This is a genomic window from Alishewanella tabrizica (genome assembly GCF_014652375.1).
Taxonomy (GTDB): domain Bacteria; phylum Pseudomonadota; class Gammaproteobacteria; order Enterobacterales; family Alteromonadaceae; genus Alishewanella; species Alishewanella tabrizica.
In genome coordinates, this window is the sequence record NZ_BMYR01000001.1 from 57,672 (window position 1) to 110,149 (window position 52,478).

Annotated in this window: 51 protein-coding genes (1 of these 51 only partly in view); 20 read left to right on the top strand and 31 right to left on the bottom strand. The window is 46.5% G+C overall.

Translation table 11 applies throughout. The features are described 5' to 3' along the window. The 12 genes from cysD to ccmA all read right to left on the bottom strand — a co-directional run. Window positions 1-323: the beginning of a sulfate adenylyltransferase subunit CysD gene (gene cysD, locus IE070_RS00230; RefSeq protein WP_189479279.1), read on the bottom strand. It extends 586 nt beyond the left edge of the window; the window shows 323 of its 909 coding nt (coding positions 1-323); its start codon is at window positions 321-323; the stop codon falls past the left edge of the window. 176 nt (window positions 324-499) lie between these two features. After that, window positions 500-1,624, bottom strand: coding sequence for a non-hydrolyzing UDP-N-acetylglucosamine 2-epimerase (wecB, locus tag IE070_RS00235; RefSeq protein WP_189479281.1), 1,125 nt, complete (start codon window positions 1,622-1,624; stop codon window positions 500-502). Window positions 1,625-1,791: 167 nt separating this feature from the next. Continuing rightward, window positions 1,792-2,580 carry an MlaA family lipoprotein gene (locus IE070_RS00240; protein ID WP_189479283.1) on the bottom strand — a complete coding sequence of 263 codons (789 nt, stop codon included), beginning with the start codon at window positions 2,578-2,580 and terminating at the stop codon, window positions 1,792-1,794. 4 nt (window positions 2,581-2,584) lie between these two features. Then, on the bottom strand, window positions 2,585-3,883 hold the full coding sequence (gene ccmI / locus IE070_RS00245) for a c-type cytochrome biogenesis protein CcmI (protein ID WP_189479286.1): 1,299 nt from the start codon (window positions 3,881-3,883) through the stop codon (window positions 2,585-2,587). After that, the gene (locus IE070_RS00250; RefSeq protein ID WP_229796873.1) at window positions 3,880-4,560 is read right to left on the bottom strand and encodes a cytochrome c-type biogenesis protein; all 681 of its coding nucleotides are present in this window, start codon (window positions 4,558-4,560) and stop codon (window positions 3,880-3,882) included. The genes ccmI and IE070_RS00250 overlap by 4 nt, the downstream gene beginning before the upstream one ends. Further along, window positions 4,557-5,141 carry a redoxin family protein gene (locus IE070_RS00255; RefSeq protein ID WP_189479288.1) on the bottom strand — a complete coding sequence of 195 codons (585 nt, stop codon included), beginning with the start codon at window positions 5,139-5,141 and terminating at the stop codon, window positions 4,557-4,559. The genes IE070_RS00250 and IE070_RS00255 overlap by 4 nt, the downstream gene beginning before the upstream one ends. Next, a complete protein-coding gene (locus tag IE070_RS00260) occupies window positions 5,134-7,095 on the bottom strand; it encodes a heme lyase CcmF/NrfE family subunit (protein ID WP_189479290.1) in 1,962 nt (653 codons plus the stop codon). Before IE070_RS00260 ends, IE070_RS00255 begins: the two co-directional genes overlap by 8 nt. A 2-nt stretch (window positions 7,096-7,097) precedes the next feature. Next, window positions 7,098-7,601: a cytochrome c maturation protein CcmE gene (gene ccmE, locus IE070_RS00265; RefSeq protein ID WP_189479292.1), complete on the bottom strand. Its 504-nt coding sequence runs from the start codon at window positions 7,599-7,601 to the stop codon at window positions 7,098-7,100. Beyond that, window positions 7,585-7,917: a heme exporter protein CcmD gene (gene ccmD / locus IE070_RS00270; protein WP_189479294.1), complete on the bottom strand. Its 333-nt coding sequence runs from the start codon at window positions 7,915-7,917 to the stop codon at window positions 7,585-7,587. The genes ccmE and ccmD overlap by 17 nt, the downstream gene beginning before the upstream one ends. Next, a complete protein-coding gene (locus IE070_RS00275) occupies window positions 7,914-8,651 on the bottom strand; it encodes a heme ABC transporter permease (protein WP_189479296.1) in 738 nt (245 codons plus the stop codon). The genes ccmD and IE070_RS00275 overlap by 4 nt, the downstream gene beginning before the upstream one ends. A 1-nt stretch (window position 8,652) precedes the next feature. Then, a complete protein-coding gene (gene ccmB / locus IE070_RS00280; RefSeq protein ID WP_189479298.1) occupies window positions 8,653-9,318 on the bottom strand; it encodes a heme exporter protein CcmB in 666 nt (221 codons plus the stop codon). Then, window positions 9,312-9,971 (bottom strand): cytochrome c biogenesis heme-transporting ATPase CcmA, encoded by a 660-nt coding sequence (gene ccmA, locus IE070_RS00285; protein ID WP_229796874.1) that lies wholly within the window; start codon window positions 9,969-9,971, stop codon window positions 9,312-9,314. Before ccmA ends, ccmB begins: the two co-directional genes overlap by 7 nt. A 151-nt stretch (window positions 9,972-10,122) precedes the next feature. Here ccmA and IE070_RS00290 point away from each other — a divergent pair, with 151 nt between their 5' ends. Continuing rightward, complete coding sequence (locus IE070_RS00290) at window positions 10,123-12,792, top strand: flagellar hook-length control protein FliK (protein ID WP_189479300.1); 2,670 nt, start codon at window positions 10,123-10,125, stop codon at window positions 12,790-12,792. A gap of 142 nt (window positions 12,793-12,934) precedes the next feature. On the opposite strand, the gene IE070_RS00295 is transcribed toward IE070_RS00290, so the two are convergent. Beyond that, the gene (locus IE070_RS00295) at window positions 12,935-14,347 is read right to left on the bottom strand and encodes a sodium-dependent transporter (protein WP_189479302.1); all 1,413 of its coding nucleotides are present in this window, start codon (window positions 14,345-14,347) and stop codon (window positions 12,935-12,937) included. Window positions 14,348-14,679: 332 nt separating this feature from the next. On the opposite strand from IE070_RS00295, the gene IE070_RS00300 reads away from it, so the two are divergent. Then, window positions 14,680-14,979 (top strand): YciI family protein, encoded by a 300-nt coding sequence (locus tag IE070_RS00300; protein ID WP_189479304.1) that lies wholly within the window; start codon window positions 14,680-14,682, stop codon window positions 14,977-14,979. 24 nt (window positions 14,980-15,003) lie between these two features. Next, complete coding sequence (gene galE, locus IE070_RS00305; protein WP_189479306.1) at window positions 15,004-16,023, top strand: UDP-glucose 4-epimerase GalE; 1,020 nt, start codon at window positions 15,004-15,006, stop codon at window positions 16,021-16,023. A gap of 96 nt (window positions 16,024-16,119) precedes the next feature. Here galE and IE070_RS00310 read toward each other — a convergent pair whose 3' ends face one another. Together IE070_RS00310 and IE070_RS00315 are read right to left on the bottom strand one after the other, a co-directional pair. Further along, window positions 16,120-16,770, bottom strand: a complete 651-nt coding sequence (locus IE070_RS00310) for a response regulator (RefSeq protein ID WP_189479308.1) — start codon at window positions 16,768-16,770, stop codon at window positions 16,120-16,122. Next, the gene (locus tag IE070_RS00315) at window positions 16,763-17,926 is read right to left on the bottom strand and encodes a sensor histidine kinase (protein ID WP_189480053.1); all 1,164 of its coding nucleotides are present in this window, start codon (window positions 17,924-17,926) and stop codon (window positions 16,763-16,765) included. Before IE070_RS00315 ends, IE070_RS00310 begins: the two co-directional genes overlap by 8 nt. Window positions 17,927-18,057: 131 nt before the next feature. Between IE070_RS00315 and IE070_RS00320 the strand changes: the two genes are divergently transcribed. Further along, window positions 18,058-18,801 (top strand): hypothetical protein, encoded by a 744-nt coding sequence (locus tag IE070_RS00320; protein ID WP_189479310.1) that lies wholly within the window; start codon window positions 18,058-18,060, stop codon window positions 18,799-18,801. 73 nt (window positions 18,802-18,874) lie between these two features. Next, window positions 18,875-19,675 (top strand): SDR family NAD(P)-dependent oxidoreductase, encoded by an 801-nt coding sequence (locus IE070_RS00325; protein ID WP_189479312.1) that lies wholly within the window; start codon window positions 18,875-18,877, stop codon window positions 19,673-19,675. Window positions 19,676-19,744: 69 nt separating this feature from the next. On the opposite strand, the gene rluB is transcribed toward IE070_RS00325, so the two are convergent. Genes rluB through rnm form a run of 5 tightly spaced genes read right to left on the bottom strand, consistent with a single transcriptional unit; the run spans window position 19,745 to window position 23,690 of the window. Continuing rightward, window positions 19,745-20,755 (bottom strand): 23S rRNA pseudouridine(2605) synthase RluB, encoded by a 1,011-nt coding sequence (gene rluB, locus IE070_RS00330; RefSeq protein ID WP_189479315.1) that lies wholly within the window; start codon window positions 20,753-20,755, stop codon window positions 19,745-19,747. Continuing rightward, entirely contained in the window at window positions 20,755-21,351 is a 597-nt protein-coding gene (scpB, locus tag IE070_RS00335; protein ID WP_189479317.1) for an SMC-Scp complex subunit ScpB, read from the bottom strand. The genes rluB and scpB overlap by 1 nt, the downstream gene beginning before the upstream one ends. Beyond that, the gene (locus IE070_RS00340) at window positions 21,351-22,172 is read right to left on the bottom strand and encodes a segregation and condensation protein A (RefSeq protein ID WP_189479319.1); all 822 of its coding nucleotides are present in this window, start codon (window positions 22,170-22,172) and stop codon (window positions 21,351-21,353) included. Before IE070_RS00340 ends, scpB begins: the two co-directional genes overlap by 1 nt. A gap of 25 nt (window positions 22,173-22,197) precedes the next feature. After that, complete coding sequence (locus tag IE070_RS00345) at window positions 22,198-22,818, bottom strand: L-threonylcarbamoyladenylate synthase (RefSeq protein WP_189479321.1); 621 nt, start codon at window positions 22,816-22,818, stop codon at window positions 22,198-22,200. Next, window positions 22,815-23,690: an RNase RNM gene (rnm, locus tag IE070_RS00350; RefSeq protein WP_189479323.1), complete on the bottom strand. Its 876-nt coding sequence runs from the start codon at window positions 23,688-23,690 to the stop codon at window positions 22,815-22,817. The genes IE070_RS00345 and rnm overlap by 4 nt, the downstream gene beginning before the upstream one ends. Before the next feature lie 234 nt (window positions 23,691-23,924). Between rnm and IE070_RS00355 the strand changes: the two genes are divergently transcribed. After that, window positions 23,925-24,110, top strand: a complete 186-nt coding sequence (locus IE070_RS00355) for a DUF6435 family protein (protein ID WP_189479325.1) — start codon at window positions 23,925-23,927, stop codon at window positions 24,108-24,110. A gap of 22 nt (window positions 24,111-24,132) precedes the next feature. Here IE070_RS00355 and IE070_RS00360 read toward each other — a convergent pair whose 3' ends face one another. Further along, window positions 24,133-26,175: a DUF3857 domain-containing transglutaminase family protein gene (locus tag IE070_RS00360; protein WP_189479327.1), complete on the bottom strand. Its 2,043-nt coding sequence runs from the start codon at window positions 26,173-26,175 to the stop codon at window positions 24,133-24,135. After that, window positions 26,175-27,503 carry a hypothetical protein gene (locus IE070_RS00365; RefSeq protein WP_189479329.1) on the bottom strand — a complete coding sequence of 443 codons (1,329 nt, stop codon included), beginning with the start codon at window positions 27,501-27,503 and terminating at the stop codon, window positions 26,175-26,177. The genes IE070_RS00360 and IE070_RS00365 overlap by 1 nt, the downstream gene beginning before the upstream one ends. Before the next feature lie 519 nt (window positions 27,504-28,022). Between IE070_RS00365 and IE070_RS00370 the strand changes: the two genes are divergently transcribed. The 7 genes from IE070_RS00370 to IE070_RS00400 all read left to right on the top strand — a co-directional run bounded on the left by IE070_RS00370 (window position 28,023) and on the right by IE070_RS00400 (window position 35,779). Beyond that, window positions 28,023-29,594 carry an anthranilate synthase component 1 gene (locus tag IE070_RS00370; RefSeq protein ID WP_189479331.1) on the top strand — a complete coding sequence of 524 codons (1,572 nt, stop codon included), beginning with the start codon at window positions 28,023-28,025 and terminating at the stop codon, window positions 29,592-29,594. Window positions 29,595-29,644: 50 nt separating this feature from the next. After that, window positions 29,645-30,313, top strand: coding sequence for an aminodeoxychorismate/anthranilate synthase component II (locus IE070_RS00375; protein WP_189480054.1), 669 nt, complete (start codon window positions 29,645-29,647; stop codon window positions 30,311-30,313). 5 nt (window positions 30,314-30,318) lie between these two features. Beyond that, window positions 30,319-31,359: an anthranilate phosphoribosyltransferase gene (gene trpD, locus IE070_RS00380; protein WP_189479333.1), complete on the top strand. Its 1,041-nt coding sequence runs from the start codon at window positions 30,319-30,321 to the stop codon at window positions 31,357-31,359. A 37-nt stretch (window positions 31,360-31,396) separates the two neighbouring features. Then, on the top strand, window positions 31,397-32,812 hold the full coding sequence (gene trpCF / locus IE070_RS00385; RefSeq protein ID WP_189480056.1) for a bifunctional indole-3-glycerol-phosphate synthase TrpC/phosphoribosylanthranilate isomerase TrpF: 1,416 nt from the start codon (window positions 31,397-31,399) through the stop codon (window positions 32,810-32,812). Between the two features lie 45 nt (window positions 32,813-32,857). Beyond that, window positions 32,858-34,081, top strand: a complete 1,224-nt coding sequence (gene trpB, locus IE070_RS00390; protein ID WP_189479335.1) for a tryptophan synthase subunit beta — start codon at window positions 32,858-32,860, stop codon at window positions 34,079-34,081. Then, window positions 34,081-34,881: a tryptophan synthase subunit alpha gene (gene trpA, locus IE070_RS00395; RefSeq protein WP_189479337.1), complete on the top strand. Its 801-nt coding sequence runs from the start codon at window positions 34,081-34,083 to the stop codon at window positions 34,879-34,881. The genes trpB and trpA overlap by 1 nt, the downstream gene beginning before the upstream one ends. 418 nt (window positions 34,882-35,299) lie before the next feature. Further along, window positions 35,300-35,779, top strand: coding sequence for an FKBP-type peptidyl-prolyl cis-trans isomerase (locus IE070_RS00400; protein ID WP_189479339.1), 480 nt, complete (start codon window positions 35,300-35,302; stop codon window positions 35,777-35,779). Window positions 35,780-35,920: 141 nt separating this feature from the next. Here IE070_RS00400 and IE070_RS00405 read toward each other — a convergent pair whose 3' ends face one another. Next, a complete protein-coding gene (locus IE070_RS00405) occupies window positions 35,921-37,024 on the bottom strand; it encodes a PQQ-dependent sugar dehydrogenase (protein WP_189479341.1) in 1,104 nt (367 codons plus the stop codon). Next, window positions 37,021-37,458 carry a hypothetical protein gene (locus tag IE070_RS00410; protein WP_189479343.1) on the bottom strand — a complete coding sequence of 146 codons (438 nt, stop codon included), beginning with the start codon at window positions 37,456-37,458 and terminating at the stop codon, window positions 37,021-37,023. The genes IE070_RS00405 and IE070_RS00410 overlap by 4 nt, the downstream gene beginning before the upstream one ends. Window positions 37,459-37,764: 306 nt before the next feature. Here IE070_RS00410 and hemH point away from each other — a divergent pair, with 306 nt between their 5' ends. Then, window positions 37,765-38,847 (top strand): ferrochelatase, encoded by a 1,083-nt coding sequence (gene hemH / locus IE070_RS00415; RefSeq protein WP_189479345.1) that lies wholly within the window; start codon window positions 37,765-37,767, stop codon window positions 38,845-38,847. A 9-nt stretch (window positions 38,848-38,856) separates the two neighbouring features. Then, a complete protein-coding gene (locus IE070_RS00420) occupies window positions 38,857-41,955 on the top strand; it encodes a transglycosylase domain-containing protein (protein WP_189479347.1) in 3,099 nt (1,032 codons plus the stop codon). Window positions 41,956-42,073: 118 nt separating this feature from the next. Here the strand turns inward: IE070_RS00420 and IE070_RS00425 are convergent, their stop codons facing one another. After that, window positions 42,074-43,093, bottom strand: a complete 1,020-nt coding sequence (locus tag IE070_RS00425; RefSeq protein WP_229796875.1) for a GGDEF domain-containing protein — start codon at window positions 43,091-43,093, stop codon at window positions 42,074-42,076. 143 nt (window positions 43,094-43,236) lie between these two features. Then, window positions 43,237-43,821 (bottom strand): HAD family hydrolase, encoded by a 585-nt coding sequence (locus IE070_RS00430; RefSeq protein ID WP_189479349.1) that lies wholly within the window; start codon window positions 43,819-43,821, stop codon window positions 43,237-43,239. 132 nt (window positions 43,822-43,953) lie between these two features. Between IE070_RS00430 and IE070_RS00435 the strand changes: the two genes are divergently transcribed. Then, window positions 43,954-44,652 (top strand): YebC/PmpR family DNA-binding transcriptional regulator, encoded by a 699-nt coding sequence (locus IE070_RS00435; RefSeq protein WP_189479351.1) that lies wholly within the window; start codon window positions 43,954-43,956, stop codon window positions 44,650-44,652. A 136-nt stretch (window positions 44,653-44,788) separates the two neighbouring features. Here IE070_RS00435 and IE070_RS00440 read toward each other — a convergent pair whose 3' ends face one another. The 3 genes from IE070_RS00440 to bdpA all read right to left on the bottom strand — a co-directional run bounded on the left by IE070_RS00440 (window position 44,789) and on the right by bdpA (window position 47,072). Continuing rightward, window positions 44,789-44,983 carry a hypothetical protein gene (locus IE070_RS00440; RefSeq protein WP_189479353.1) on the bottom strand — a complete coding sequence of 65 codons (195 nt, stop codon included), beginning with the start codon at window positions 44,981-44,983 and terminating at the stop codon, window positions 44,789-44,791. Between the two features lie 114 nt (window positions 44,984-45,097). After that, window positions 45,098-45,496, bottom strand: coding sequence for a cytochrome b562 (locus IE070_RS00445; RefSeq protein ID WP_189479355.1), 399 nt, complete (start codon window positions 45,494-45,496; stop codon window positions 45,098-45,100). Between the two features lie 79 nt (window positions 45,497-45,575). Beyond that, window positions 45,576-47,072, bottom strand: a complete 1,497-nt coding sequence (gene bdpA / locus IE070_RS00450) for a BAR domain-like protein A BdpA (RefSeq protein WP_189479357.1) — start codon at window positions 47,070-47,072, stop codon at window positions 45,576-45,578. A 213-nt stretch (window positions 47,073-47,285) separates the two neighbouring features. Between bdpA and IE070_RS16745 the strand changes: the two genes are divergently transcribed. Then, the gene (locus tag IE070_RS16745; RefSeq protein WP_373296886.1) at window positions 47,286-47,345 is read left to right on the top strand and encodes a hypothetical protein; all 60 of its coding nucleotides are present in this window, start codon (window positions 47,286-47,288) and stop codon (window positions 47,343-47,345) included. Here IE070_RS16745 and IE070_RS00460 read toward each other — a convergent pair. After that, complete coding sequence (locus IE070_RS00460) at window positions 47,328-47,840, bottom strand: M48 metallopeptidase family protein (protein WP_189479360.1); 513 nt, start codon at window positions 47,838-47,840, stop codon at window positions 47,328-47,330. The genes IE070_RS16745 and IE070_RS00460 overlap by 18 nt on opposite strands. A 108-nt stretch (window positions 47,841-47,948) precedes the next feature. Here IE070_RS00460 and IE070_RS00465 point away from each other — a divergent pair, with 108 nt between their 5' ends. Beyond that, window positions 47,949-48,302, top strand: coding sequence for a hypothetical protein (locus IE070_RS00465; RefSeq protein WP_189479362.1), 354 nt, complete (start codon window positions 47,949-47,951; stop codon window positions 48,300-48,302). 315 nt (window positions 48,303-48,617) lie between these two features. Here IE070_RS00465 and IE070_RS00470 read toward each other — a convergent pair whose 3' ends face one another. Then, window positions 48,618-49,784 (bottom strand): hypothetical protein, encoded by a 1,167-nt coding sequence (locus IE070_RS00470; protein ID WP_189479364.1) that lies wholly within the window; start codon window positions 49,782-49,784, stop codon window positions 48,618-48,620. A gap of 302 nt (window positions 49,785-50,086) precedes the next feature. Here IE070_RS00470 and istA point away from each other — a divergent pair, with 302 nt between their 5' ends. Continuing rightward, window positions 50,087-51,109 (top strand): IS21 family transposase, encoded by a 1,023-nt coding sequence (istA, locus tag IE070_RS00475; RefSeq protein ID WP_189479365.1) that lies wholly within the window; start codon window positions 50,087-50,089, stop codon window positions 51,107-51,109. Continuing rightward, window positions 51,106-51,888 (top strand): IS21-like element helper ATPase IstB, encoded by a 783-nt coding sequence (gene istB, locus IE070_RS00480; RefSeq protein ID WP_189479367.1) that lies wholly within the window; start codon window positions 51,106-51,108, stop codon window positions 51,886-51,888. The genes istA and istB overlap by 4 nt, the downstream gene beginning before the upstream one ends. The last annotated feature ends 590 nt before the right edge of the window (window positions 51,889-52,478 follow it).

Genomic DNA, 52,478 nt, shown 5'->3' on the forward strand with positions numbered 1-52,478 from the left:
GCACTGCCATGACTAAAGGGGCCTACATTCATGGCTAATCCATCGGGATTTTGATGTACCAATAATTCAAAATCATGTGTCTTGGCCATCTGATCGCGAAAGGCGATCATCTCTTTGAATTTCCACGTGGTATCAACGTGTAGTAATGGAAAGGGAATTTTGCCAGGGTAAAACGCTTTTCGGGCAAGGTGTAATAAAACAGAAGAATCTTTGCCAACCGAATACAGCATCACTGGGTTTTCGAACTCGGCAACCACTTCGCGAAATATATGAATGGATTCGTTTTCGAGGGCTTTTAAATGGCTTTGAATGGGCGAGGCCATATTCACTCCAATAACATAATGATATTATCGCCAGCTTACCAGAAGCGATTAAAAAGCATAATGTTGTTTTGGAATAAGATATTTCCATCTAGGCGGCTAGAACACGTCTCCACCCGTCTTTGATACGGTACCGAAGACGTGTGGAGATCGTTTTTATAATGCTGTAGGAATGGCGCTTAGAAGGTGTTTTTTAAAGCAGCCAAGATCCGCTGGCAAGCTTGACCATCGCCGTAGGGGTTGTGGGCGAAACTCATGCTGTCGTAATACTCTTTGTCGTCAAATAATTTACTGACTTCACTTACGATCTTTTCTCTGTTGGTTCCTACCAGCTTGACCGTACCCGCACTAACGGCTTCGGGGCGCTCAGTAGTATCACGCATGACCAGAACGGGCTTCCCTAATGACGGGGCCTCTTCTTGAATACCGCCCGAATCGGTTAACACTAAATAGCTGCGACTCATTAAGTAAACAAAGGGTAAGTAATCTTGCGGCGCAATCAGGTGTACGTTTGTTACATGACTGAGTAGCCGGTAAACGGGCTCTTTCACATTCGGGTTTAAATGCACTGGGTACACAATGTCACAATCTGGGTAGCGTGTTGCAATATCAGCTAAAGCAGCACAAATTTGCTCAAAACCGTCACCAAAACTTTCTCGGCGGTGTCCTGTTACCAAAATAATGCGTCGATCCGCATGAATAAACGGAAATTGCGCAGCAAATTGTTGGGTAAGAACGGTGTCGTTTTCAATCTTAGCGACTACTTGCAATAACGCATCAATCACCGTATTACCGGTGATAACGATGTTAGCCGCAGCCATGTTTTCAGCGACTAAATTGTCTGCCGACGTTTGCGTAGGCGCAAAATGCAATCGGGTAAGTGCACCCGTCAGTTTACGATTGGCTTCTTCAGGCCAAGGGCTATAAATATTGCCCGTACGTAACCCAGCTTCAACGTGTCCTACTGCTATTTTTTCGTAATAACAGGCTAATGCTGCCGCAAAAGTGGTACTGGTATCACCGTGCACCAACACGATATCGGGTTGAAACTCGCGTAATACCGGTTTGATATTGAGCAGTATGCTGGTGGTAACGTCGTATAAATCTTGGCCTGCTTTCATTATGGCCAAATCATATTCAGGTTGAATGTCGAACAATCTGAGTACTTGATCGAGCATTTCACGATGCTGACCCGTTACACAAACGCGACTGTCAAACGCTGCGTCCTGCTTTAATTGATTAACCAGTGGTGCCATTTTAATGGCCTCTGGTCGGGTACCAAATACACTTAGTACTTTAATCATGCTGTCCCTCGTTATTAAATATAATGAAACCTGTCACGCCAGTTGGTACCGGAGTTATGTGGATAACCTTGCCTATTTTTAACCGGTACCGGAGTTGTGTGGATAAACTCCCTTGTCGGTACCGGAGTTGTGTGGATAACTCTGCTTGGATGCCGTGCTTTATAGCATTATTCGACTTCATCAAGAAAGTCGAGAATATCATCATCTAAACTTTCTTCAGGCGCTGGCGGATTGCCGTCATACACCTTAAACAGTTGCCGCTGGTAATAACTCTCTTTGACAAAAGAATAGGGATCTAAAGAGTTATCAAGCATGTTTTCTACTTGCATTAACTGCTCGCGACTATCCAACGCCATTATGGCGGCACGGGTTAAGGTTAACGGCGTATTTAATAAACCCAGAGGGAAATATAAATTGTCGACGATGCCGCCTGCAGTACCACGCACAGTAGTAGGACCACGACCAGGGACCATTAAATAGGCGCCATCACCTACCCCCCAAACGGCCAACGTTTGGTTAAAGTCTTCATCAGCGCGCTCCAATCCTATGTCGGTAGCAACATCAAATAAGCCAAGCACACCTACGGTGCTGTTAACTAAAAAACGTCCCACACTTACTGCAGCTTTTTGCGGTTTGGCTTGCAACACACTGTTTAAAAAGCTGGCTGGCTCGCCCAGGTTATCAACGACATTGATTAAGCCTTTGCGCGCTGGCTTGGGTACCACCGTCATATAGCCCACGGTAGCGGGCCGCAGTATGTAGGCATCGAGAATGTCGTAGTTAAAATCCCATAATGGCCGGTTAACTCGCTCAAAAGGATCACGCGGATCATCATAAACTGGCGCTTGGTTAGTGGTAACGGCCTCACCTTGTTGTTTAGCTGCATCCGAGCTAGCGCACGCGGTTAAACTCAACACCGCCGCCACAATAACGGTTCGTAATAACAATGACGCCATAGTCTTAAGGTTCCAAAATTAACTGAATAGTAAGATGCGGTTGGTCGAAACGTTGTGGTGTTGACACCACTTCGACATCTTGTGCTGAACGTTCTACTGTACCTGAAACCGACATCCGCGCAACCACTTCGACGGTATCAGCTTGAGTTAAATCCCAACCGGCTTGCATCGCATCTGCCGTTGTTAGACTAATGCTGAGTTGCCCTGCAGATAAAGGTAAACGCTTAGCAGCCATCGGGATTGGCGGGCCATCAACCGCACGAGCAAACACAAACAACGAAGCATTAGGATAGGTTTGCGCAAGCTGTTCGGCGACCGATAAGCTGATGGTTATTGTACGTTGCGCTTTTACATCTGCATTATCTTCTAAAGTCATGGAGCCAGAAGCGTCTGATGCGACTGACTCCGCTGGAGATAACGCCGTACTCGCGCCGGCATCTACAGCTGATTGCTGTTTTGCAGCTAACTCAGCTAAACGCGCATTCACAACTTCAAGACGCGGATCGCCTTGCTCTAACCGCTGTGCCAAAATTTGCCAAGACGCCATGGCTTGCTCGTCATCGCCACGCTCTGACGCAATCAATGCCATCAGTGAGACTGCATCAATATTTTCAGGCTCTTGTATTAATACTTTGGCCACACTTTGGCCTGCCTTTGCTAAATTGTAGTCATCACCTAGCATAATAAGTGCTTGGCTATAGCTGATTAACAAAGGGATCCGTTCTGGCATCAACGTTAATGCCCGTTCAAAGGATTCAACCGATTCTTCTAACATCCCCAGTGTCATCCACACTCGGCCCAGCAACATCCAGGCTACCGCGTCGTCGCCTTCGTTCGCAAGCTTGGTGCGCAGCGCTAACGAAAACAACTGCATGTCTTTTTCGTTCATGGCTTCGCCTTCACCTAACAAGGCGCGCTGTCCATAACTGGCCAAATTTTGCTGCGCTAGCTCCCAATCGGTTAATTGCCGATAATGCCCATTTTGGCTGTACACTACCCCTACTATTGCAGCTACAAAAACAAATAATGTTAGATGAAACAGCATTTTTTGCTTAGGCTGCTGATAGCGTACAATTTGCTGCTCTTGCTCTAAAAATTGTTGTTTTAACTCAGACGCCGCGGCAACGAAATCTTGCTCGGCCAGTTCACCCGCATCACGGGCCAAAACCAATAACTGTAAGCGCTCTTCAAATAATTGTGCTGGAGTTTGATTATTCCGCGCATTCGCTTTGCGTGGCCATACAATAAAGATGGCACTTAACACCAACATGACTAAAACGCCAATGGCAAGTTGCCACATCATGATTTCTTACTCCGATAGTGTTCAATGATCTGATCAAGCTCTTTGTTAAGCTGGATCTTCGATTCTGTCATCTTATTCGCTTCATCACGATCTGTATCCATTTTTTGGGTAGCAGAGTCGTGTGGATAGGTCTCTTTTGGCGTGATTTGATTAGCTCGGCGCTTAAGTTGCAAAAGGAATAGACTGATCAATAACAAGACAGGTGCTAACCATAACCAAATGGTGACGCGGTTTACCGGGGGCTGATAATGCACAAAATCACCATAACGATCGATCATATAGTCCAATACATCGTTGCGGTTTAAGCCTTGCTGAACAAGCTCATAGGTTTTTTCGCGCATATCTACCGCGACCACGGCGTTAGAGTCGGCAATGTTTTGATTTTGACATTGCGGACAACGTAACTCTGCGGTGAGCTTTAAATACAATTGCCGTTGTTGTTCACTGTCGAACTGTTGTAATTCCTGAGGGGCCGCGACCGCCGCAGCGGGTTGCTCAACGTTCATCGAGGTAGTCGCAGTAGTCTCGCTTGCTAACACCGCCTGGCTTTGGCTTAGCATAAACAAGCCAAGCAATATAGCGTAAAGACTGGTTAGACTGACTGCTCGGCTACCTGATACACCGGGCACAGCGCTACCACGGCAATATCTTAAAAATGGGGTAAAAAACCGGTTCATGGTTGCGATCCCCCAGCAAACTGCTGGTAAACGGCCGCCAGCTTAGTACGCCACACCTGAGGATTAATATCGCCAATATGATGCGCCCGCACAATACCTTCGGCATCCACAATAAAGTGTTCCGGCGCGCCACTTACCCCTAAATCTAACGATAAACGACGCTGCTGATCCAAGATATTAAATTGGTACGGATCACCGAATTGCTGCAATTTGGTGGCAACTTCCGCTTGCAATACTGGCAAATTAAACACCTGACCGAACATCGGATCTTCTGGCAACACATAGTACAACCCAATAATGCGCACGCCTTGCTCGTTGCGCAGCTGTGTCATATACCCCAGTTCGGCATTACAGGTTGGACACCATACCCCCCACACATTAAGTAGAAAAGGTTGCCCTTTTAGGGCGTCTGGGGTCCAGGTTTGCGCCGGATTCATTAAATCTGGCAGACTGAAGGCGGGTAAAGGTTTACCCACCATCACGGCATCTCGCTCACGCGGATCAGAAAACAATCCGCTTAATAAAAACAGCGACAATCCCAAAAACAATACCAGTGGCACATAAAAAAGCACTTTACGCATGAGCAGCCTCGGCATTTGGTGATTTACGGCGATAGCGCTTGTCGAGTAGCGCAATAAGTGCCCCTAGCGACATAAGCAAACCGCCTAACCAAATCCAGCGCACAAACGGCTTCACATACACGCGAATCGCCCACGCATTACCCGGCAGGGCCTCGCCCAATGACACATATAAATCACGACTTAACCGCGCATGGATAGCCGCTTCAGTCATCATCATACGTTGAATGGTATATTCGCGCTTTTCAGCGTGTAAATGCGTCACATAGGTGCCATCGATGCGACGTACGTCTAATTCTGCGGCCTCGCCACCGTAATTAGGGCCATTGAGTTTATACACATCTTGTAATTCAAACTCATACCCCGCCAACACGACGCGATCACCAATTTCCATACGTACATCACGCTCTTCGCTGTAGGTCAGTGTCATGGCGATACCTACAATCATGACCGCAAAACCAATATGGGCGATGGTCATGCCGTAATGTGAGGCTTGCAGTTTTGCCACGCCTTGGCTCAGTGAACCAAATTGTTGTAAACGCTGATACACTTCCATTAAAGCTGATACCCCAACCCAGGCACCCAATAACAGGCCTAATAGCGCAAGATTCGCAGTAATACTTTGCGTTGCCGCCATAGTCCCCAGCGCCACCACTAAACTAAATACCGCAACCAAGGCCATTGGCTTAAGTAAAGGCGCCGCTTTTTGCTGCTTCCAGCGCACCCAAGGCCCTAACCCCAACAGCAAGGCAAACGGAATATTTAAGTAGTAAAACATTTGGTTAAAGAAGGGCTCTCCAATAGAAATCGATCCTAAACCCAGCTCTTTATGCACCAAGGGGAATAAGGTGCCTAGCAACACGACAAGGGTGGCAGTAAGCAAAAACACGTTATTGCCCCACAGCATAACTTCGCGTGAGAATATTTCATAACGGGCTTGGCTACGCACAGAGTGCATGCGACTGGCGTAAAGCAATAATGAACCGCCGATCACAATTAATAAGAAGATCAATAAAAACACGCCTCGCTCCGGATCTGCCGCAAACGAGTGCACCGAAACCAAGACGCCAGAGCGAACTAAAAACGCTCCCAGCAAACTGAGTGAAAAGGCCCCAAGCGCTAACAATACCGTCCATGATTTAAAGGTGCCGCGTTTTTCGGTTACCGCTAAACTGTGGATCAGGGCCGTGCCCACTAACCAAGGCATAAAGGAGGCGTTTTCAACCGGATCCCAGAACCACCAGCCTCCCCAGCCGAGCTCTTTATAGGCCCACCAACTGCCCAACATGATCCCCAGTGTTAAAAACAACCATGCCGCTAAGGTCCAGGGTCTGGCCCAACGTGCCCAGGTGCTGTCAAATTTGCCGCCAATTAATGCCGCTATGGCAAACGCGAAGGAAACGGCAAAGCCTACATAGCCCATGTATAACAAGGGCGGATGGATAATCATACCGTAATCTTGTAAGAGCGGATTAAGATCACTGCCCTCAACTGGGAAGAAAGGTAAGGTGCGCTCAAAGGGATTAGACATAAACAAAGAAAAGGCGATAAAACCGATATTGATTAAGCCCATCACCCCTAAAATACGCCCCTGCATCAATAGGGGTAAACCCTTCGAGTAAAAGCCAACCGCTGCAGTCCAGAGGGCAAGGATCATCACCCACATTAACATGGAGCCCTCGTGCGAGCCCCAAACCGCGGTCAGTTTAAAGTACCATGGCAATAACGAACTGGAATTATTCGCGACATTTAATACGGTAAAATCGTCGTGATAAAAGGCCCAACTTAATGCGCAAAAGGCAATCAAGGTAAAAACGAACATGGCACTGGCCAAGGGCTTTGCCACCAATAACGCCCGTTCGTTGGCGGTAAAACTGCCCAGCAAGGGCACAATACCCAGAATAATCGAAAATGCTAAAGCAAACGTCAGCGCTAACTGACCCAATTCAGGGATCATGCTTAGCCTCCGTAGCTGTTAGTAGCGGTAGGTTGCACCGGCAACTGACTTGGCGGAACGTGACGGATCCCTTTTAAAGCCTCAGCCACTTCGGGGGGCATGTATTCTTCATCGTGTTTCGCTAACACTTCGGTAGCCGCTAATACGGTGGCATTTTTTAATACCCCTTGCGCTACGATCCCCTGCCCCTCGCGGAACAGATCGGGCAAGATCCCTTCAAATTCAACCGTAGCAATCTCTCCTGAGTCGTCAGTTAAATCGAAACTCACTTTTAAACTGGTCGCATCGCGTGATACCGAGCCAGGCACGACCATGCCACCTAAACGTAAGCGTTGGCCCACGTCGGGTTTAATTTTTCCCTCACCCAAACCTTGGATAAGCTGGCCCGGTGTGTAAAAAAGATTAATATTTTGCTGTAAGGCAAATAGCATAGCGCCAATGGCACCAGCGATAAGACCTAACACCAACACCATTGATAATAGGCGTTTTTTACGTCGTGGTTGCATTATGATTTTGCTCCTGATACTGCTTGATTCGTTGCTCTCGGGCCACTTTCGCCGCGATCTGGTGCTTTAATTGTCGATGCTGGTAGAGACTCCAGCCGAGAAGGGCCACCAATAATAAATAGGTTAAACCATACGACAACCACACAAAAAAACCGTAACTGATGCCACTGCTGGCCATGTCTAAAAAATCACTGAAACTGGCAAAGTAGAACGTAAAAATCCCAAAAAGTTTCTGTGGTAAATCCACGTTTACGCTGATAACAGCGTCAAGTTGCGATAACCCTGCTGCGCATAACTGTAAAATTGTTCCGTTCATTTTTGGCTAACCCGCTGTTTTACCCAAGGACGATGTTGTTCGTTTTCTAAAATGGCTGTGCGCAAGCGATAACAGGCTAAGGCGGCAAGCAGCAATTTAAACGCCAGTAAGCTAATAAGTAATGGCCAAAGCATGCTGGGATCAATAGAGGGTTTCGCAAACTTAGTGATGGTGGCGCCTTGGTGCAAGGTGTTCCACCACTCTACTGAGAAGTGAATAATTGGTAAATTGATCACCCCAACAACCGCAAGCAAGCTGGCCACTTTGGCGCCGGTTTGTCGATCAGAAAATGCGCCATGTAACGCCATTACGCCAAAATATAAGAATAATAAAATAAGTTGTGAGGTAAGGCGTGCATCCCATACCCACCATGTTCCCCACATTGGCTTACCCCATGCCATGCCGGTTAACAAGGCAATCGCGGTATACACCGCGCCAATTGGCGCAATAGCTAAAACGGCCCATTGCGCGGTTTTAATTTGCCAGACAAGTGCGGTAAATGCGGCAATGGCCATCGCCAAATAAGCGCCCATCGACATAATAGCCGAGGGTACATGAATATGAATAATGCGATAGCTGTCGCCTTGTTGGTAATCGGTTGGTGTAAAGCCTAATCCCCAAATATTCCCCAACAATAACGTAAAGATTGCCGATCCCATTAACCAAGGCAATAATTTGCCACAAAAGTGATACAGCGTTTCTGGTTTTGCTAAAGGATCTAACCACTTAAACATATCAGCTCACATTTATCTTTAAGGCACTGCACACCGCCATAGGTACCAGTGCAAGTGAAAACAACATAATAGCGACTAACACCGCCAATTGACCGGTATATGCCAATCCCATGCTGGCGGCTTCAATCGCTGCACTGGCAAAAATTAGCAGGGGGATATACAGCGGTAATATGAGTAATGCTAGCAGTATGCCGCCTTTATCGGCAGATACCGTAATAGCCGCCCCTAACACGCTTAACAAACTTAACACCGGTGTACCTAATGCCAAGGTAAACGCCATGGCATACAGTGCGGGTTGCTGCATATTAAACAATAACGCGACAACCGGCGACAACAATAGCAATGGCAAGCCTGTGCTAAGCCAATTACTGAAAATCTTTGCCAGCACGAAGGGCAACAAGGCATGCTTAGCTGCCACGAGTTGCTCGACAACCCCATTTCGAAAGTCATCTTTAAACAAGCGTTCAGCCGCCAATAGCACACTGAGCAAGGCCGCAATCCAAACGATTCCTGGTGCCATTATACGTAACATATTGGGCTCTGGCCCAACCCCTAATGGGAAAAGCGTCAGCACGATAATGAAAAACAGCACTGGATTCAGCCAATCTGATTTTTGTCTGGCTAAGAGCCGCAATTCTCGTTGTAAAAATACGCCAAATTTTACCATCGGTAGTGGATCTCCAAGGCAAAAAGCGCCGGATGCTGCAGCGTAAGCGCTTGGTGCGTAGTAAGAATAATAGCGCCGCCGCGGTTTAGATGCTGAATAAAATGCTGTTGTAATTGTGCGATGGCACTTTGATCAAGCGCCGTGAAAGGTTCGTCTAAAATCCAGATCTGCGCGGTTGTCGTCCATAATCGGGCTAACGATACCCGCCGTTGCTGCCCTGCCGAGAGCATTTTACATGGAATATCTTCCAGCCCCGCTAAGCCTAAATTGGCGAGTAATGCGAAATCATCTGTGGGCAGTAAATCGGCAGCAGCGCGCCAAAATTGTAAGTTTTCTAACGCGGTTAATTGCTCATGAATACCGCTCTGATGGCCGATAAAACATAAGTTAGCAGCATAATCGGTATTAAAATGATTCAGTGGTTGTTGCAAATAATGCAACTCGCCTTCATCTGGCCGCGCTAACCCGGCTAAAATGCGTAATAATGAGCTTTTACCCGCGCCATTTTTGCCTTTAATTTGCAAAAGTTCGCCCGGTTTAAGCTGTAACGATAGCTGTTCAAACAAGATCCGATCTTGCTTCACGCAACTTAATGCTGTGGCGCTTAGCAATATTGGTTCAGTAACAGCAAAGGTGGGTTGTGCTATATTCACAGGCCTCTGACTATCGACGACGGACAAAATTGCGCGCATATTAGCATAATGCTGGGGGAATACGAATCAGAACCGCTTGGTTGCCGTGATCCAGATCAGCTGTTTGGGCAAATTGTCGACAAGGCAACTTTACAGAGGCGTTACCCTTTTTATGGATCCCTTTTCACTGCGCCAAGTTAGCACTAACGTAACGCAACCTGACAATTCAAATAAGCCGGCGCTGTTGCAAACGGCTTATGTGTATCCGGCTAGGCTGGTGACGTCGTCAAACACCTCGCCTACTTTGGTGTTGCAAAGCCCACAGGGGCCGTTACGCCTGCCGCTGCACACCTTACCCGCGGGGCTGCCGGCAAACGTACCACTACAGCTGAGTTTTAGCGCCACGGCCAGTTCGCCTAATGTTATGCCTGCCACACCAGCGCCAACGCAATTGTCGGTTAATGTTATGCAATGGCATGGCTCGGCGCAGGCCGTGCCCTTAACGGCTGCACAAACGCAATATTTAAAAACACCTGCGAATATTCAACAATTTGCACAGCACATTGCCCAAGGAGAAGCCATTCGGCACTTAGCTGGGGAGCCAATAAAATTGCCAGCGCAGCTGTTTCAGGGAAATGCCGCCCCGTTAAACCAAACTGCAGCATTGCCAGCAACGGTGCAATTAACCTTAGCCTTACTCCCTACGGCAACAGCACAAGCAGGAAATGTGTTAGCTGCCACGCAATTTGGTGCCACGCAGTTGGCTAGCGCAGCACAGTTACTGATAAACACCTTACAGACTTCTGAGGTATTTCAAACGTTAAGTCGTACACAACAGCAACAGCTATTACAGCCTGCGCAACAGATTGCTGTACTACAACAAATACTGTCTAAAGCGCCCATAATTCAGTTGGCAGCCGATGCGCTGAGCTTTAGTCCAGCCCAGCGTCAGGCGTTAAGTGCGATGTTACTGCCGCTGGTCAATCACTATGCAATGCAAACGATCGCGAACACACATGCGGGCGCTGCCCCATCGCAAAATACGCCAGCGTTAGCCACGATGACCGCGTTATTGCTAATGCAGCCCTTGCGCGCCTTACCCACAATACAGTTATCACACCACGACATTGCCAGACCTTGGTTATTGCAAGGGGCATCGCTACTAAACATAGATACCCAAGCAGGCGATACGCCGGGGGGGCGTACACAAGGCGAAAATCCGGCAGCACAGGCGGATAATGCAAAGTCGGTTAATGTGTTAAGTCGATTTTTTAAGGACACCTTAAGCCAGCTTAGTCAGCTAAAAGAGGATATGATGAAAGGCGTTAATCTTGAAAAAGTGTTTCAGGCAACGGGAGCAAGCCTTGATCGCACCTCACCGTCTTTGCAAGCGGGGTTGGCCTATTTTGGTAAACTAGAACGCCTTACCGATGCCTCACTTACCAATGGCAATCCACAGCAGCGACTAACGCAAGCTGCCGCACAATTTGTATTACACACAGCACAAGGCGTGCTCAAATTACCTTTGTTACACCTCCCCGCGCTACCGGTGGGCGTGCCCTTACAACTGCGTTTTGACGAAACCGCAGGTGGAGGGGTTGAGATCAACATTAAGATCCTAGCCACCTTACCGCAAACGGTAAATTTAACCGCCGCGCAAGCACAACTGTTACAGGATCCAAAGTACTTGGCGCTGTTACAACAACGGCTAGCCAAGGGTGAACCCATTAATCAACTTGCTGGCGAGCCTTTAAAAATAACGCCACAACAAGGTGCTCTGCAACTTAGTTTACATCAAGCTCTTACGCCACCTGGTAAGGGGCTTGCAGGTAGCACAACGCAGGTTTCAGCGAGTAACTTATCAACCGCTAGCAGCGCAGGAAACACCAGTGGGCAATGGCAATTACAGATCCAAGCCATAGCAGGTGAACAAAAACTGCAATTAGCCAGTAGTGATTTTATTAAACCCTTGTTATTACTTGCGGCAACGCCAACGGCTACCACGGCTCAGGCATCAGCTGTTAGCAGCGACATTCGCTCTGATGCTTGGCGTCAATTATACCCGTTATTGGAAAGTACCCCCGCCAGTTTACGTCAATTACCCGAGATGCCAGTTGCGGTTCAGCAGTTTCTAAGTCAGCTGCGTCAAGCACAGCCCGATGGGGCTAAGGTATTATCTAGCGCCCAGATCATTGAACAATTGCAAGCCACATTGCAGTTTCAACCCTTACAAACGCAGCCTAATATGGCAACGTCTGCGGGTACGCTTGCGGTCGCAATTCAGCTGTTACTTGGGCATCTGCTCAGGCAGCCTGTCGCAACCAGTAAAGAACCGGCAGCGCAACGTTTGGCGCAAAGTATTGGGCAGCTTGACGCGCAGCAAAGTAGTCAGTTACTGCGCGCCTTGGGTAGCCATAGTAGTGCCCTGCAATTAGCGCAACTGCAAACGGCCGACACAGCAACGATAGGCCAGCAATGGTTGATCCCGCTGGCATTGCAGCAACAGCAAGAAAGCCGCTTAAGCCAAATCGTGATTGAACAACGGGAACATGAACACGCAGACAACGCCGCAAAACAGAAATACTGGCAACTGACTATGAAGTTTGATCTTGGCAGCTATGGGCAATTGATGGCAGTGGCTAAATTGCGCGATACTGAGTTGCAATTACAATTTTACACTGACGATGCGTTAGCGTTGCGCCAGGCCGAAAAATTTTTACCCTTGTTAAGCGATCGCTGTACCGCCCAGGGATTAACCGTAAGTAAGGCGCAATGTCAATTAGGTAAGATCCCAGATACGCTTGGGCAGCGCCGAACCAGTTTAATCTCTACCAAAGCTTGAGCCATCGGACCTTATCCACACAACTGCGGTTCCGCCTCTGGTACCGTTTCCAGCAACATCTCCGGTACTAACCTTTAACTTATCCACACGACGCCAGTACGGTACCAGAGTCGTGTGAATAACAGAGCCGTGTGGATAATAGTTAAAACAGTAGGTTTTTGCCGAAGTAGATGGTTGAAACGGTATTGATAAAAATGATCGCTAAAATGCCAGGAATAAAGGTGCCGAGCGACAAGTTAACGTATTTTTGTAACAGCGAACCGGAAAACGTAGAATTGCCATCACAGATCTCGGCATCTAAGTTATGTTTCTTCCAACGATAAATCACAAATAAGCAAAGCAAAAAGCCGTTCAGCGGTAGAATCGTTTCATAAAACATATCGTAAATTACATCAAAGAAGGATTTATCTACCCCACCGTAATGTAGCAATTGGCTTAAAAAGTCGATACGCCCAAACGATAACGCACACACAATAGCCAACACAACCATCACGCTGCCTAGAATGAACAGCGCTTTGCGCCGGCTAACGCCTTTACCATCCATAACACTGGCCACCGGCACTTCGATAATCGAAACCAGCGAAGTCATCGCGGCAAAAAACACCAGTAAGAAGAAGAAGGCGGCAATAAAGGAGGCGCCGAAATAGCCGATATCGGCTTGTAAGGCTAAGAAGATTTTTGGTAAAAACATAAAAATCATGCCAATGCTTGAGGTAGACAACTCTGACATCTCAATATCGGGATTGAACGAAAACACAGCCGGTAAAATTAATAAACCAGAACAACAGGCTACCAGCAATGACAAACCCGCCACGGTTTTACCCGCTGAGACAATATTGTCGTGTTTTTGAATATAAGAACCGTAGGTAATTAAAATACCCATTGCTAGTGACAAGGAGAAAAATGCTTGCGCTAAAGCGCCATTTAATACTTCGCCGGTCAGTTTTGTAAAATCAGGAATGAGGAAAAACTTCACGCCCAGCATAGCATTTTCTAGCGTAAGCACATAAATCACTAACGCAATCAGCATGATAAATAAGGTGGGCATTAAGATCGTGGTGGCTTTTTCAATACCTTTTTTTACACCGCCTTGCAGAATTAAAAAGGTTAGGCCAACAACCAGCGCCATATATACAAATAACTCATTGCTGTTGATAAATGTACCAAAGCCTTCAGGATCGGCTAATTGATCAAGTTGTCCCAGAATCGCCTTACCCAAATAACCGGCAATCCACACGGTGATCACTAAATAAAACACCCCTATCATAAAAGGCGTCAGTACCGACAACCAGCCCACTGTGCGCCAAGCACGGTTTTGGCCAATTTCAGTATACGCGCCTAAAGGATTTTGTCGGGTGTGGCGTCCTAAACTCATTTCAGCCAGCATCACTGGCAAACAAATAAAGAACACAAAAATAGCGTACATAATAAGAAAGGCGGCGCCGCCATTTTTACTGGCCATTACCGGAAAGGCGACCAAGTTACCAATACCAACCGCTGAACCTGCCGCAGCAAGGATAAACCCTAAGCTGGAGCTAAATTGTTCACGTTTCATAAGTGCGTGACTCCTGGATAGCATTGCCCTGAAATACTGACAAGGCTTAGTGGCTAAACCTGAGTAGGGTATTTTGGGCAATTGTTTTAGTTATAATTTATTGTTGTCAGCTGCATGCTAACAGTCTGTGCCGAGAAATCCTAGCCCGACCTCCGCCCTCGCGCGGTCTTTTGTTAAAAACGCTTGTATCGATAAACACGCGCTACTTTACGTTTCAACGTTCTAAGGTGTTATCAGGAGGCCTTACTCACTGGGCTTTCACGCCAGTGTCATTGGATTTGTAAGACAAATCTGCTAATGTTCAGCTATCTTTTACGAGGGTGAGTTTTAACATGTTATATATGATTTATGCAGAAGATGCGGCCAACAGTCTGGAAAAACGGTTAGCAGCACGTCCAGCGCATTTGGCGCGGCTGGAACAATTAAAAAACGAACAACGCTTAGTCATGGCTGGCCCGCTACCCGCCATTGATTCTGAGACGCCGGGCGATGCGGGTTTTACTGGCTCATTGGTTATTGCTGAATTTGCCTCGTTAGATGAAGCTCAAGCTTGGGCGGCGGCGGATCCGTATTGGCAGGCTGGCGTTTATGTTAATGCCACGGTTAAACCCTACAAAAAAGTCTTACCTTAATTTCTTTTTCAAAGGATTGTTCACATGAGCGCTTATGTTTTATTAACCGGTGGTGCGGGCTATATTGGTAGCCACACTGCCCTGTGTTTACTGCGTGCTGGTTACCAGGTGATTAGCTTTGATAATTTTAGCAATAGCTCTGATGAAGCCTTAAAACGGGTAGAGCAATTAGCGGGCAAAAAGCTGATTAGCATCAATGGCGATATTCGCGATCAAGCTGCACTAACTGCAGTATTCAGTCAGTACAACATTAGCGCCGTTGTGCATTTTGCCGGTTTAAAAGCCGTAGGCGAGTCCACGCAATTACCCTTACATTATTATGATAATAATGTTGCGGGCACCGTAACGTTGTGCCGAGTAATGCGCCATTTTAATGTGAAGAAACTGGTCTTTAGCTCTTCTGCAACGGTGTATGGTGATGCCAAAGTCGTACCAATAGCGGAAAGTTCGCCACGTTCGGCTACCAATCCTTATGGACAAAGTAAGCTGATGATTGAGCTTATTTTAGAAGATTTAGTTAAGGCAGAACCCGACTGGTCTATTGCCTTATTGCGTTATTTTAACCCGGTAGGCGCCGACAGTAGCGGCCAAATTGGTGAAGATCCTAATGGGATCCCCAATAATCTTATGCCTTTTATTTCGCAAGTGGCAGTAGGTAAGCGCGATAAGCTGAGTGTATTTGGTGATGATTACCCTACCCCTGATGGAACGGGCGTTCGCGATTACATCCATGTGGTTGATTTAGCCATGGGGCATTTAAAAGCCTTAGAATTTATTGAAAAACACCCCGGCATAGAAGCCATTAATTTAGGCACTGGCGTTGGGTATAGCGTATTAGATATGGTTAAAGCCTTTAGCGAGGTAAATCAGGTAGCCGTTCCGTATGTAATTTCACCACGCCGTCCGGGTGATATTGCCACCTGCTATGCCGAACCCAGTAAGGCCTTAACGTTATTAGGCTGGAAAACCGAAAAAACATTACAGGATATGGTGCAAGATACGTGGCGTTGGCAACGACAAAATCCCAATGGCTATAAACAGTAGCGCACGAAACACCATTTTTTTAGCATAATTGTTTCTATCCTAATTGTTGCATCGCACAATCGTCGTTACGCACCCTTGTCTTGGTGCGTAACCGCGTTATGACGTGATAAGCCCCAGTTCGAGTGCGAGTAATACTGCGCGGGTACGATCACGTACCCCCAGTTTACTTAAAATAGTAGAGCATTGATTTTTTACTGTCCCTTCCGATTTATACAGTGCTGTTGCAATTTCCTTATTGCTGTACCCTGCGGCCATTAAGTGTAAAATTTCTAATTCTTTGTCTGATAACGGCTCAAACGCGCTGGGTTTGCTAAACGTGGTTTTTGGATTTTTCTTTACTTGCGTGAGTAAACGCTCGGTAATTGTAGGTTGAAAAAAACTTTGCCCATTAGCTAAGGCAGCAATAGCCGATACTAAAGTATCCAATGATACGTCTTTTAGTAAGAAGCCTTTGGCACCGGCTTGGATGCTGTTTAACACTAAATCGTGTTCATCAAACGTCGTCAGAACTAATACGGGGATCTCAATATTAGCCTGTTGCAGTGCTTGCAGGGTTTGTACGCCGTCCATTATCGGCATCGACAGATCCAATAAAATGACATCTGGCTGCTGTGCTTGGCATAGTGCGATCACGTGTGTACCGTCGGCTGCTTCTGCAATCACCTCGATTTGCCCAGAAATAGCTAACAAACTGCGAATGCCATCGCGGATCAGTTTTTGATCATCAACTAACATAACCTTATACATCGGCTGGCTCCTGAGGTGACTCATAAGGAAACTCAAAAGGTAACAAAAGCTGTAATTGCACTCCCCCGCCCTCATGTTGCACCTGCAGCTGACCACCACATTCGGCAAGGCGCTCTTGCATGCCAATTAACCCATTGCCAAATTGCACGGGATACTGTGCCCGACCATTATCAGAAAGCGTTATGACAAGCTGCGTTGGCTGTTGCTGCGCAACAATATAAAACTCACTGGCGGCGGCATGCTTTAAGGTATTACTAATGGCTTCTTGTACCACCATAAGCACATGCTGCGCTTGCAGCACGTTCGGTAGAATTATATCGTCTGCCATGGTTAATTTTACGCTTAACGTGTCGGCCAGATTCGCAATACTGGGCGTTAAAAGTTGCTTTAAATTTAACTCAGCTTGCTCACGCATAGCACTTACTGCCTCGCGAACATCAGACAGTAACAATCTGGCTAATTGCAAACTGTTGTCCACTTGTTGCTTCGCTTCGCCCTCAGTGTGATAGCTGGCCACCTGTAATTGAATAGTCAATGCGGTAAGGTGATGCCCAAGGAGATCATGTAAGTTTCGGGCGATACGGGTGCGCTCACTTTGCCGCGATGCGGCTAAAAGCAATTGCTGGGCACTTTGCAGCTCGACATGTTTTGCGGCTAATGCAAGTTTTGCTTGCTGCTCAGCGGTGATAGCACTTTGCATGACCACAGCAAATAGATGAAAGGTGCCGTATAGGCTCGCCGAGATCCATAAACTGCGCTGTTCTAGCCACGCTTGAAGGCTAAACCACACCACGACCACCAGCGCGGTGACCAAGAGTGCCCGCTGCTGCGACATCATATGGGGTAATAAACACACCCAAATAATGGTTAAAATCGCAAGATAATCAAAGTGTTTGGGGGGTAAGAGTATCAGTAAGGCAAATGCACAGAGCAGTGGCACTGCCACTAAATAACGGCCATATTGCCCTAACAATCCTAAAGGATGCTGCTCTTGCGTCAAAAAGATAAAACTGATGCCATATAACGACAATAACGTAATAATCGCAACAACAGGCGTCTCTCCCGGCAAACGTTGCAGGATCACGAGCGTAACAAGCGATACCAAAAGCCAGGTCACAACACCGGCTAAAGTGGCTAACGGAAAACGTAAGTTCATCAAGCTATTATCAGCATTTATACAATGACTGCAATAGGCCAAAAGTCATGTTTAAAAAAACTGACTTTTGGCACCTGTAGGTAATTTTGTCATTTCATATACTGCAGGCTGAACTTAACGGAGGTGTTGCTATGTCTACCATTCATTCAGCGTTGCTGTACTTGCATATTATTTTAGGGGTTATCTGTTTAGTGCTTTTTTGGCTGCCCGTTATCTGTCAGAAAGGCAGTAAACTGCACAATCTAAGTGGTCGTGTTTATTACTACATGATGCTGTTTATCGCCGCTTCCGGCGTGATTATGTCTAGTATGGTATTAATTGATCCTATTGCGGTGTATGTAACGGGTAAACCTTTACCGGCCGAAGCGGTTGCAGCATTTGAACAACAACGACGTCATTTTTCAGCTTTTTTATTACTGCTAAGTCTCTTAACGTGGGTAACGATCCGCCATGCGTATGCGGTATTAGAGGCTAAAGCCGAGTTGCAACAACTAAAACGCCTGTCACTGGTGCTGCCCATTATCTGTTTATTTGTGTGCAGTGTTTATGTGTTTTGGTTGGGTTGGCAAAGCGGCACGGTACTATTTATGATTTTTGCAGGGGTTGGCCTTGTAAACGCGCTCGCCTTTGCTCGCTATTCATTCCAAAAACAGGTTGCCGCTCGGCAATGGATTATTGAGCATTTTAGCAGCATGATTGGCAGTGGTATTGCGCTTTATACCGCGTTCTTCGCTGCAGGCGGGCGTCGCATGTTAGCTGAGATATTAACCGGACACTGGCAAATTGTCAGTTGGATTGCTGCGCCAGCATTAGGGTTAGCCGCCATCGCCTTATTTAAAAACCATTTTGCGCGCAAATTTCGCGTTGTAACCTGATCTAACACGCTTTGACAACGACCGGTTGTATCCTCTACCATCGAATCCTCTTTATCTGTAGATGGCTATAAGAATGACAATAACGCTAAACGATAAAATCGTCTGGATCACCGGTGCATCAGGGGGTATCGGTGAAGCCTTAGCTAAAACCATGGCGCAAGAAGGTGCGATTGTGGTGTTAAGCGCCAGACGTCATGCAGAATTAGAGCGGGTGCGTTTAACACTGCCCAATCCCGACAAACATATGACGTTGCCACTCGATATTTGTATTGAAACGGCGCAAGAACAGGCATTAGCCGCGGTGTTAGCGCGCTATGGCAAGATTGATATGCTTGTTAATAATGCGGGGATCAGCCAACGTGCACTCATCATGGATACAACGGGTGAGACTGATCGCAAAATTATGGAGATTGATTATTTTGCACAGGTGGCCCTGAGCCGCAGAGTACTATCGAGTATGTTAAAGTACAATCAAGGGCAATTAGTGTTTATTTCCAGTGTCGCAGGTTTAGTGGGAACTCAGTATCGTGGCAGTTATTCCGCAGCAAAAGCCGCATTACATTTGTGGGCAAACAGCGCTCGTGCCGAGCTTTATGAACAAGGGATCCGTGTTGCTGTGGTTTTCCCGGGGTTTGTTAAAACCGCAGTGTCAATGAATGCGTTAACTGGCTCGGGTGAGGCTTTAGGTAAGATGGATGATGCGCAAGCGAATGCCATGACCGCGACAGAGTTTGCTGTTGCCACGGTAAAAGCGTTAAAAGCAGGTAAAAGCTATATCGTGATTGGCGGATTTAAAGAAAAGCTGGCCGCGCTACTTGGGCGTTTTGCCCCAGAATTACTGTATAAAATGATCCGTAAAAGCAAAGTGCGTTAAATGCAGTCGCTAAAAAAACAGCGCCGCAAAGGGCGCTGTTCTTAAACGAAGCTAGTTTAACGCGTGCCGTTAACTTCTTTGCCGCGTAGGTTGTTTTGGTTTATGCCCTGGCTTACGTGCAGGTTTATTACTGTTATTACCAGCACGTTCTTCTGATTTAGGTGCACGTTCTGTTTTTTTGCTACGGTCGGTCTTAGCTGGACGCTCGGTTTTTGCCGGTTTACCTTCTGCTTTGCCTGGTGTTTTCTCGGCAATTTGATGCTTACGCACCGCGCGTTTCATGCTGGCCATGCGGCGACGGCGCTCAGTACGATCTTCGGCTTTTACCAAGGTTTCGGTTTCAGCGCTTAAATGCACCAGCTTACGTAAGTAGTTAACTTCATCTAGCGGATACTCAGCATAACCGCCAGCGGGCAAATGCTTTGGTAATAACAAATCACCGTAACGCACTCGAATTAAGCGGCTCACGACGGCACCTTGTGATTCCCACATACGGCGAACTTCACGGTTACGCCCTTCAGTAAGCACCACATGGAACCATCTATTAATGCCTTCGCCTGGAAGCGCTTTAATTTTCTTAAAGTTAGCTTTACCGTCTTCAAGTTCCACACCGGTACGTAAGCGCTGGATCATGGCATCGTTTATTTCACCAAACACCCGTACTGCGTACTCACGCTCCACCTCAAACTTGGGATGCATTAACCGATTGGCCAATTCACCATCGGTAGTAAATAACAACAAACCTGAGGTATTAATATCCAAGCGGCCAATGGCGATCCAACGGGCACCTTTGATATTGGGTAACCGCGAAAATACCGTTGGCCGCCCTTCTGGATCGGTACGCGAACAAATTTCACCCTCGGGTTTGTGATACGCCAATACTCGGCAGATATGCTGTTCTTCACTAGCAATTTGCACCGGATGACCATCTACACGAATTGCTTGTGCCGACTCAACACGATCGCCTAATACCGCAGGCTTACCATCTACGGTGACGCGACCACGACTGATCCACTCTTCCATTTCCCGGCGTGAACCCACACCCGCACGCGCTAATACTTTTTGTAATTTTTCACTCATTAATGAAGCTCTCCTGTCATCTCGACGGTGGATACCTGTTGCGCATGCTCCTCACCCAGTATTGCAGTAAACTCGGTAAGTGGCGGCAACGCATTTAAATGGGTTAACCCAAAATAATCTAAAAAAGCGGCTGTAGTCGCATAGAGTCCGGGCCGACCCGGCACGTCTTTATGGCCTACCACCTTCACCCAACCACGCTCAGTTAGGGTACGAATAATCTGTGTGCTCACCGTTACCCCACGAATTTCTTCAATTTCGCCTCGGGTGATCGGCTGACGATAGGCAATTAACACTAAGGTTTCTAACACTGCCCGCGAATAGCGTGGTGAACGTTCTGGCCATAAACTGGCTAACGGCTCACTAAATTCTGGGCGCGTATAAAAACGATAACCACTGGCGGTTTCCAATAATTGAATGCCCCGCGCACTGTAATCGTGTTGTAATTGCTGCAACGCTTGCGTTAGTTTTCGGCTGGATACGGCAAATTCCGCCAAGACCGATGCCTGAAGTTCGGCTCGACTTAACGGTTTATCTGCCGCAAAAATGGCGGCTTCTAATAATTGCATTAACTGCACATCGTTTATTTTGCGCGCCATTATGCCTCATTTATTGCCAATTTGACATGGATTTGTGCGTACGGAGCCACTTGTGTAAGGCGTACTAATTTTTCTTTGGTCAATTCTAAAATAGCCAAAAAGCTCACCACAACGCCTGCTCGCCCCTCATTTATCTCAAAACATTCGGTAAAGTCTAGATAACCTGCATGCTGTTGCAGCAATTCGAGAATACGACTCATCCTAGCACGAGTTGATAAATGCTCGCGTTTAATTTGGTGATGTTGTAAGGCATTAGCCCGTTTGACAATATCGCTTAATGCCGATAATAACTCTGCAAAATCAACATCGGGGAAAATTAATAACGGACTGAAGTTATCTGCAAGCGTCGCCTTTGCCGGCATAATATCGCGCTCTTGTCTGGGCAACTGATCCAGATCCGTTGCCGCTTGTTTAAAAATTTCATACTCTTGCAAACGGCGTACTAATTCTGCACGCGGATCATGCTCTTCGGCTTGCGCTGAAAGCAACTGTGGCAACAATAACCGCGATTTAATTTCCGCTAACATGGCTGCCATCACTAAATATTCGGCGGCAAGCTCAAAGTTTAGCTCCTGCATCAGATTAATGTATTCCATATACTGCAAGGTAATTTCATTAACCGGCAAGTCAACCAAATCGAATTTGTGTTTTCTGATCAGGTACAATAAAAAGTCTAGCGGCCCTTCAAAGGCATCTAGGAGTATTTCCAGCGCATCTGGCGGGATATACAAATCGTCAGGACGATTAAGCACCGCTTCGCCGCGGACATACGCCAACGGCAACGGTTGCTGTATCGTTAAGCTGCTAGGCTGCTCACTCATTGATCACGCGATGGCCAACAAGGGCTTATTGGAAGGGGCGAACATCACCACGCCCTTCACGCACGACAACAGGCGTGTCATCGGCTAAATCGATAATGGTGGTGGGATCTTCACCAATTACACCGCCATGTAAAATAAGATCGACCTGCTTTTCTAATTGTTGGCGCATATCATCCGGATCAGACTCCGCAAATTGCTGGCCTGGTAATACTAAGCTGGTTGACAATAACGGCTCACCCAACTCAGCCAATAAGGCTAAGGCAATTTTATTTTCAGGAATACGCAATCCAATGGTTTTTTTCTTTTCGTTGAGCAAGCGACGCGGGACTTCTTTGGTGCCACGCAAAATAAAGGTATAGGCACCTGGGGTATTATTTTTAATTAAACGAAAGGCGCTGTTTTCTACTTTGGCATAAACCGACAATTCCGATAAATCACGCACCATCATAGTAAAGTGATGATCGCCATTAATTTGCCGGATCCGTAAAATACGCTCTAGGGCATTTTTATCACCGGTATGGCAACCCAAGGCATAGCCACTGTCGGTTGGATATACCACCACGCCACCTTGTTGAATAATTTGAACCGCTTGCTTAATTAAGCGCTGTTGAGGCGTTTCGGGATGAATATGAAAAAACTGGCTCATAAGTCTTGCCTTGCTAAAGTGCTAACATCGGGGGTGGGCAAATTTGCCCAATTCGCCCAAATGGGCGTTACGTCTGCAGGTAAATATAGATGCTTTCCTAGCTCATTCCAAGTTGTGGGCTGATGAAAGTCCGATCCGACCGAGGCCGTTAACTGATGCGCTTGACACAACGCCCAGAGCTCTCGCCGCTGTACCAGTGTTTGCTGCGGTGAAATAATCTCCATCGCATCACCGCCCGCCAGCGCAAAATCTTGCACTAAGCGCTTTAGGTATTTACCGTTTAATTTGTACTTTAAAGGGTGCGCAAGTACCGCTTGGCCGCCAGCATCGTGGATCCATTGTATCGCCTCGGCCATCGCCACCCAATTATTCGGCACATAACCGGTTTTACCGCGCGCCAAATATTTTTTAAATACAGTGTTCATGGTGGCGGCTCGGCCCGTTTTAACCAAAAAACGCGCAAAGTGTGTACGAGTAATCGCGCCCTCACCGGTTTCCGCTAATACCGCCTCTAAGGCACCTGGAATATTTGCTTTTGCTAAGCGGCGCGCAATTTCTTCTGCGCGAACAAGACGGCGCTGCTGCTGGCTGGCGAGACGATTTAACAATGTAGGGCATTGCGCATTAATATTTAGGCCCACAATATGAATTTCAAAATCTGACCACGCAGTAGATATTTCTACGCCAGAGATCAACGTCAAAGGCGCTTTCTCTGTATCAATCCATTGCTGCGCTTCACCCAGTGCACTCACGGTATCGTGATCGGTAATGGCTAACACATCAAGCTTAAACTCTAGGGCGCGGCCGAGTAGTTCAGGTACACTTAACAGGCCATCTGAATGGTTAGTATGGCTGTGTAAGTCAATTTTCATGCCTTTTCCTATTGGTTTCCAGGCGGCTTAAGGCAGACACCCGGTAAAATGTATCGTGTTTTCACTTGCTATTGTCGCACAGGACAGGCGAAAGCCCAATGCTTGAAAACCAGATGCCACACTGCGACGTAATAAAGTGTATGTATCTGCGGCATGATGTTATTGTCATCATCTGATGTGCGTAATCTATTCCGTCACCGAATTCAAACAATTACAAACAATTAAGGAGTTGCCATGTTTGGCTGGCTAAAACCGGATCCACTGAAAAAACTGACTAAGCAATACAATGCCAAGCTAGAGCAAGCTATGCATGCTCAGCGCAATGGCGATATGCGATTGTTTGCCGATCTCACCGCTGAAAGCGAAGAGATTTGGCAAAAGGTGGTCGCGTTAAAAAAACAGTTAGGCATTGAAAGTTAAGCATGTACTCCTCTTAAGGCAATTACTCACCTTTTTTGTTAAGTAATTGCCTAAACCGTTGCCGCAACGCCTGTTCTGTATTAGTGCTATTGTCTGCGTTACTGCTTTTATCAATTTCAACTGAATAATATAACGCTTCACGCAGCTTTCGCAGTTGTTGAATATACGAGGCCGTCTCTGCCGCCGTTACATGATCGGCTTTGGTATGATACTGGTGCAACACCTTAATAGATAATGGTTCGGCCGTAATGGTACGACGATACGCTATGGCCTTGTTTTCGATATGCAGTGCGAGATCGTCTAGCGACCAATTGATATTTGAAGCCAGTTTATACTGAATATTATGTTCATAATGCACGCCCGGCGCGATTGCCAGAGGGCTATTTCTGCGGGTCGTGCTAGGCATTTGCGCATAAGAATCAATACTGTCGCCATAGAGCATTAATTTTTGTCGTTCACTTTCGGGGTCCCAAAATTGGGCGATAACAAAGTTGGCATGGATCTGTAATCGATTACGCTCGATATCGTCCAATACCGTGATCGGTTGTTGTAAATCGGCGCTGGGATATTGACGTCGATAGGCTTGTTCTAATTCTGCACTGTAATCGGTGATCCCTTTGGTATCGAGCATGCGCCGAAAACGCTCTGCGGACTCGCCGGTTAACGCAAGTTGTAAATTTAGCGACACGGGCTCATCAACGGCCGCGAGCGTTAACACCTCGTCTGTTCGAAAGGTATTTTGCTTGCTTTGTGGCGCGTCAATATCGCTTAGTACACCATTATCTTGCTTTATAACCAGTGCTTGCTGAAAATACTGCTGGCCTTTCTCCGCTAACGGACCATATTGCTGGGAACGCGTACCATCCAGCCAGTATGCTTGCCCATCAAGGTTTAGATAAGTAATCACATGATCAAATACCCCTGGGTTAGGTAAACGCGTAGCAATCCCTTTTTTCCAACGATGCGACACTAACGCCGGATAGGCTTCTAAGCCACCATAACGTAATAAGGTTAACATCAAGGTGGTTTTGTCTTTGCAATCACCGAATTTACGCTCAAAAACTTGGTTGGGCGCATGGGGTTGATGGCTGTTTAAGCCGATCTCAATACCAAAATAACGAATATTATTTTGCACATACCGCACTACCATTGCGGCATACTCTGCGGAGCTTTTGGCCTGTGCTAACCAACTGTCTGCCAATAATTTTAGCTCTGGCGCCAGCGGTTCGCTAAATTGATACATGGGCAACGCCCACTCGACCACCTCTTGCCAATTGGCAAATTCGGATACCTCTAAATAGGCATAGGGCGTGTGCCAATCCGGATAATCATCCTCATCAATTACCGCGGCAATCGCCTGTTGTTGCCACTCATACACGCTGCCACTATCAGTGGTATGAGGTGTTAAATGCAGCGTAGGGAGATTACTCTGATGATAGAGCGTTGTTGTTTGATCAGTCAGTATTCGCACGCGGGCATAGTGTACGGGGACTGCCCAGTTTAAGGCATAATATGCAGAGCGTTTACCTTGATAAATAGGATTTGTGCCCTGAACTGAATAGGCGTAATCAATGCGATCGCCAACCCGAATATCACTGAGCAACACCATTGCAGTAACAATGCCATTGTAAATCCCTTGATCTGTTTCGCGTTCACGTTGCGCTAATCGAATATCCGCCGCAGCCAAGATATCATACTGCTGATTATCTCGAGTGAGCGTAATGGCATGGACCTGCAGTTGCTGGTAATCAGGAGAGAAATGAAAATTAAAGGTTGAGGCTTGCTCTAATCCTTGTGGCGTATTCACTTGCATAGCGATATGCGTGTACGCCAAATACTGGCCTTGGCGCAGGGATAATTGCTCATCGACCACCAGGTAATTGATCCCTGCGGTTTGTTTAGTCGGTTCTAACGCCCCCAGATCATGCGGTAACGGCGCCACCCAATCGGGTGTAGGCGCTTGCTGATACTGATACCCTTGTTGTTGTACCGTATTAGCAAATAACGCCGACGAACTTAACAACAAAAAACTGAGTAATACTAAAACTCGCACGAATAGACGCATTATGGCTCCTGGTGTTGGCTGACGCCGTTGAAGGTCAGTTGCAGAGATTCAGGCTGAGGCTTGGGGAAAACAAACTGTGTTTCATGCTCGCGTGGCACAGCGTTTAAAGGTAAGCGTTGTGATAACAACGGCTGTAAGCTTAGGCTTTTCTGCTGTTGCCCTGGGCCTGCGGCATGCCATAGGGCTAACACGCGCTGTAAGGCATCACGTTTTATGTCACGAGCCTGAGGCGAGGCTAACCAGCGCGTGACAATAACCTGATAATTAGGATGCCATAACATTAAATCCAGCAACATTTCTTGGCGTAATTCGCTCTCATACCCTTGGGCATAGGCATCTAATAGCTGTTGCGCTTCTTCGGGTGCGCCTGCAGAATCGTCAAATAATAATACCAACAACGCGAGCATCGCACTTGCCGAGGGCTCACCGGCTTCATGCGCTGTGATAAGTTCAGGCAGTAACGCATCTAACGCATCCATATCTTGCTCTAATACATACAGCTGGGCTAATGCCGTGGTAGCCAAATAGCTGCGTGCAACCATAGAGGCTAAGGTTTTTGCCGCGTCCTTACCCTTGCCTATTAACACGTCTTGTTTAGCGCGATACAGCAAAGCAAAATCAAAATCTTCTTGTAAATATTGCTGATATGCCGCCGCACTCACTTCCTTAGCAGAGCCAGTTACGCCGCTGCGCTGCATTAATTCCGCTAACCAAGCAAACCCACTGACATAACGATACTGGTAAATGTTGCTGTGCCGATCGCGAAGATAATAACGTAACATAACCTGTTGCTGATACATCAGCATTTCCATCTCAACCACATCGTACTCGGCTAACTCAAATATGGCGGTGGCATCAGATAGCTCCCTGACGATGATAGGACCTTGCGCCACAACACCTTGACCAGACGCTAAAATAACCTCGGCAATCGCGCTTAAGCTGTCAGCTTCAGTCGCTAAAGCCCCTGCTTCGCCATTTTCAGAAACCGCAGCAGGCAGGGAGCCATTATCTTCATGCGTTTGCCAACATTGATAACGCGTATAACGTAAATGCAAACTGGCCGTATTAAGTGCTAAGGCCTCTTCCAGTCTCGTTATATGCTCAGGCGTGCAACGCTGCTTTTCCGGCCAAGCATCGAGGGAAAGCACCGTCTGAAAATACTGAAAAATTTGCACATTAGATAGCTCGATGGTAAACGCCTTATAGCGTTGTTGCCATAACGGGAGATTGGCGCCGGCAGCATACGCCGATCCAACTGCGCAGCCAACGATGCTACTAACTATGCAGCTTGTGCGTAGAATACGCTGTAAAATCGTTATCTTTGCCATAACCTATCCCTGTTATAATGGCGCGTGCTGCGGCATGAAAGTGTGGTATGTTAAGTTACCTTATTTGATAATACCTGATGCTTATAATTTGTCTACGCTTGGCCATTGTTATGAGTGAATCAACATAGAGTACTACAGCATATAAGGTTTATACGCTGAGGCGTCGCGACCTGCGCTGCCAAGCCGTATAGCCATCTTTACGGTTTAATTTAGGGTAATTCTAAAATTACCCTTGACGTGCAAACGATTTCGCGGTTTTATGTAGCCATTAAAAATTAAGTGATTAAAGCCAATGCAATACTCCATCGCACTTAACCTGATCAACTGGTGGTGGCACATTCCCAACGGGCGTGTGTAGGCGTTGTATTCGCTTTAATTACCAAAGCCCGTTTCCAACAGAAGCGGGTTTTTTTTTGCGCCCTTTTCTGTAGCGCTGTTGCAAAGGGTAAACCTTACAAGACGCGCTTTATGGTCAATCTGGCATGTACAAATCGTGATTTTGCAGTAAGGATAACAAAGATGATTTTTAGCCATATTACCGATACACCAGGCGAAGTGGCCAGTATCGCCCTGACGGTTCCCTATCAGGCTGATGCCTTGGCGGCCTATGCAAGTGTATGTTCTGCAGATCGCTGCTCGTTATTGCTAGAATCGGCAGAAATTGACAGTAAAAATAGCGTGAACAGCTTAATGCTGATTGATGCGGCGTTGCGCATTGAATGTAATGAACAGCAGGTGGTTATTCATGCTAAAAGCAATAACGGTCTGGCTTTATTAGCTTTTCTCGCTGAACAGTTACGGCCGATTGCCACTGTTGATGCTGGCGCAGAGCAATTACAGATCACCTTTGAGCGCCCCGATGCCTTGTTGGATGAAGTCAGCCGGCTTACGCAGCCCAATCCCTTTAGTGTGCTTAGAGTGATTCAACAAAGCTTACGCGGACAAAGTGACGAACCCTTTGCCATTTTTTTAGGCGGTGCCATTGGCTACGATATGGTCGCAAACATTGAGCAATTGCCAGACGTACCTGCAACCGCCAATAAATGCCCAGATTATCTGTTTTACTTAGCCGAAACTGCGCTAGTGATTGATCATCAACGCCAACAAAGTCGCTTGGTCGGTAATGTCTTTTGTGGTGAAAATGCCGCAGCTAACTGTTTTGCCATTGGCAAACGTTTAGAACAAATTAAACAATTACTGGCACAAAGTGAGCCATTAACGGCGGGTAAGGCCGCGCCAGCGTCAAGCATTCATGTGGATATCAGTGACAGTGATTTTGAACAACAAGTTGAGAACTTAAAAGCGCATATCGTGGCGGGCGATATCTTTCAAGTGGTGCCTTCACGCTGCTTTTCGCTTCCCTGCCCTAAGCCCTTGCAAGCATATGCCAAATTAAAACAGCTGAATCCTAGCCCCTACATGTTTTATTTGCATGATCCGGCATTTTGTTTATTTGGCGCGTCGCCAGAGTCGGCATTAAAATTTGCAGCAGCCGATAGGCAAGTCGAAATTTACCCTATTGCGGGCACTCGACGCCGTGGTTTTGCTGCCGATGGTAGTATCGATCGTGATTTAGACAGCCGTATTGAATTAGAACTGCGCCAAGACGAAAAAGAAAAAGCGGAACATTTAATGTTGGTCGATTTGGCCCGAAATGATGTGGCCCGGATCAGTGTACCTGGCAGTCGTTACGTGAAAGAGTTGTTAAAAGTAGATCGCTATTCTTATGTAATGCACTTGGTCTCACGCGTTGTTGGTACGCTAAAACCTGAGTTAGACGCGTTACATGCTTATCAAGCGTGTATGAATATGGGGACGCTGGTTGGTGCACCTAAGGTGAAAGCCGCTGAGCTTATTCGGCAAGTGGAAGGACAAAAACGCGGTTCTTATGGCGGTGCGGTGGGCTATTTAGCCGGTAATGGCGACTTTGACAGTTGTATTGTGATCCGCTCTGCCTATGTTGAAAACGGCATGGCGTTTATACAAGCCGGTGCCGGTGTGGTGTTTGATTCGGTGGCAAAATTAGAAGCCGAAGAAACGCGCAATAAAGCTCAAGCCGTAATTAAAGCCATTCAATTAGCGGGTTACTAACCATGACATCATCTCACTTAACGCCGCTTAGCACGGACACGACCACAAACATGCTAGCTACAACGACTGTTTATTTACTGGATAACATTGATTCGTTTACATACAACTTAGTGGATGAATTTGCACAACTGGGGTTAAGGTTAAAACTGTATCGTAACACGGTACCTGCTGAGTATATTTTTGCCAAAATGCAGCAAGAAACCGGCCCAGTATTGCTGGTATTGTCTCCAGGGCCCGGTGCACCAGCGGATGCGGGTGCCATGCCCGCTTTATTAACGCTCTGTGCGGGTATCTATCCGGTATTGGGTATTTGTTTAGGCCACCAAGCCATTGTAGAACATTACGGCGGAGTGGTCGGACGCGCCGGTGAAACCGTACATGGTAAAACCTCAGCGATTGAACTTGATGATCATCCCGTGTTTGAGAATTTACCCCGACCTTTTCCGGTGGCGCGTTATCATTCACTTATGGCAACCACGTTACCGACATCGCTGATTGAAATTGCGCGCGAGCGGCATATTCCAATGGCCGTGATCCATGAGAAAGATCGTATGTTAGGCTTTCAATTTCATCCGGAATCGGTGTTAACCACACTGGGTAAACCGCTGTTAAAGCAAAGTATTATTTATCTGCTAACGCGCCAAAAGGCTAACGATCAGCAGAGCACATCACGTGCAATGACGCCGTTGTCGTCGGCGCTTGAAGCGAATAGGAGCTAACGTACATGCAGCTAGACACCTCTGAACATACTGCCTTGGTACTGCCGTTAGTCCAGCATGTATTAAATAATAAACAGTTAAGCCGTGAACAAAGCGAGCAATTTTTTAGCGCCGTGGTACAAGGCCACGTTGAACCGATTTTACTCACCGCGCTGTTAGTCGCATTAAAAGTTCGGGGCGAAACAGCAGCTGAAATTACGGGCGCTGCCAGCGCTTTATTAGCCGCGGCAACACCGTTTCCCAAAGCGGTGCCAGGAGCCATTGATTGCTGTGGTACGGGAGGCGACGGTAGTAATACTATTAATATTTCAACTACAGCCGCCATTGTTGCCGCTAGCATGGGGCTACCGGTTGCCAAACACGGCAATCGTAGTGTGTCGTCTCGTTCGGGATCTGCCGATTTACTCGAGCAGTTAGGGGTTAATATTCAATTGACACCAGAGCAGGCGTTACACACATTAGAACACAGCGGATGCAGCTTTTTGTTTGCCCCCCGTTATCATAGCGGTGTTAAGCATGCCATGCCGGTGCGCACGGCCTTAAAAAGCCGTACGCTTTTTAATTTGCTTGGCCCCTTGATTAACCCTGCCCGTCCAGATTTTCAGCTCTTGGGCGTGTATGATCCGTCACTGTGCCGAGTCATGGCAGAAGCTTTACACCATCTTGGTACGAAGGCCGCTTGGGTCGTGCATGGCAGTGGCTGTGATGAAATCGCCCTGCATGGCAATACCTATGTGTGCCAACTACAAGACGGTAAACTGACAGAGTTTACCTTAAGCCCAGCCGATTTTGGGGTAGAACTTGCACCGTTAAGCCAGTTAGAGGGGGGCGAGCCGGCTGAAAATGCCGCCGCTACCTTGGCTATTTTAAACGGTTCAGCGCCGACAGCGCATTTACATGCCGTCGCGATCAATGTCGCCGCCATGTTAAAGATTGCCGGATTAGGCGCCGATTTAAAAGTAAATACCCGCGCTGTATTAGAACAACTGCAAAGCGGTAAAGCGCTGGATACACTGGAACGCTTTAAGGAGTTAAGCCTTGTCTGATGTGATTGAAACGCTAACCTTTCACCCCGAAGTGCCGATTGAAGGTGTGTTAGCAAAAATTGTGGCGCATAAACAACAGGAGGTTGCCGCTATGGCGGCGGCTAGACCGTTGGAAGAGTTTATTCAAAACGTTACGGCCAGTCGCCGTGATTTTTTAGCGGCCCTGCAACAACCTGGCGCACGCTTTATATTAGAATGCAAAAAAGCGTCACCGTCGAAAGGATTAATTCGTCCGGTATTTGATTTAACCGAAATTAGCCAGGTATACAACGATTATGCCGATTGTATATCAGTATTAACGGATCACCAGTTTTTCCAAGGCCATTACGATTATTTAAGAGAAATGCGCCAGCTGTCTGACAAACCTTTGTTGCATAAAGATTTTATTATTGAGCCTTATCAGGTATATGCCGGGCGTGATGCCGGCGCAGATGCCGTACTATTAATGCTTTCTATTTTATCTGATCGGCAATATCGCTTGTTGGCCGCCATTGCTAAAGATTTAGACTTAACGGTATTAACCGAAGTGAGTAATGTGCAAGAAACTGAGCGCGCCGTGGCATTGGGGGCCGAACTGATTGGCATCAATAATCGCAATTTACGCGATCTGAGTACCGATTTAACGACTAGCGTTCGCCTACGCGACTTGATACCAGCCGATCGCACCGTGGTATCAGAATCCGGTATTTATACGTCACAACAAGTACGACAACTGTTACCCGTTGCCGATGCCTTTTTGGTGGGTAGCTCGTTAATGGCCGAGCCGGACTTAGCCGGCGCCTGTCGCAAATTAATCATCGGCGAGCATAAAGTGTGTGGCCTAACACGTGAAGAAGACGTAAACGCTGTCTATGCTGCGGGCGCGTACTTTGGTGGGTTAATTTTTGCCGAAACATCGCCGCGTTATGTTAGCCCCGAACGTGCTGCACAATTGGTGCAGGTAGCGCCTCTGCGCTTTGTGGGAGTATTTGTAAATAGCCCCCTTACCACGGTGGCAGCGCTTGCCTCATCCTTGGCGCTGCACGCAGTTCAATTGCACGGTGATGAAGATGATGCTTATTTACAGCAGCTTAGAGCGCTTTTGCCCGCAGGCTGTGAAATATGGAAAGCCTATCGGGTTAAGGCAGAATTGCCTACGTTTACCCCTTTGGCGGATCGCATCTTACTCGACAGCTTTCATCCAACTCAACACGGTGGAAGTGGCCTGAGCTTTGATTGGCAGATTTTACAAGATCACAAAGGCCAGCAACCTATTATGCTGGCCGGGGGATTAACGCCCGATAACCTTAGCCAAGCGTTGGGCTTTGCGGTGGCAGGGCTTGATTTAAATTCAGGGCTAGAGCAAGCGCCAGGGTGTAAGGATGCTGAAAAAGTGGCTCTGGCGTTTACGCGAATTCGCCAATTTGATGTGCTAACTAAGCATAATGCGCTTAGTAGCACGCATTCGAATTAACCGTTTTCAATTGATGCAGTATTACTTAATTAAAGAGAATCGCAGATGAGTGAGCTTAAATTAAATCCGTATTTTGGTCAGTACGGTGGTATGTTCGTACCGCAACTCTTAGTGCCCGCCCTAAAACAATTAGAGTCGGCATTTGTGGATGCCCAGCAAGATCCTGCTTTTTTAGCTGAGTTTCAACAGCTATTAACCGAGTATGCCGGTCGCCCTACGCCATTAACCTTAACGCGTAATTTATCCCCGAATCCTTTAGTAAAAATTTACTTAAAGCGCGAAGATTTACTGCATGGCGGCGCGCACAAAACCAATCAGGTATTGGGTCAGGCACTGTTAACGCAGCGCATGGGCAAAAAAGAAGTGATTGCTGAGACGGGTGCCGGTCAACATGGTGTGGCTACTGCTCTGGCATGTGCCTTACTGGGTTTAAAATGCCGTATTTATATGGGGGCGAAAGATATTGAACGCCAGCAACCCAATGTGTTTCGGATGAAACTGATGGGCGCAACGGTGATCCCAGTAACGGCCGGTTCAGGTACCTTAAAAGATGCGGTAAACGAAGCGATGCGGGATTGGTCAGCGACCTATGAGACAACCCACTATATGCTTGGTACGGCTGCTGGCCCCCATCCTTTCCCAACAATTGTGCGCGATTTTCAGCGGATGATTGGCGAAGAGTCCAAAGCGCAAATATTGAAAGCCGAAGGTAAGCTACCTGACGCTGTTATCGCCTGTGTTGGCGGTGGCTCTAACGCAATTGGTATGTTTGCTGATTTTATTGAAGAACCCAATGTGCGTTTAATTGGTGTAGAACCTGGTGGTATGGGCATTAATACTCATCAACATGGCGCGGCTTTAAGCACCGGCAGTTACGGTATTTTACACGGTGCCTACACTGCAATCATGCAAACGACCGATGGCCAAATTGAAGAATCATATTCTATTTCAGCCGGCTTAGATTATCCTGCAGTAGGACCACAGCATACCCATTTACAACAAAGTGGCCGGGCTGAATATGTGGCTATTAACGATGATGAAGCCTTAGCCGCCTTTCAATTGTTGGCAAAAGCTGAGGGAATTATTCCCGCCCTTGAGAGCTCACACGCGGTAGCTTATGCGTTGAAACTGGCCGCTGCCGCCACAACACCGCAAGTATTATTAATTAACTTATCAGGCCGAGGCGACAAGGACCTTAGCCATGTGCACAGTGTATTAGCGGCGCAGGCACAACAGCACGCACAGCAAGCAAACGAGGGAGTCGTGTAATGCAACGTTATCAACAGATGTTTAGCCGCTTAGCCACTGAAGGGCGCGGCGCCTTTGTGCCCTTTGTGACCTTGGGCGATCCTAATCCAGCATTGTCTTTTGATATTATTAAAGCGTTAATTGACGGCGGTGCCGATGCTTTAGAATTGGGGATCCCCTTCTCCGATCCGATCGCAGATGGGCCAACTATTCAAAATGCTAACATTCGGGCATTAGCCGCCGGTGTAACCCCAGCGATGAGCTTTGAGCTGATTAAACGCATCCGCGAATATAACGATGCCATTCCTATTGGGTTGTTGTTGTACTCTAATATTGTGATGGCAAAGGGTGTCGAAGCGTTTTATGCTGTTGCTGCCGCAGCGGGGGTTGATTCGGTATTAATTGCAGATGTGCCATTACATGAAAGCAAAATGTTCCGACAAGCTGCCATGGCACAGAATATTGCGCCAATCTATATTGTGCCACCAAATGTAGATGATGATGATTTACGCGCTATTGCCTCGTATGGCCGTGGCTATACCTATTTACTTAGCCGCTCGGGCGTAACCGGTGCTGAAACAAAGGCGGCCATGCCAACAGCCGAACTTATCAATCGTATCCGGCAGTATAATCCGGCACCGCCATTGCTGGGTTTTGGTATCTCCAGCCCCGATCAAGTTCGTGATGCTATTGCTAATGGTGCCGCGGGTGCCATCAGTGGCTCAGCCATTGTGAAACTGATTGAGCAACATTATCATGAGCCCGCTGTGTTATTACCGGCTCTGCAACAATTTGCCAGCGCCATGAAAGCCGCCACCTAATACGCTCCTCGCGCAGCGCATTCTTACAGGTACCCGTTAAACGGTACCTGTTTAATTTATCCACACAACTTAGGTACCACTTACCCACAAAACTCCGGTACCAATAACAACTCTGCTAAGTTATAAACACGACTCAGTTATCCACACGACTCCGATACAATCATAACTTTTCTTCGCTTATCAACAACGCCAGTGGCTTTTTAGCGCACAATAGCTCTCCAAAACGATGCGCTTAAATTAGCGAAGGTAATGCTTTTTTTCACAGTTGGGCTTTTATACAACATAAAAGTATTTACATATAAGCTTTGCAGCCTTGCTAGGCTTTGAGCATCTTCTGAAAATATCTGTGATATCTGAACCCCTTCTGCCCGACGATTCGCTATAATAGCGCCACGATAAACTCAAAAAGATGTCTGATATGCAAATTCAAGAAAATAGCGTTGTGCAGTTTCATTACACCCTAAGTGAAAATGGTAATGAGTTAGAGAGTTCTCGCCAGGGTTCGCCTTTGTTATATTTACATGGCCATAATCAAATGTTTGCTAAAGTAGAAGCCGAGTTAACAGGGAAATCCGTCGGCGATAAACTCAGTATTACGTTGGCGCCAGTTGATGCCTATGGCGAAGTAAAAAGTGATGCCATTGAAAGCGTGCAGGTAAAAAACTTATCGGGTGCAAAAAAGTGGAAACCGGGTATGGTCGCGTGGCTGCGTACAGCTCAAGGTGAACAACAAGTTACTATTGTCAAAGTGGGCATGTTCAAAGCTGAGGTGGATACTAATCATCCACTAGCAGGAAAAACCGTTACATTTGATATTGAAGTAATGCAAATCCGCGAAGCGTCGGCAGATGAAATTGCGCATGGCCATGCACATGGCGAAGGCGGTCATCATCATTAAACCCCAAATAGGGTTATTTGGGCTGGTAACTGCCTGAATCAGATCACCCACACAACGCCGTTTAACTACGTTGTGTGGGACTTTGGTACCGGAGTTGTGTGGATAAGTTATTATCGGTACCGGAGTTGTGTGGATAAATGTTTAAGAATGAGGCGTTAAGCGTAAAAGTTGGCCTCGTGCGCCGTCGGTGAGCAGGTAAATTGCCCCATCCGGCCCAGTTCGAACGTCTCGGATCCGAGTATCACGCTCTTGCAGTAATACCTCTTCTTTAATCACCTGATTATCCTGTAGCGCTAAACGGTGTAACGCCTTGCCCGCTAGGGCACTGACAAAAATATTGCCCTGCCATTCTGGAAACAATTCACCGCGATACAGCGTCATACCAGCTGGCGCGATAGAAGGCGTCCATACATGCAAAGGGGCTTGCATACCAGCAAAGGTGGTAAAAGGTGATACTCTGGCACCGGTATAATCGATACCGAAGGTAGCAACCGGCCAACCATAATTGTTACCCGCTTGAAGAAGATTAAGTTCATCACCGCCCTTTGGTCCATGCTCATGGCTGTAAATATTTCCACTGACCTCATCATAAACAATGCCTTGTACATTACGATGACCGTACGTAAAAATCTCAGCCGCAGTGCCAGCTTCGTTAACCAACGGATTATCCGTTGGCACGTCACCCGTCAGGGTTAGGCGCACAATTTTACCTAAATGATTTGCCTTATTTTGTGCCTGTTCACGATAATCAAATCCATCACCTAAGGTCAATAGCAGGGTATTATCGGGCAATAAGGCAATGCGGCCACCATAATGGGCCGCTCCGCGTCTGTCAGGTTTGGCATGAAACAGACTCTGCACATCATTTAACTCACCGTTATTAAAGGTGGCACTGGCTAAACACGTACTGTTGGCATTGATATCGCCACAGGCATAACTCAAAAATAGCTGATTACTTTGCGCAAAATCGGGTGCCAAGGCAATATCTAACAAGCCTCCTTGTGACGCGGTAAATATATTCGGCAGCTTGGCTAAACTGCGGCTTTGGCGTTCCCCTTTGGCAGATAAGGTGAGCAAATAACCGGATTTCTCTGTCACTAAAATACGGCCATCGGGTAAAAATGCCATACCCCAAGGGTTCTCTAAATCGGTTGTTAGCGCATCAACCTTAAACGCGTTAGCGGTTGCGCCTGCTGACAAAAACAGGGAAAAACCCATACACCATAATGCGATGAAACGTGTCATGACAGCCTCCGCTCAGCCGTAAAAAATCGATAAAATATGGCGGCAATACCACAGCAGCAAAGCAGTAACACCGTGCCAACAACGCTACGATTTAACGCAATTAACGTTGGCATAGGCGCGAAGGCATTAATCAGTGTTAAAGCAATCCACGTGCCTAAGGCCGCTATAGCAAAACTACCAGCGATACGCGAGAGGGATAACCAACGCGTTAAAACGCCACTTACCACTAAACTTACCAGCAATATAGGAAAGAAAATGGCGGCTAAAACTGGCATAAAGTGCATTAAATCATGCAGGATGGTTGCAAGCCAATCTGCCATGCTTATTGGCCCCGCCAGCTGGCTAATGGCCGTAAGATTAAACAGGCTTTGCAACAACGAACCTAGGCTAGCCGCCAATATTACGGCCAGCAAAAACAACAACAGTTTTTTCAATTATGCCCCTCCTATTCAGTGTTAAACCGCAACTATAACAACAATGCTGGCTAAACACACATCGTAACGTTTTAGCCTGCTTTCTCTTTTAGCGCAGCACGGTGTATCTGGATCAGGTAACATCGGCCATCTCAGGCTGACAAGGACGCTAAAACACGTTAGGGTATTGTCACCTTAACTTCAACTTTATCTGTTTGAAGGAATACTTTTCAGGCTCCGAAACTGATAAAATTATAGCACATTCGATCTAATGCTAACCCGCTGCCGTAAGGCTACTTTTTAGCGCAACAAGAGCAAATAACGACTATGGGTTTTATTAACAGTAAAGATTTTAGCCACGCTCAAGCCGACAAAATCGGCGTAATTTTAACTAACTTAGGCACGCCAGATGAGCCGACGCCTAAAGCGTTAAAACGCTATTTAAAGCAATTTTTATCCGATCCCAGAGTGGTAGAAGTACCGCGGCTACTGTGGTGGTGTATTTTAAATGGCGTGATCTTAAATATACGCCCTCGCCGCTCCGCTAAAGCCTATGCGACGGTTTTTACTGACGAAGGCTCACCTTTAATGTTTCATACCGTGCGGCAAACACGGGCTGTACAAGCTGCCTTAAGTGCCGCTGGTCACGATAATGTTGTGGTAGATTTTGCTATGCGTTATGGCAATCCAAGCTTTGCCAGCGCGATTGAGCGCTTAATGGCGCAAGGTGTGCGTAAATTATTGGTTCTGCCTTTATATCCACAATACTCAGCCTCAACGTCGGCCTCTAGCTTTGATGAATTGGCACGTGATTTTATGCAGCGACGCTGGATCCCCGATTTACGTTTTGTTAGCCATTATCATGATTATCCTGCTTATATTGAAGCTTGTGCCAATCGTATTTTAGCGCACTGGGAAATGCATGGTCGGGCAGATAAGCTGTTATTTTCTTATCATGGCATTCCAAAACGCTATTTATTAAACGGCGATCCTTACCATTGCGAATGTTACAAAACCTCGCGCCTCATTGCCGAACGTTTGGGCCTTAGTAAAGCAGAGTACCTCACCAGCTTTCAATCGCGCTTTGGCCGAGAAGAGTGGTTAAAACCTTATACAGATGAAACCTTAAAGGCCTTGCCTGGACAAGGTGTTAACAGTATTCAAGTATTTTGTCCGGGATTTTCTGCTGATTGTTTAGAGACGATTGAAGAAATTGGCGAAGAAAATAAAGAATATTTTGAACATGCGGGTGGTAAACGCTACGAATATATCAGCGCCTTAAATGATCGGCCGGATCACATTAATGCATTGTGTCAATTGATCACCGATAACCTGCAGGGCTGGCAAGTTTCTGCCGATCCAGACCGATTAGCACGCGCACAATCTATTAACTCACAGGAAGTGAAGTAATCCTATTTTATGTCTGACGAAAATCGAGTAGAACCGCGAATTGGTGATGCCCCGATCGCGGTAGCACCAGTTGCTCAACGGCGGCGTTTTGAAAATGTACGGGAAAACCGTAAAGTCCCTATCGCCCCTCGCGAACGAAATTGGAAACCATTGAAGTGGTTACTTTGGCTGCTTATCTTGGTGTTGTTGAGTGGTTTAATCTATCAAGAGGCCCGTACTAGTTATGTGCAGTCACGGGTTTGGCATTTTATCGCTGATACCTTACATTTTGAGCTGGGCGCGGGCCCCGCACCGGAGGAGGAACATCCTATCTTTCCAACGGCGGGCCCGTTTGATGAGCGTGCCGGTTACCGCTATTTAGCTGATTGGTTGCCGCAACTGAGCCAATCAGGCTTTTCTATTCAACAACAAACCCGTTTTTCCCCGGCATTACAACAATTTGCCGAATGGGGTTTTTACCCCCCTTATGCAGAAAAAACGCAATGGGGCTTACAGATTGTGGATTGTAAGCAAGAATCTTTGTTTAGTTTTAGCACACCCGAGCAACAGTTTGCGCAGTTTAACGATATAGCGCCGCTCATGTTACGAACGCTGTTATTTATAGAAAACCGCGATCTTTTTCAACATGCTCCACTTACAAATCCGGCATTGGATTGGTCGCGTTTAGGTGCTGCGGTGCTGGGACAAGTGCAAAAAATGCTAGGACAAGAGGCCTCGGCTGCCGGCGGCAGTACCCTCGCCACGCAAATTGAAAAATATCGTCATTCGCCACAAGGATTAACGGCAGGTTTTGCGGATAAATTTAAGCAAATGGTTTCCGCCAGTATTCGTGCCTATCAGCCCGGATTGGAAACCTTGGAACGCCGTAAGCAAATCGCGTTGGATTATATTAACACGGTGCCGTTAGCGGCTACGCCCCATACCGGTGAAGTACATGGTATTGCGGATGGGCTAGCGGCATGGTTTGGCACCGATGCCAAACGCGTGAACCAGTTGTTGCAAGACAGTACGCCAACGGCGGAGCATGGGCAGGCGTTGCGTCAGGTGTTAGCGTTGTTTATTGCGCAGCGCAGACCCAGTTTTTATCTGCTACAAGGTAAAGCTGAACTCGAGCAGCTTGTTGCCAGTCACTTACGCTTATTACGACAGTTTGGCATTATCAATACGGCCTGGTATGACGAGGCAGCAGCACAAACCTTACAATTTCGCACGCAAAGCCGACAAGCGCCTCGTAAGCTTGATAAAACAGCACTGTTAGTACGCAATCGGGTTGCAGCCCTACTTAATCGCAGCTTGTACCAAACTGATCGTTTAGATTTACAGGTACAAACTACCCTAAATTTACCCCTACAAGAAAAAATTAATCGCTATTTAAATCAGCTTGCGCTGTTACCCCAAGCCACGCAGGCGGGGATTATTGGCCCGCGATTATTACGCGAAGATCAAATTAAAGGCGTTAAGTACAGCTTTACGCTGTATGAAAGCACGCCTACTGGCAATAAATTGCGCGTACAAACCGATAATCATGCTGAACAACCGTTCGATCTGAATGAAGGGGGTAAACTGGAATTAGGCTCTACCGCTAAACTCCGGATGCTTACCACCTATTTGGAAATGATTGCCGAGATCCATCAAACCTATGCCGAAGAATCGGCTGCCCAATTGGCGCTACTTGATATTGCCCCGCAAGATAGCCTATCGCAATGGGCCATTAATTATTTGATTGCTAACCCTAGAGTAAATTTAACCACCATGCTAAATGCGGCACTTGATCGGGAATTTTCTGCCGATCCGCGTACCAGCTTTTTCACAGGTGGAGGATTACATACGTTTGGTAACTTTAGGCGCGAAGAAGATCAGATGAATCCAACGTTGCGCCAATCTTTATATGAATCAATCAATTTACCCTTTGTGCGGGTGACACAAGAGATCGTGCAATACAGTATTCATCATGGTGAAACAAGCAGCTATCAGCTGTTAAAAAATGATGATGATCCTCGCCGTGATCAGTATTTGCGCCGTTTTGCTGATCATGAAGGGGTCAGCTTTTTACAACGTTTTTGGCGAAAATACCATAAACTTAATGCCGATCAGCGCTTAGAGGTGTTTTTAAATGGGTTACGGCAAACACCGGATCGCTTAAGTGCGGGCTATCGTTTTATTAACCCGAGCCAAAATGAAAGTGACTTTGTGCAGTTTATGCAGCAACGCTTTACCGATAACCCATTAACTGCAGCTCAATGGCGTCAACTGTATCAAAAGTACTCACCCAGCGAATTTAGTTTACCAGATCAGGCGTATTTGGCGCGGAGCCATCCGTTAGAACTCTGGCTATTAGCCTATTTGGAGCAACAGCCTACTCCTACTTTGGCCGATGCGATCAGTTTAAGTGCCGAGGTACGTCAGCAAGCCTATCAATGGTTATTCCGCACGCAATCTCGTAGCGCTCGGGATAATCGTATTCGCACCATGCTGGAAATTGAAGCCTTTTGGGATATTCATCAACGCTGGCAACGATTGGGTTATCCTTTTGATTATTTGGTTCCCTCACTGGCAACCGCACTGGGTAGCTCTGGCGATCGCCCTGCAGCGTTAGCTGAATTGTTAGGGATCATTCAAAATGGCGGACGTCGCTTACCGATGTTTCGCGTAGAAGGCTTACACTTTGCGGCTAACACCCCTTATGCCGCGCAGTTGGCGCGCACCGATGTGCAGATTGAGCGTGTTATGGCACCCGAAGTGGCGCAAGTATTACGGGAAAACTTGGGCGGTGTTGTACAACAAGGGACAGGCCGGCGCTTATTAACCCAATACAGCTTACCCAATTTACCTGATTTAGCCTTAATTGGCGGCAAAACCGGCACTGGCGATAACCGTATTAGCACCGTGAATAGCCGAGGTGAAACCGTGCAATCACGGGCGCTAAATAGAACAGCCACCTTTGCGTTTTATTTTAGTGATAAATACTTTGGGGTAATTAGCGTTTATTTACCGGGTAATGCCGCCGCCGATTACTTTTTTACCTCGGCTCTCCCTTTGCAAGTCTTAAATGGGATGTCGCCGCTGATCATGCCATTATTAAAACAGCAAGACAGCTGCCCGCAATAGCGGTTAGTGCATTGAACTGACTAAGTCTAAGTTAAGGTATGATGTTAAGGTATAGATGTTAAGGCTTAGGCTAAAACCTAAATGTTAAGGTTTAGAAGCTAACGCTTTTAAGTTAAGATTAGGCCGCAACCACCTGATTGCGGCCATTATTTTTGGCTTGATACAACGCCACATCAGCACGATGCAGCCACTGTTCCCATTCTTCGTTGTCCAGTAGCATGGCCACGCCAGCCGACAAGGTTACTGGTTTGCCGTCTGGTAAGGTTAAATGCTGCTCAACACCTTGCCGAATTTTCTCGGCGATAGGAAACAAGGTTGCAGGCTCAATATCACGCAGCAGAACTAAGAACTCTTCACCGCCAAACCGAAACACTTTGTCGGTTTGGCGAATTAAGCTTTGAATAAGCGGCACTAAGTTGATTAGGGTTTCATCCCCTACTTTGTGGCCATATTTATCGTTTATTTGCTTAAAAAAATCTAAATCAAATAGAATTAACCCATAACGGCTTTGTAATTTCTGGTTAAGCTGCACCGCTAATTCTAACTCGGTATTTAATGTGTGACGATTTCCTGCACCGGTTAAGCTATCAATACTGGCCAATTGCTTAAGCTCTTTACGCTGTAATTGCGATCGGTATGCAAAAACATAGGCAAAAAAGCTACAGATAAACGCGGTAACAATAAATGACATCATTTGGTAATGGCTGGCAAATACTGAACCGGCTTTACTAAGTTCAACCATCACAAGGGTAAAAAGTAAAATAGAGGAAAGCACAACGGCACGGCGCCCTGAAACTAAGAAAAAGATAAACACCAACAATGGATAAATCCAAAATAGCCCATTTACCCCTAAATTAACCGCAACTATCCCCGCGCCAACACAAAAGATACACGCCAAAAATTGGCCAGGCTTTACCGTATCACCTGTTCGCCAGGCAAAAAACACCGAAATGATCGCAGAAAACACAATACAAAAATCGGCAATACCAACGATCCAATTCCCGGTAATTAAGCGATAGACGGCATAAGGCGTAACAAAAACGGTGATCATAATCCCCACCAAGGTAATCATGGCGAGATAAAAATCGTCTTTTAGGCGTTTTTGCAGCGCATGCAGCAGATGAACATAATTAAACAAACAGACACCTTTTAAACAGGTTGTTCTTATAAAAGATACTATAGAACGTAAGCCATACCTCTGACAACTATTCTATGGTAGTGCTTAATACCAACTCATTACCTTGACGAGTCATATAGCGAGAAACATGCTCCCAAAGCGCGTTAGGCAAACACGGCAGACAACTCTGTAAAATGGGCGATCACATGATCAGCTTGCTCAACAAAGTGTTGATTACTGTCATTCAAATATAAACACGACATCGCCCCAGCGTTACTGGCTACTTGCAAATCAAACAAGTAATCCCCGACGTAGAGAATTGCCGAACTGGGAATGGCCATCTGTTGTGCAATTAAATGCAAACCTTCAGGATCTGGCTTAGCAGCGCAATCTTCACGCGTTAATACCAGCGAAATAGGAATGTTTAGCCGTTGTAATACTAACTGAGTAGCTTCGCGCATATTTCGAGTTAAGATAGCTAACGGGTAACCACGCGCATGTAATTGCTGCAAACACGCTTCCGCACCGGGCATCCACGTTGCAGCCTCGGCCCCCGCTAATTCATGCTGACGAATAATGGCTTCTGCTCGATATGTTTCTTCACAAGGCCCTAATGCTGCCATATGCTCGAGTAGCGGCGTACCTCTGGGCCAACCGATGTCATCACATATTGCATCAAAATCGAGCCTAGAATCGACTAAGGTACCGTCTAAATCGAAAACAACAGCATTAATATGCGCAAACTTCATAATAATTTCCTTGGATATGGCGTAAATAGTAATTTTGTACGTAAAAATGTCCCTAGCGGTTGCCATAAAAGCCTGCAATTCGCTAGACTAGCCCACCAAATTTTTTAACAGATAGCTTAACAGGATTGCATTATGGGTGCCCAGTGGAAAAACAAGCATAAAATGGATGCGGCCAATGCTCGCGGTCGCGTTTTTACTAAACTTGCAAAAGAGATCATGGTGGCGGCGCGCAATGGTGCAGATCCCACAATGAATGCTAAATTGCGTTCAGCCATTGAAGTAGCCAAAAAAGCCTCTATGCCCAAAGAGACGTTAGAGCGCGCCATTAAAAAAGGTGCCGGCTTACTCGATGGCCCCGTTAACTATGAAACCGTGGTTTACGAAGGTTTTGCGCCGCACCAGGTGCCGGTGATCGTAGAGTGTTTAACTGATAATAAGAACCGTAGTGCCATGAGTATGCGGATCCTGTTTCGTAAAGGGCAATTAGGTAGTTCCGGTTCAGTGTCTTGGGATTTTAAACATTTAGGCCAAATTGAAGCGGTCGCAACAAGCCCCGATGCAGATTTAGAAGTCGCCGCGATTGAAGCCGGTGCACAAGATTTTGAGCAAGGCGATGATGGTGAAGTGGTATTTTTAACAGAGAGCGCTGATCTTGATGCCGTCGCTAAAGCATTGCCTGAATTTGGCTTTGAAGTGCATTCCGCCAAGCTAGTGTATCGTGCTAACAATCCTGTGGCGTTAGATGAAACAGCTCAAGCCGAAGTGGAAGCGTTTTTAGATGCTATCGACAATGACGACGACGTTCAAAACGTATACGTTGGCTTAGCATAAAACGAAAAAAGCAGTTAATCTTTGGTGTAATCGCCAAAATGGCATTGGTACATCAGTGTACATGATTATGTTGTATATCATGAGCTATGCACTAAGATTAACTGCTTTATAGCGGCTTGACGCTAGCACACTGCATTTAGTTGTATCCTAACACAGCACAATGTTCTATCTCACTATCGTGAGCACGCCGTGGTAAAGACTCGTCCTCGTTTTCTGACCACACCAGACTTAAGGCACGGCGCTCTTGTTGCGATAACTTCACTAAGGGCGTCAGCGCGGTCTGATGATAAGGTTCTGCACTAGCACGAAGTGTTTTTGCATTGGCTTTCATAGGGTGACTCCGTTTTTCAATTTACACATACGATAACAACGTAATAAGCGGGATATCGCGAACTACGTGTATAGCCTAGCGTAGAAAAACTGAGCCTACCCTGAATAACGGGTTTTAGAACTTACCAAAAATCAATTGCCAGAAACTAAAACGGCGTTCTTTATGATACTGCTTTTTTAACGCATCAACCTGTTTCAAATGTTGCTGTAGCTTGGGCATATCATCTGTAGCCACCGCCTGTTTTGCTAATACCAGCTCAGCTAATACTTTATCTAACCCCTCTAAATACACCGCAGCTTTATCTGTTGGAAGCGGCGCACGTTTTGCTTGCTCAGTAAGATGATGCAGTTTTTCGACAAACGGCAAGGCCTCGGCCGTTGTAGCCGCTTCAGAAGCTTGTTTAAAGGCAAACCCCATGGTTTTCATCGTACTTTCTAATTTTACCGGGCTGGTTGCCTGCGCCAGAGACTGGCTCGAAAAAAGCATAAAAAGTAATAAGTACAGTTTAATCATAAGTTCCTCAGCATAATAACGATGTTGTATTATAACGTTTTACGCACGTCACGTCAGTTAAGCCCATACGTTTACACCATCATAAATAGGCTTTATTAAAGGAATCTTTTGATTGTTTTAGATAATCACGCGCTTTACGCGCATGATTTTCCCACGCATCGCGATCGGCTTTCAGCGTAAACGGATTCTGCTCCGGGGCGACAGAGCGCTCAAAACGTTCATAATAGGTCAGCATGCCCGAGGTTATTTGGTTAAACCCATCTTTGTAACGTTGCATACCATCAAGCAATTCTGAGGTCTTTAAGACAAACCGAATCAACTCGGTGTTATTACCATCATTTAAATAGGTACCCGCTTTTAAGCTGATATTGCCGGCAGCGGCTGCAATTAGCTTTTGCCGCACATTTTCATCCTTGCTAAGCACTTTGCTAATATTTTCTTTTGAGCTCACGATGCTGGCATGTAATAGGGTTTCTCGCAGATGCTTTTCCAAGTCTTTACGATAATCTTCAATAGCCCGTTGAATCACGGCTAGCTCGTTGTCTAATTGACTCACCAGTTGCAATTCCCGTTCTAATTCACTTAAAAAACGCTCGGCATCTTGATAAATCTTTAAACCATTATCTTCGGCGAATTTACGATCAGAGCGGCTTAACCCAGCATTTTGATAACTAGAGCGGTCAAAACTGGTGGCTAAAAACGATTTAAAGGGTTCAGCGAACGCCGAATAGGTGCCAGCACTCACTACATTTAAGGTAGCGGTTACCAAATCGCCAAAAGGTTTAATCATTGAATTTAATCGGGCCTGTTGAATTTGCGAACTCACCCGCTTGGTGTCGTTGATAATGGCGCGAAAACTGGCGTACGCCATGGGGTTAGACATTTTGTTGCGCTCTGAGCTGGCGAGGACTAAGGAAATCCCCGAATGCAACGCATTGGCATATTCTAAGTATTGGCGTTGCACATCTAATTGCGCAGCATAGTTTGTTCCTAGAGTGCGGAAGGACTCTGCTTGTAATGCAAAATTTTGATCACGGCGTAAGGTGTCTAAAATACCGCTAATGATGCGCTGTTCATTTTTATGTAACGCGGTGCCTAATAAAATGCGTTCAATCTGCAAGTCATCTAGTTGCACATAGCCCTGTTGGCTTTCTATATCAAGGCGCAAAAACTTGCGACCAGGATCATCAATAGAAATACGATGTGCTTTGTAGCCACTGCTTCCAGCTTGATGTTCAATGACCGCTACGGGCTGCCAAGCACTGTCCAAGGTACTACGATCGGATAACAATACCTGAATACGATAGCTGACGAGATCAGACTCGGGCATGATCCATAGTTCTAATAAGCCCTGCTCGCTTAGCGCTTCACGGCTAAATAAGCTGTTATTACCATTCGCGCACCGAACCGCGCCTTGGCCATTACGCGGCAATTCCGAGGTTAACTGACAATCACCCAATAAACGCCATTGTGATAAGCCTGCTTGCTCAAAATCACTGCTAAAAACGGTACTAACCGGTTTTGCGCTGACGGGTAAAGCTAACATAGCGCAACATAACATCAGGGCGTAACGCATGGGTACCTCTGTTTTGCATGCCCGCGGCTCAACATGAGTACCGCGATAAATTGTTGAATATTTTAGCAACCGCATCCCCTAGCAGCAATCAGCAACCAGAGATATATTCGGTGGCCTGCCCCTTCACAACCACATGTGGTTTAAGGACGTACAGGGTTAAGTGACGTTCGGCACTTCATCATCAGCAATGCTAGATTAAGCTATGCTGAATTAATCCATGCTGAATTAAGCGGTGCTGCATTAAGAAATACTACATTAAGACGTGCCAGATAATGCGGCGTGTTCCTGACAGGTTAAAAACAAGCGTAAATCTAATTCTAATTGATGGTAATTTGGCTCCATATACTGGCACAACTGATAAAACGCTTTATTGTGATCCTTTTCTTTTAGATGGGCTAACTCGTGTACCACTAACATACGCAACAACGGCAAGGGTAACTGTTTTAATTGACTCCCTATCCGTATCTCATTTTTACTTTTTAGCTTAGCGCCTTGTACTCGACTAATTTGCGTATGGGTTCCCAAGGCGTTTTTCACTACATGAATTTTCGGATCGTAAACGGCTTTGCTAATAGGATCGCTGCTTTTTAAATATTGCCGTTTGATCTGCTGGGTATATTCATACAAAGCCTTATCGGTTTGAATCGCATGCTGCTGTTGCGGATAACGTTGTTGTAGGGTTAACGCCAGCGTATTACTTAACAGTAATTGGTGTACCTGCTGCCGAATGACCTCGGGATAGCCGCGTAAATAAGGTAAATCATGCATAAGTAATTCTAATCCTTATGTCATACATAATCTCGTGCATCCGCCACAGCGTTGTCACACACGCCTTTTAAACTGTGCAAAGTTTATCTAACTTAATCGGAGATTGTGATGAAATTATTGAATGCAGGTATCGCGTTGTCCATGCTGTTTAGCGTCAATGTCATAGCAAGTAACAATACCTATGTGTACTCTAATGTAGAATATTGCCAACTGCAATCGCAAGGCGCTGCCGATGGTCAACTTGAAGCCTATGCGCGTAAATTAGGTTTTGTGCCTGATCAAACCGCCTGTCGCGCACTATTACAACCTGTTCGCGTCAATACACAGCAAATCGTTGCAGCACCATTACGCGATTTACAACGCGGCTCTGCGATCCGACTCCCCACCAAAACAGCACAGAAATTAGCCGCGTTATCTACTGAAGAGCGGGCTAAGGTATTAAAGCGCTTTGGGTTGCAATAACAGCACTAGCGCCTTGGTCAGAGCAGAGGATATAAAAAAGGCCCTAGCCTTTAACACGCTAGTCGAACGTTAAAACCGCAGGGTTCGAATCTACTTCTATCTCTTGGCGCATTAATGACAAAAGCCCACGTTTTCTTGTGGGCTTTTTCGTTTAGTTTGGCTGGGTGTTCCATTACCTTATGCTGGTTACTCAGTTATTGGCATGAGTCCACAGAACCGTTTTGGTATTTTAAATCATAAGTATGCTGGATTAACTCACTAACTCAACATTGTTATCAATCACACCGCGCACAACACCATTTCTATTACTTCTATTTAAGGTTGACCTAATCGCTGATTCAATTTTTTGAATTGTGCTTTCATTTCTTCATTTTGAAACGGTTTGGCATCCGGAATTTGCAGGCTTAACAACGTCTGAAAAGTGTTTTGTCCTTGTTTAATCAGTTGAGCAACCTGAGAGCTAAGGCTAACGGTTTTATAAGTATTGTTAGCAACCTCATACTCGCGCTGACTAATTTTTAGTGTTTTGTATACTTTTGCGCGCTGGTTTTTTAAGATTGCGGTGTATAAATCAATCGCTTCAATGGTTGTCCGATTTGATTGAATATTTGCTTTTAGCGTTTCTGAATGACCACCACTTTGCATTAATTTTCTCGATTCACTGATAACAGCATCAGCTTCTTTTTTGAATGCGGCTAGCTTCGGTAAGTAATCGGTATCAATCGCTACGATAAAACTGTTTTGCATCTTCAGCATTAACTTATGCAGAATAACGACCATACCATAGTACGTTTTTGCAGTATCGAGATTTTCACCCGATTTTTCGGTAATAGCTTGAAGTTGCTCTGTAATTTGCTTAATGCTACTAAATACAACGCTCATCGAAATAACCGAGTCGCCTATAACGGATGTCAACCACACCTCGATTTGCTCAGCGTCGAGTTCAATGCCCATCACATAAAGAAGTTTCTGCATATCAAGCAATATCTCAGACATACTCTCACGGTAAGACTGAATATTGTTTTTTCTAAGCTCAATCAAAATGTCGTAATCGCCTTTTGTATTAGCAGTAAATTCTTTCATCAATCTAAACGGTACATTTTTTGTAACAAAGGTAGACTCACCAAGTGGCGCAAATAAACGTTTTTCTTGCAGCTTGGCGATCTCAAGCTCCTCTTCATTTATTTTTTGTTCAAGCGCTCGAAAGTTCTCCCGATGCTTATCAATTTGTGGCGAGTTGAGTAATGCGATAACCTCATCAATTGCGCCATCTAGATCTTTATTAGCGTTGCGTTTGTCCCTACCAAACCATTTTTCATCTGATAGGGTTGCTAACTCATTAAAATAATCTAGCGCGCCTTTCAATTCGGCAAATATCTCAGGCTGGTTGAGTGATTGAACAACAACCTTGTCTTTGGCAAAGGAATGACCAGAGAAAAATAAGTGAACCAAAAGTACAAAGTAGGCTGGAAACGCTTTCATTAAATGTCCCTATTTAAAATTGAGCTAAGTTTATAAGCCCACTTAAAACAAGTTTTGTAAGATAATTGATAATTTAACGTATTTGGTTTCAAAGGGGTAGCACCGCTGCGTAAGCAAAACGAGTTTCAATGTCATTTTTATAGTTTTACGACACATTATTGTAAAGATTTAACCCGTTTTACACATCGACACTTTATTTGTCACCGGCAATGTAAAACTGACCCACTAACGACAATTTAAAATTGACCCACCTGAGGCAAAATTACCGCCGACATTAATTGAATTAAGGCGGTGTAATTTTAATGCTGACTCAGGAGTTATTAGTGGAAATCCATGTGTTGCACCGACAAGGCCAAAGCATTCGTGCTATCGCCAAAACATTACATGTATCACGCAATACTGTTCGTAAGTATCTGCGGGATATTGCTAAAACGCCAGCCTATAGTGAACGTGCTGATCGGGCTTCAAAACTTGACCCCTTCAAGACGTATCTGATGGAGCGGATTGCTGCGGCTAAGCCGGATTGGATACCGGCAACGGTGCTGTTCCGTGAAATTCAGGCCAAAGGATTTACCGGCAAAGAAGGCATTCTGAAGAACTATATCCGGCCTTTTAAACCGCAGCAGAATGAACCGGTGAGGCGCTTTGAAACTGCCCCAGGCCAACAGCTGCAAATCGACTTTACGACCATTCGCCGCGGGCGTTATAAGCTAAAAGGCTTTGTTGCCACGCTGGGTTTTAGCCGCGCTACCTATGTCCGGTTCAGTGAATATGAGCGCCAGGAAGACTGGTTGCTGGGTATTGAAGCCGCGCTGGATTACTTCTCTGGCGTCCCTAAAGAGCTGCTGTTTGATAACGCCAAATGTATCATGATTGAGCGCGATGCTTATGGTGAGGGTGCTCATCGCTGGAATGCCAAACTGCTTGAAATGGCCAAAGACTATGGCTTTAAACTTAAAGCCTGCCGCCCTTACCGGGCAAAAACCAAGGGCAAGGTTGAGCGCTTCAATGGCTATTTAAAAGGCAGCTTTATCACGCCATTGGCTGCCAGCTTAAAACAGGCTGGCCTTGTGCTCGATGTCGACACAGCGAATGCGCATATCGGCCCCTGGCTGCATGATGTGGCCAATCAGCGCATCCATGGCACGACTGGCGAGAAGCCTGCGGTGTTACTGGCCAAAGAGCGCTTGAGCTTGCAGGCGCTACCTAGCGGGATTAAACCGCGCCAGTCTGACATCCGGCAAATCACGCGCTATGCGATGCCGCGTGAAAGCTTACAACACCCCTTATCGGTGTATGACCAATTGCTGGAGGTGCGGCTATGAACCTGCAACTTCAACGAATACAGCATGCCTGCGAGGTATTGAAACTGCCGGCAATAGCCACCGAATGGTCAGCCATGGCTGACCACAGTGCCGCACAAGGTAAAAGCTTCGCCGACTTCCTCGAAAGCCTGCTGCAAGCAGAACTGGATGCCAGATTGCAGCGCACGCGGGAGATGTTGCTCAAGACCGCCGGGTTGCCAGCGGTAAAGCACTTCGATGACTACGACTTCCGCTTCGCCACCGGCGCACCGCGCAAACAGCTATTGGAGCTCACCAGCCTGGCCTTTATTGAGCGTCAGGAGAATATTGTACTGCTCGGCCCCAGTGGCGTAGGTAAAAGCCATCTGGCGATAGCACTGGCGTACAGCGCCATTATGCGTGGCATAAAAGTGCGCTTTATCACTGCGGCAGATTTAATGCTGCAACTGGCCACTGCAAAGAAACAGGGCCGCCTGGAGGCATACTTAAAACGCAGTGTATTATCGCCAAAACTGTTGGTCATAGATGAAATAGGTTACTTACCGTTTGGCCGGGATGAAGCCAACCTGTTCTTTAACGTGATAGCAAAACGCTATGAACAAGGCAGCGTTATTGTGACCAGTAACCTGCCATTCTCTCAATGGTCAACGGCGTTTGCTGATGATCAAACCTTAACTGCGGCACTGCTGGACAGATTATTACACCATGCCCATATCGTACAGATCAGCGGCAACAGCTACAGGTTAAAAGGTAAAAGAACAGCGGGTGTGATACCGGCAGCAGAGAGTACGTTAAGTTGATAAAAGGCCAGGGGTGGGTCAAATTTAGATTACCGTTTTAAGCGGTAAGTGGGTCAAAATTGGATTGCCGTTGACAATTAGCAGTATCAGAATTTCAGCTGCGTGATGAAAGCGACTGTACCGCACATATGAATAAGGTGCGCGGAACCAAATCCTCTTTCTCGACCCATAAATGACAAAAGCACACGCTTTTGGCGTTGCGGTGGGTAAGGGATTGTTTCGGGCATCCTGCCCTCAACCCCTTCGGGGCCGCACTAAAGTGCGTCCCAACTTGTTCCTGACAAGTTGGTCGAACCGCAGGGTTCGAACCAAATCCTCTTATTCTGCCGCATAAATGAAAAAGCCCACGCTTTTGGCGTTACGGAGAGTCAGGGATTGCCAGAACCATCCCTGGTTCTGGCCCTTCGGGCCGCACTAAAGTGCGTCCAAATTCGCTCCCGGCGAATTTGTCGAACCGCAGGGTTCGAACCAAATCCTCTATCTCTGCCGTGTTAAAACAAAAGGCACACGCTTTTGGCGTTGCGATGGGTAAGGGATTGTTTCGGGCATCCTGCCCTCAACCCCTTCGGGGCCGCACTAAAGTGCGTCCC

Bases quoted from the DNA above. Each gene is read 5' to 3' on its own strand.
- IE070_RS00440 (WP_189479353.1), bottom strand. From the start codon at position 44,983: ATGAAAGCCAATGCAAAAACACTTCGTGCTAGTGCAGAACCTTATCAT.
- ccmD (WP_189479294.1), bottom strand. From the start codon at position 7,917: ATGAACGGAACAATTTTACAGTTATGCGCAGCAGGGTTATCGCAACTT.
- IE070_RS00310 (WP_189479308.1), bottom strand. From the start codon at position 16,770: ATGTATAAGGTTATGTTAGTTGATGATCAAAAACTGATCCGCGATGGC.
- IE070_RS00405 (WP_189479341.1), bottom strand. From the start codon at position 37,024: ATGACACGTTTCATCGCATTATGGTGTATGGGTTTTTCCCTGTTTTTG.
- IE070_RS00275 (WP_189479296.1), bottom strand. From the start codon at position 8,651: ATGTTTAAGTGGTTAGATCCTTTAGCAAAACCAGAAACGCTGTATCAC.
- IE070_RS00240 (WP_189479283.1), bottom strand. From the start codon at position 2,580: ATGGCGTCATTGTTATTACGAACCGTTATTGTGGCGGCGGTGTTGAGT.
- IE070_RS00325 (WP_189479312.1), top strand. From the start codon at position 18,875: ATGACAATAACGCTAAACGATAAAATCGTCTGGATCACCGGTGCATCA.
- IE070_RS00295 (WP_189479302.1), bottom strand. From the start codon at position 14,347: ATGAAACGTGAACAATTTAGCTCCAGCTTAGGGTTTATCCTTGCTGCG.
- IE070_RS00470 (WP_189479364.1), bottom strand. From the start codon at position 49,784: ATGAAAGCGTTTCCAGCCTACTTTGTACTTTTGGTTCACTTATTTTTC.
- IE070_RS00320 (WP_189479310.1), top strand. From the start codon at position 18,058: ATGTCTACCATTCATTCAGCGTTGCTGTACTTGCATATTATTTTAGGG.
- IE070_RS00460 (WP_189479360.1), bottom strand. From the start codon at position 47,840: ATGCATGATTTACCTTATTTACGCGGCTATCCCGAGGTCATTCGGCAG.
- IE070_RS00260 (WP_189479290.1), bottom strand. From the start codon at position 7,095: ATGATCCCTGAATTGGGTCAGTTAGCGCTGACGTTTGCTTTAGCATTT.
- ccmE (WP_189479292.1), bottom strand. From the start codon at position 7,601: ATGCAACCACGACGTAAAAAACGCCTATTATCAATGGTGTTGGTGTTA.
- rluB (WP_189479315.1), bottom strand. From the start codon at position 20,755: ATGAGTGAAAAATTACAAAAAGTATTAGCGCGTGCGGGTGTGGGTTCA.
- IE070_RS00430 (WP_189479349.1), bottom strand. From the start codon at position 43,821: ATGAAGTTTGCGCATATTAATGCTGTTGTTTTCGATTTAGACGGTACC.
- IE070_RS00345 (WP_189479321.1), bottom strand. From the start codon at position 22,818: ATGAGCCAGTTTTTTCATATTCATCCCGAAACGCCTCAACAGCGCTTA.
- rnm (WP_189479323.1), bottom strand. From the start codon at position 23,690: ATGAAAATTGACTTACACAGCCATACTAACCATTCAGATGGCCTGTTA.
- trpA (WP_189479337.1), top strand. From the start codon at position 34,081: ATGCAACGTTATCAACAGATGTTTAGCCGCTTAGCCACTGAAGGGCGC.
- IE070_RS00250 (WP_229796873.1), bottom strand. From the start codon at position 4,560: ATGAACCGGTTTTTTACCCCATTTTTAAGATATTGCCGTGGTAGCGCT.
- ccmB (WP_189479298.1), bottom strand. From the start codon at position 9,318: ATGGTAAAATTTGGCGTATTTTTACAACGAGAATTGCGGCTCTTAGCC.
- IE070_RS00365 (WP_189479329.1), bottom strand. From the start codon at position 27,503: ATGGCAAAGATAACGATTTTACAGCGTATTCTACGCACAAGCTGCATA.
- IE070_RS00400 (WP_189479339.1), top strand. From the start codon at position 35,300: ATGCAAATTCAAGAAAATAGCGTTGTGCAGTTTCATTACACCCTAAGT.
- trpB (WP_189479335.1), top strand. From the start codon at position 32,858: ATGAGTGAGCTTAAATTAAATCCGTATTTTGGTCAGTACGGTGGTATG.
- hemH (WP_189479345.1), top strand. From the start codon at position 37,765: ATGGGTTTTATTAACAGTAAAGATTTTAGCCACGCTCAAGCCGACAAA.
- IE070_RS00435 (WP_189479351.1), top strand. From the start codon at position 43,954: ATGGGTGCCCAGTGGAAAAACAAGCATAAAATGGATGCGGCCAATGCT.
- scpB (WP_189479317.1), bottom strand. From the start codon at position 21,351: ATGGCGCGCAAAATAAACGATGTGCAGTTAATGCAATTATTAGAAGCC.
- IE070_RS00340 (WP_189479319.1), bottom strand. From the start codon at position 22,172: ATGAGTGAGCAGCCTAGCAGCTTAACGATACAGCAACCGTTGCCGTTG.
- bdpA (WP_189479357.1), bottom strand. From the start codon at position 47,072: ATGCGTTACGCCCTGATGTTATGTTGCGCTATGTTAGCTTTACCCGTC.
- wecB (WP_189479281.1), bottom strand. From the start codon at position 1,624: ATGATTAAAGTACTAAGTGTATTTGGTACCCGACCAGAGGCCATTAAA.
- IE070_RS00290 (WP_189479300.1), top strand. From the start codon at position 10,123: ATGGATCCCTTTTCACTGCGCCAAGTTAGCACTAACGTAACGCAACCT.
- IE070_RS00370 (WP_189479331.1), top strand. From the start codon at position 28,023: ATGATTTTTAGCCATATTACCGATACACCAGGCGAAGTGGCCAGTATC.
- IE070_RS00360 (WP_189479327.1), bottom strand. From the start codon at position 26,175: ATGCGTCTATTCGTGCGAGTTTTAGTATTACTCAGTTTTTTGTTGTTA.
- IE070_RS00355 (WP_189479325.1), top strand. From the start codon at position 23,925: ATGTTTGGCTGGCTAAAACCGGATCCACTGAAAAAACTGACTAAGCAA.
- trpD (WP_189479333.1), top strand. From the start codon at position 30,319: ATGCAGCTAGACACCTCTGAACATACTGCCTTGGTACTGCCGTTAGTC.
- IE070_RS00255 (WP_189479288.1), bottom strand. From the start codon at position 5,141: ATGCGTAAAGTGCTTTTTTATGTGCCACTGGTATTGTTTTTGGGATTG.
- IE070_RS00375 (WP_189480054.1), top strand. From the start codon at position 29,645: ATGCTAGCTACAACGACTGTTTATTTACTGGATAACATTGATTCGTTT.
- istA (WP_189479365.1), top strand. From the start codon at position 50,087: ATGCTGACTCAGGAGTTATTAGTGGAAATCCATGTGTTGCACCGACAA.
- IE070_RS00445 (WP_189479355.1), bottom strand. From the start codon at position 45,496: ATGATTAAACTGTACTTATTACTTTTTATGCTTTTTTCGAGCCAGTCT.
- istB (WP_189479367.1), top strand. From the start codon at position 51,106: ATGAACCTGCAACTTCAACGAATACAGCATGCCTGCGAGGTATTGAAA.
- IE070_RS00420 (WP_189479347.1), top strand. From the start codon at position 38,857: ATGTCTGACGAAAATCGAGTAGAACCGCGAATTGGTGATGCCCCGATC.
- galE (WP_189479306.1), top strand. From the start codon at position 15,004: ATGAGCGCTTATGTTTTATTAACCGGTGGTGCGGGCTATATTGGTAGC.
- IE070_RS00300 (WP_189479304.1), top strand. From the start codon at position 14,680: ATGTTATATATGATTTATGCAGAAGATGCGGCCAACAGTCTGGAAAAA.
- ccmI (WP_189479286.1), bottom strand. From the start codon at position 3,883: ATGATGTGGCAACTTGCCATTGGCGTTTTAGTCATGTTGGTGTTAAGT.
- IE070_RS00465 (WP_189479362.1), top strand. From the start codon at position 47,949: ATGAAATTATTGAATGCAGGTATCGCGTTGTCCATGCTGTTTAGCGTC.
- IE070_RS00315 (WP_189480053.1), bottom strand. From the start codon at position 17,926: ATGAACTTACGTTTTCCGTTAGCCACTTTAGCCGGTGTTGTGACCTGG.